The organism is Mesorhizobium sp. M6A.T.Ce.TU.016.01.1.1, assembly GCF_003997065.1.
GTDB lineage: Bacteria > Pseudomonadota > Alphaproteobacteria > Rhizobiales > Rhizobiaceae > Mesorhizobium > Mesorhizobium mediterraneum.
In genome coordinates, this window is record NZ_RZTJ01000006.1 from 154,250 (window position 1) to 210,132 (window position 55,883).

53 protein-coding genes and 5 pseudogenes (2 of these 58 running past the window's edge) are annotated in these 55,883 nt (G+C 63.5%); 27 read left to right on the top strand and 31 right to left on the bottom strand.

All coding sequences use genetic code 11. The features are described 5' to 3' along the window. On the top strand, positions 1 to 538 hold the 3' portion of the coding sequence (locus EOC94_RS14405; protein ID WP_127291237.1) for a pyrimidine 5'-nucleotidase. 170 nt of this gene lie to the left of the window's left edge; the window shows 538 of its 708 coding nt (coding positions 171–708); its start codon lies beyond the left edge, outside the window; its stop codon occupies positions 536 to 538. Between the two features lie 158 nt (positions 539 to 696). Here the strand turns inward: EOC94_RS14405 and EOC94_RS14410 are convergent, their stop codons facing one another. Beyond that, on the bottom strand, positions 697 to 1,536 hold the full coding sequence (locus EOC94_RS14410) for an LOG family protein (protein ID WP_095484549.1): 840 nt from the start codon (positions 1,534 to 1,536) through the stop codon (positions 697 to 699). Positions 1,537 to 1,678: 142 nt separating this feature from the next. Between EOC94_RS14410 and dapD the strand changes: the two genes are divergently transcribed. The 3 genes from dapD to EOC94_RS14425 are packed head-to-tail and all read left to right on the top strand — an operon-like array spanning position 1,679 to position 3,656. After that, a complete protein-coding gene (gene dapD / locus EOC94_RS14415; RefSeq protein ID WP_095484550.1) occupies positions 1,679 to 2,533 on the top strand; it encodes a 2,3,4,5-tetrahydropyridine-2,6-dicarboxylate N-succinyltransferase in 855 nt (284 codons plus the stop codon). Continuing rightward, entirely contained in the window at positions 2,514 to 2,933 is a 420-nt protein-coding gene (locus EOC94_RS14420; protein ID WP_164547063.1) for a DUF805 domain-containing protein, read from the top strand. Before dapD ends, EOC94_RS14420 begins: the two co-directional genes overlap by 20 nt. Positions 2,934 to 2,954: 21 nt before the next feature. Beyond that, entirely contained in the window at positions 2,955 to 3,656 is a 702-nt protein-coding gene (locus tag EOC94_RS14425) for a hypothetical protein (protein ID WP_095484552.1), read from the top strand. On the opposite strand, the pseudogene EOC94_RS14430 reads toward EOC94_RS14425, so the two are convergent. Continuing rightward, a pseudogene (locus EOC94_RS14430) lies at positions 3,631 to 4,664 on the bottom strand (2-dehydropantoate 2-reductase). The gene EOC94_RS14425 and the pseudogene EOC94_RS14430 sit on opposite strands and share 26 nt — an antisense overlap. Positions 4,665 to 4,781: 117 nt before the next feature. On the opposite strand from EOC94_RS14430, the gene dapE reads away from it, so the two are divergent. Together dapE and EOC94_RS14440 are read left to right on the top strand one after the other, a co-directional pair. Further along, positions 4,782 to 5,981, top strand: a complete 1,200-nt coding sequence (gene dapE / locus EOC94_RS14435) for a succinyl-diaminopimelate desuccinylase (protein WP_127291239.1) — start codon at positions 4,782 to 4,784, stop codon at positions 5,979 to 5,981. 2 nt (positions 5,982 to 5,983) lie between these two features. Beyond that, positions 5,984 to 6,577 (top strand): transporter, encoded by a 594-nt coding sequence (locus EOC94_RS14440; RefSeq protein WP_126104061.1) that lies wholly within the window; start codon positions 5,984 to 5,986, stop codon positions 6,575 to 6,577. Here EOC94_RS14440 and truA read toward each other — a convergent pair. The 4 genes from truA to def are packed head-to-tail and all read right to left on the bottom strand — an operon-like array spanning position 6,574 to position 9,344. Beyond that, the gene (gene truA, locus EOC94_RS14445; protein WP_126104062.1) at positions 6,574 to 7,329 is read right to left on the bottom strand and encodes a tRNA pseudouridine(38-40) synthase TruA; all 756 of its coding nucleotides are present in this window, start codon (positions 7,327 to 7,329) and stop codon (positions 6,574 to 6,576) included. The genes EOC94_RS14440 and truA overlap by 4 nt on opposite strands. 18 nt (positions 7,330 to 7,347) lie before the next feature. Beyond that, positions 7,348 to 7,857: an N-acetyltransferase gene (locus EOC94_RS14450; RefSeq protein ID WP_095484556.1), complete on the bottom strand. Its 510-nt coding sequence runs from the start codon at positions 7,855 to 7,857 to the stop codon at positions 7,348 to 7,350. Further along, on the bottom strand, positions 7,854 to 8,789 hold the full coding sequence (fmt, locus tag EOC94_RS14455; RefSeq protein WP_127291241.1) for a methionyl-tRNA formyltransferase: 936 nt from the start codon (positions 8,787 to 8,789) through the stop codon (positions 7,854 to 7,856). The genes EOC94_RS14450 and fmt overlap by 4 nt, the downstream gene beginning before the upstream one ends. 9 nt (positions 8,790 to 8,798) lie before the next feature. Further along, on the bottom strand, positions 8,799 to 9,344 hold the full coding sequence (def, locus tag EOC94_RS14460; RefSeq protein ID WP_127291243.1) for a peptide deformylase: 546 nt from the start codon (positions 9,342 to 9,344) through the stop codon (positions 8,799 to 8,801). Positions 9,345 to 9,448: 104 nt separating this feature from the next. Between def and EOC94_RS14465 the strand changes: the two genes are divergently transcribed. Next, complete coding sequence (locus tag EOC94_RS14465) at positions 9,449 to 10,717, top strand: DNA recombination protein RmuC (RefSeq protein ID WP_127291245.1); 1,269 nt, start codon at positions 9,449 to 9,451, stop codon at positions 10,715 to 10,717. Between the two features lie 4 nt (positions 10,718 to 10,721). On the opposite strand, the gene EOC94_RS14470 is transcribed toward EOC94_RS14465, so the two are convergent. Together EOC94_RS14470 and EOC94_RS14475 are read right to left on the bottom strand one after the other, a co-directional pair. Continuing rightward, positions 10,722 to 11,126 carry a GFA family protein gene (locus EOC94_RS14470; RefSeq protein WP_127291247.1) on the bottom strand — a complete coding sequence of 135 codons (405 nt, stop codon included), beginning with the start codon at positions 11,124 to 11,126 and terminating at the stop codon, positions 10,722 to 10,724. Between the two features lie 217 nt (positions 11,127 to 11,343). Further along, a pseudogene (locus EOC94_RS14475) lies at positions 11,344 to 11,463 on the bottom strand (cation transporter); the annotation flags it as partial. Positions 11,464 to 11,712: 249 nt separating this feature from the next. On the opposite strand from EOC94_RS14475, the gene EOC94_RS14480 reads away from it, so the two are divergent. Further along, on the top strand, positions 11,713 to 13,299 hold the full coding sequence (locus tag EOC94_RS14480; RefSeq protein WP_127291249.1) for an adenylate/guanylate cyclase domain-containing protein: 1,587 nt from the start codon (positions 11,713 to 11,715) through the stop codon (positions 13,297 to 13,299). Between the two features lie 17 nt (positions 13,300 to 13,316). Then, a pseudogene (locus EOC94_RS14485) lies at positions 13,317 to 13,469 on the top strand (IS5/IS1182 family transposase); the annotation flags it as partial. 13 nt (positions 13,470 to 13,482) lie between these two features. Here EOC94_RS14485 and EOC94_RS14490 read toward each other — a convergent pair. Beyond that, complete coding sequence (locus EOC94_RS14490; protein WP_095484561.1) at positions 13,483 to 14,292, bottom strand: transglutaminase family protein; 810 nt, start codon at positions 14,290 to 14,292, stop codon at positions 13,483 to 13,485. 209 nt (positions 14,293 to 14,501) lie between these two features. Between EOC94_RS14490 and EOC94_RS35070 the strand changes: the two genes are divergently transcribed. Continuing rightward, positions 14,502 to 14,627 carry a hypothetical protein gene (locus EOC94_RS35070; RefSeq protein WP_082982715.1) on the top strand — a complete coding sequence of 42 codons (126 nt, stop codon included), beginning with the start codon at positions 14,502 to 14,504 and terminating at the stop codon, positions 14,625 to 14,627. Between the two features lie 189 nt (positions 14,628 to 14,816). Next, positions 14,817 to 15,131 (top strand): quaternary ammonium compound efflux SMR transporter SugE, encoded by a 315-nt coding sequence (sugE, locus tag EOC94_RS14500; protein WP_095484562.1) that lies wholly within the window; start codon positions 14,817 to 14,819, stop codon positions 15,129 to 15,131. 87 nt (positions 15,132 to 15,218) lie between these two features. On the opposite strand, the gene EOC94_RS14505 is transcribed toward sugE, so the two are convergent. Then, positions 15,219 to 15,647, bottom strand: coding sequence for a DUF6481 family protein (locus EOC94_RS14505; protein ID WP_023801556.1), 429 nt, complete (start codon positions 15,645 to 15,647; stop codon positions 15,219 to 15,221). Between the two features lie 231 nt (positions 15,648 to 15,878). Between EOC94_RS14505 and EOC94_RS14510 the strand changes: the two genes are divergently transcribed. The 5 genes and pseudogenes from EOC94_RS14510 to EOC94_RS14530 all read left to right on the top strand — a co-directional run bounded on the left by EOC94_RS14510 (position 15,879) and on the right by EOC94_RS14530 (position 20,615). Further along, entirely contained in the window at positions 15,879 to 16,940 is a 1,062-nt protein-coding gene (locus EOC94_RS14510) for an LLM class flavin-dependent oxidoreductase (protein WP_127291483.1), read from the top strand. 235 nt (positions 16,941 to 17,175) lie between these two features. Further along, the gene (locus EOC94_RS14515; protein ID WP_095484563.1) at positions 17,176 to 18,378 is read left to right on the top strand and encodes an AI-2E family transporter; all 1,203 of its coding nucleotides are present in this window, start codon (positions 17,176 to 17,178) and stop codon (positions 18,376 to 18,378) included. Positions 18,379 to 18,416: 38 nt separating this feature from the next. Further along, a pseudogene (locus EOC94_RS14520) lies at positions 18,417 to 19,243 on the top strand (arylamine N-acetyltransferase). Between the two features lie 14 nt (positions 19,244 to 19,257). Next, positions 19,258 to 19,449: pseudogene (locus EOC94_RS14525) on the top strand (LLM class flavin-dependent oxidoreductase); the annotation flags it as partial. Positions 19,450 to 19,613: 164 nt separating this feature from the next. After that, on the top strand, positions 19,614 to 20,615 hold the full coding sequence (locus EOC94_RS14530; RefSeq protein ID WP_127291251.1) for an LLM class flavin-dependent oxidoreductase: 1,002 nt from the start codon (positions 19,614 to 19,616) through the stop codon (positions 20,613 to 20,615). Between the two features lie 27 nt (positions 20,616 to 20,642). Here the strand turns inward: EOC94_RS14530 and EOC94_RS14535 are convergent, their stop codons facing one another. Next, positions 20,643 to 21,674, bottom strand: a complete 1,032-nt coding sequence (locus EOC94_RS14535; protein WP_127291253.1) for a LacI family DNA-binding transcriptional regulator — start codon at positions 21,672 to 21,674, stop codon at positions 20,643 to 20,645. A 217-nt stretch (positions 21,675 to 21,891) separates the two neighbouring features. On the opposite strand from EOC94_RS14535, the gene EOC94_RS14540 reads away from it, so the two are divergent. From EOC94_RS14540 to EOC94_RS14550, 3 genes are read left to right on the top strand one after another with little or no spacing between them, the layout of a single operon-like run. Then, a complete protein-coding gene (locus EOC94_RS14540) occupies positions 21,892 to 23,481 on the top strand; it encodes a sugar ABC transporter ATP-binding protein (RefSeq protein ID WP_245465569.1) in 1,590 nt (529 codons plus the stop codon). Further along, positions 23,478 to 24,794 (top strand): ABC transporter permease, encoded by a 1,317-nt coding sequence (locus tag EOC94_RS14545; protein ID WP_127291255.1) that lies wholly within the window; start codon positions 23,478 to 23,480, stop codon positions 24,792 to 24,794. The genes EOC94_RS14540 and EOC94_RS14545 overlap by 4 nt, the downstream gene beginning before the upstream one ends. Beyond that, positions 24,791 to 25,759, top strand: coding sequence for a substrate-binding domain-containing protein (locus tag EOC94_RS14550; RefSeq protein ID WP_127291257.1), 969 nt, complete (start codon positions 24,791 to 24,793; stop codon positions 25,757 to 25,759). The genes EOC94_RS14545 and EOC94_RS14550 overlap by 4 nt, the downstream gene beginning before the upstream one ends. 92 nt (positions 25,760 to 25,851) lie before the next feature. Here the strand turns inward: EOC94_RS14550 and EOC94_RS14555 are convergent, their stop codons facing one another. From EOC94_RS14555 to EOC94_RS14580, 6 genes are read right to left on the bottom strand one after another with little or no spacing between them, the layout of a single operon-like run. Next, on the bottom strand, positions 25,852 to 26,313 hold the full coding sequence (locus EOC94_RS14555) for a MarR family transcriptional regulator (RefSeq protein ID WP_127291489.1): 462 nt from the start codon (positions 26,311 to 26,313) through the stop codon (positions 25,852 to 25,854). Next, a complete protein-coding gene (locus EOC94_RS14560; RefSeq protein ID WP_095484568.1) occupies positions 26,310 to 26,894 on the bottom strand; it encodes an amino acid synthesis family protein in 585 nt (194 codons plus the stop codon). Before EOC94_RS14560 ends, EOC94_RS14555 begins: the two co-directional genes overlap by 4 nt. Beyond that, the gene (locus EOC94_RS14565; RefSeq protein ID WP_095485079.1) at positions 26,887 to 27,768 is read right to left on the bottom strand and encodes a hypothetical protein; all 882 of its coding nucleotides are present in this window, start codon (positions 27,766 to 27,768) and stop codon (positions 26,887 to 26,889) included. Before EOC94_RS14565 ends, EOC94_RS14560 begins: the two co-directional genes overlap by 8 nt. Further along, complete coding sequence (locus tag EOC94_RS14570) at positions 27,768 to 29,309, bottom strand: 6-hydroxynicotinate reductase (protein WP_127291259.1); 1,542 nt, start codon at positions 29,307 to 29,309, stop codon at positions 27,768 to 27,770. The genes EOC94_RS14565 and EOC94_RS14570 overlap by 1 nt, the downstream gene beginning before the upstream one ends. After that, complete coding sequence (locus EOC94_RS14575) at positions 29,306 to 32,245, bottom strand: molybdopterin-dependent oxidoreductase (protein ID WP_127291262.1); 2,940 nt, start codon at positions 32,243 to 32,245, stop codon at positions 29,306 to 29,308. Before EOC94_RS14575 ends, EOC94_RS14570 begins: the two co-directional genes overlap by 4 nt. Beyond that, entirely contained in the window at positions 32,242 to 33,105 is an 864-nt protein-coding gene (locus EOC94_RS14580; protein ID WP_127291265.1) for a xanthine dehydrogenase family protein subunit M, read from the bottom strand. The genes EOC94_RS14575 and EOC94_RS14580 overlap by 4 nt, the downstream gene beginning before the upstream one ends. Before the next feature lie 303 nt (positions 33,106 to 33,408). Here EOC94_RS14580 and pncA point away from each other — a divergent pair, with 303 nt between their 5' ends. Next, positions 33,409 to 34,008, top strand: a complete 600-nt coding sequence (pncA, locus tag EOC94_RS14585; RefSeq protein WP_126104078.1) for a bifunctional nicotinamidase/pyrazinamidase — start codon at positions 33,409 to 33,411, stop codon at positions 34,006 to 34,008. A 41-nt stretch (positions 34,009 to 34,049) separates the two neighbouring features. Next, on the top strand, positions 34,050 to 35,480 hold the full coding sequence (locus EOC94_RS14590) for a sodium:proton antiporter (protein WP_127291267.1): 1,431 nt from the start codon (positions 34,050 to 34,052) through the stop codon (positions 35,478 to 35,480). Here EOC94_RS14590 and EOC94_RS14595 read toward each other — a convergent pair whose 3' ends face one another. The 8 genes from EOC94_RS14595 to gcvA all read right to left on the bottom strand — a co-directional run bounded on the left by EOC94_RS14595 (position 35,481) and on the right by gcvA (position 44,504). Further along, positions 35,481 to 36,200, bottom strand: coding sequence for an ABC transporter ATP-binding protein (locus EOC94_RS14595; RefSeq protein WP_127291270.1), 720 nt, complete (start codon positions 36,198 to 36,200; stop codon positions 35,481 to 35,483). It lies immediately after the preceding gene. After that, on the bottom strand, positions 36,197 to 36,922 hold the full coding sequence (locus EOC94_RS14600) for an ABC transporter ATP-binding protein (protein ID WP_095485081.1): 726 nt from the start codon (positions 36,920 to 36,922) through the stop codon (positions 36,197 to 36,199). The genes EOC94_RS14595 and EOC94_RS14600 overlap by 4 nt, the downstream gene beginning before the upstream one ends. Continuing rightward, positions 36,919 to 37,881, bottom strand: coding sequence for a branched-chain amino acid ABC transporter permease (locus EOC94_RS14605; protein ID WP_127291272.1), 963 nt, complete (start codon positions 37,879 to 37,881; stop codon positions 36,919 to 36,921). Before EOC94_RS14605 ends, EOC94_RS14600 begins: the two co-directional genes overlap by 4 nt. Next, on the bottom strand, positions 37,878 to 38,759 hold the full coding sequence (locus EOC94_RS14610; RefSeq protein WP_127291275.1) for a branched-chain amino acid ABC transporter permease: 882 nt from the start codon (positions 38,757 to 38,759) through the stop codon (positions 37,878 to 37,880). The genes EOC94_RS14605 and EOC94_RS14610 overlap by 4 nt, the downstream gene beginning before the upstream one ends. Before the next feature lie 221 nt (positions 38,760 to 38,980). Further along, complete coding sequence (locus tag EOC94_RS14620; RefSeq protein WP_127291277.1) at positions 38,981 to 40,285, bottom strand: ABC transporter substrate-binding protein; 1,305 nt, start codon at positions 40,283 to 40,285, stop codon at positions 38,981 to 38,983. A gap of 168 nt (positions 40,286 to 40,453) precedes the next feature. Next, complete coding sequence (locus EOC94_RS14625; protein WP_127291281.1) at positions 40,454 to 41,905, bottom strand: hypothetical protein; 1,452 nt, start codon at positions 41,903 to 41,905, stop codon at positions 40,454 to 40,456. A 183-nt stretch (positions 41,906 to 42,088) separates the two neighbouring features. Continuing rightward, entirely contained in the window at positions 42,089 to 43,393 is a 1,305-nt protein-coding gene (pncB, locus tag EOC94_RS14635) for a nicotinate phosphoribosyltransferase (RefSeq protein WP_127291283.1), read from the bottom strand. 136 nt (positions 43,394 to 43,529) lie between these two features. Further along, positions 43,530 to 44,504: a transcriptional regulator GcvA gene (gene gcvA, locus EOC94_RS14640; RefSeq protein ID WP_126104087.1), complete on the bottom strand. Its 975-nt coding sequence runs from the start codon at positions 44,502 to 44,504 to the stop codon at positions 43,530 to 43,532. Positions 44,505 to 44,739: 235 nt separating this feature from the next. On the opposite strand from gcvA, the gene speB reads away from it, so the two are divergent. The 5 genes from speB (at position 44,740) to EOC94_RS14665 (ending at position 48,510) form a co-directional block, all read left to right on the top strand. Then, positions 44,740 to 45,801, top strand: coding sequence for an agmatinase (gene speB, locus EOC94_RS14645; RefSeq protein ID WP_127291286.1), 1,062 nt, complete (start codon positions 44,740 to 44,742; stop codon positions 45,799 to 45,801). 87 nt (positions 45,802 to 45,888) lie between these two features. Continuing rightward, on the top strand, positions 45,889 to 46,692 hold the full coding sequence (locus EOC94_RS14650; RefSeq protein WP_127291289.1) for a transporter substrate-binding domain-containing protein: 804 nt from the start codon (positions 45,889 to 45,891) through the stop codon (positions 46,690 to 46,692). A gap of 6 nt (positions 46,693 to 46,698) precedes the next feature. Continuing rightward, the gene (locus EOC94_RS14655; RefSeq protein WP_127291291.1) at positions 46,699 to 47,367 is read left to right on the top strand and encodes an amino acid ABC transporter permease; all 669 of its coding nucleotides are present in this window, start codon (positions 46,699 to 46,701) and stop codon (positions 47,365 to 47,367) included. After that, a complete protein-coding gene (locus tag EOC94_RS14660) occupies positions 47,364 to 48,011 on the top strand; it encodes an amino acid ABC transporter permease (protein ID WP_127291294.1) in 648 nt (215 codons plus the stop codon). Before EOC94_RS14655 ends, EOC94_RS14660 begins: the two co-directional genes overlap by 4 nt. Before the next feature lie 133 nt (positions 48,012 to 48,144). Continuing rightward, positions 48,145 to 48,510 (top strand): hypothetical protein, encoded by a 366-nt coding sequence (locus EOC94_RS14665; RefSeq protein ID WP_127291297.1) that lies wholly within the window; start codon positions 48,145 to 48,147, stop codon positions 48,508 to 48,510. A gap of 40 nt (positions 48,511 to 48,550) precedes the next feature. On the opposite strand, the gene EOC94_RS14670 is transcribed toward EOC94_RS14665, so the two are convergent. Then, a complete protein-coding gene (locus EOC94_RS14670; protein WP_127291300.1) occupies positions 48,551 to 49,954 on the bottom strand; it encodes an MATE family efflux transporter in 1,404 nt (467 codons plus the stop codon). Between the two features lie 289 nt (positions 49,955 to 50,243). Between EOC94_RS14670 and EOC94_RS14675 the strand changes: the two genes are divergently transcribed. Further along, on the top strand, positions 50,244 to 50,822 hold the full coding sequence (locus tag EOC94_RS14675; protein ID WP_127291492.1) for a histidine phosphatase family protein: 579 nt from the start codon (positions 50,244 to 50,246) through the stop codon (positions 50,820 to 50,822). A gap of 25 nt (positions 50,823 to 50,847) precedes the next feature. On the opposite strand, the gene EOC94_RS14680 is transcribed toward EOC94_RS14675, so the two are convergent. The 5 genes from EOC94_RS14680 to EOC94_RS14700 all read right to left on the bottom strand — a co-directional run. Then, entirely contained in the window at positions 50,848 to 52,434 is a 1,587-nt protein-coding gene (locus EOC94_RS14680) for an FGGY-family carbohydrate kinase (RefSeq protein ID WP_127205548.1), read from the bottom strand. Next, positions 52,431 to 53,114: an HAD family hydrolase gene (locus EOC94_RS14685; RefSeq protein ID WP_127205549.1), complete on the bottom strand. Its 684-nt coding sequence runs from the start codon at positions 53,112 to 53,114 to the stop codon at positions 52,431 to 52,433. The genes EOC94_RS14680 and EOC94_RS14685 overlap by 4 nt, the downstream gene beginning before the upstream one ends. A gap of 44 nt (positions 53,115 to 53,158) precedes the next feature. Next, on the bottom strand, positions 53,159 to 54,637 hold the full coding sequence (locus EOC94_RS14690; RefSeq protein ID WP_127205550.1) for a mannitol dehydrogenase family protein: 1,479 nt from the start codon (positions 54,635 to 54,637) through the stop codon (positions 53,159 to 53,161). Positions 54,638 to 54,710: 73 nt separating this feature from the next. Further along, positions 54,711 to 55,481, bottom strand: coding sequence for an L-iditol 2-dehydrogenase (locus tag EOC94_RS14695; RefSeq protein ID WP_127205551.1), 771 nt, complete (start codon positions 55,479 to 55,481; stop codon positions 54,711 to 54,713). Beyond that, positions 55,478 to 55,883, bottom strand: the final stretch of a protein-coding gene (locus EOC94_RS14700) for an ABC transporter ATP-binding protein (protein ID WP_127205552.1). 599 nt of this gene lie beyond the right edge of the window; the window shows 406 of its 1,005 coding nt (coding positions 600–1,005); its start codon lies beyond the right edge, outside the window — the gene reads right to left on this strand; the stop codon is at positions 55,478 to 55,480. The genes EOC94_RS14695 and EOC94_RS14700 overlap by 4 nt, the downstream gene beginning before the upstream one ends.

Consider the following 55,883-nt stretch of genomic DNA (forward strand, 5'->3'; position numbering starts at 1 on the left):
GCAGAAGGAACTCTATAGGGAATACGGCACGACGCTGAACGGCCTGATGGCGCGCCACGGCATCGATCCCGACGACTTTCTCGAGAAGGTCCACGACATCGACTATTCCTGGCTGGTTCCCGATCCCGTTCTCGGCGCCGCCATCCGCCAGCTTCCCGGCCGCAAGTTCATCTTCACCAATGGCGACCGCAGGCATGCCGAACGCACCGCGCGCCAACTCGGCATCCTCGACCATTTCGACGACATCTTCGATATCGTCGCCGCCGGGCTGAACCCCAAGCCGGCGCGCCGGACCTACGAGAAGTTTGCGGAACTCCACGCCGTCACCGGCCACAATGCGGTGATGTTCGAGGACCTGGCCCGCAACCTGTCCGTGCCGAAATCGCTGGGCATGACCACGGTGCTGGTCGTGCCGCGCAACTTCGAGCCGACCTTCTCGGAAATCTGGGAACGTGACCCGGCCAACGAGGACGATGTGGATTTCGTCACCGACGATCTTGCCGAATTCCTTACTGCGATCGTCGAAGTCGCAGCCTAGAGCACGTCATCGTTTCACGGAAACGCCGAACCGCTCTAATTATTTGTTTTTACGCAATTCCGAACGGAAAACCGCTCCGCACTTTTCCTGGAATTGCTCTAGTGCATGTCGCCCAAAAGCATGCCCTCGGGCTTGACCCGTGGGTGCGCAGCGGGGCCTCAGAGCTTGTAGAAGCGGCTGATAATCCCCCAGGCCTCATCGGCGGTGTCGACGAAATCGATGATGTCCTGGTCGCCGGGGGTGATCGTGCCTTGCTCGGCGAGGAAATCGAGGTCGATCGCCCTTTTCCAGAAGGCCTTGCCGAACAGGATCACCGGCACGCGCTCCATGCGGCCGGTCTGGATCAGGGTCAGCGTCTCGAAGAATTCGTCCATCGTGCCGAAGCCGCCCGGAAACACCGCGACAGCCTTGGCGCGCATGACGAAATGCATCTTGCGGACCGCGAAATAGTGGAAGTTGAAACAGAGCTCCGGCGTCACATAGGCATTCGGCGCCTGCTCGTGCGGCAACACGATGTTGAGGCCGATCGACGGTGCGCCGACATCGTCGGCGCCGCGGTTGCCGGCTTCCATGACGCCGGGTCCGCCGCCGGTCACCACGACGAATTCGCGATAATACGAGGTGGCCGACTGCTGCGAGCAGAGGCGGGCGAATTTTCGGGCTTCCTCATAATATTTGCTGTTTTTCTCAAGGTTCTTCTTCTGCGTCTCGTTCTTGGCCGCCCAGGCTTCTCCGCCCGGCTCGGGGATGCGCGCGCCACCGAATAGGATGACGGTCGAGCGGATGCCGCGCTCGGCCAGGATCATCTCCGGCTTCAACAGTTCGAGCTGTAGCCTGACCGCGCGCAGTTCGCGCCGTGTCATGAAGTCGGGATCGTTCCAGGCCAACCGGTAGGTTTCGGCGCGCGTCTGCGGCGTATCCGGCACGCTTTTCGAACGCTCCAGATCCTCGTCCGAATGCGGCAGCGGCGTCCACCCCGCCTTTTCCATAGGAGTCATGTTACCTACCGTCCAATTATTCACTTGCGCCGTCCCGTGGCGCAGCCGCGATTGACCCTCACCAAGCCTTCACATAGGGTCCGGCGACTTTCAAAACAGGTTAAGGCGCGGCCCCTTAACAGCTTGGTAATGGAGCGAATTCATGTCGAAGCCCGATCTGGCGAGTCTCGAAAAGATCATCGAAGAAGCCTTCGAGGAACGCGACACGATTTCGACGGCAACCCGTGGCGCGACGCGCGACGCCATCCAGTCGGCGCTCGACCTGCTCGACCGGGGTGTCGCCCGCGTTGCCGAGCGCCAGGCCGACGGCAAATGGCATGTCAACCAGTGGCTGAAGAAAGCGGTGCTGCTGTCCTTCCGGCTCAACCCGATGGAGATCATCAAGGGCGGCCCCGGCCAGGCCGTGTGGTGGGACAAGGTGCCGTCGAAATTCGACGGCTGGAGCGCCATCGATTTCGAGAAGGCAGGTTTTCGCGCCGTGCCGTCATCGATCGTGCGGCGCTCCGCCTATGTCGCGCCAGGTGCCGTGCTGATGCCGTCCTTCGTCAATGTCGGCGCCTATGTCGACAGCGGCACCATGGTCGACACCTGGGCCTCGGTCGGCTCCTGCGCCCAGATCGGCAAGAACGTGCATCTGTCGGGCGGCGTCGGCATCGGCGGCGTGCTGGAGCCGATGCAGGCCGGTCCCACCATCATCGAGGACAATTGCTTTATCGGCGCACGCTCCGAAGTGGTCGAAGGCTGCATCGTGCGCGAGGGCTCGGTGCTCGGCATGGGCGTCTTCATCGGCCAGTCGACCAAGATCGTCGACCGCGCCACCGGTGAGGTCTTCTACGGCGAAGTGCCGGCCAATTCCGTTGTCGTCGCCGGCTCGCTGCCCGGCAAGCCGTTGCCCAGCGGTGAGCCCGCTCCGAGCCTCTACTGCGCCGTCATCGTCAAGCGGGTCGATGCCAGGACCCGGTCCAAAACCTCGATCAATGAACTGCTTCGCGATTGATCCTTCGCAAAAAAACGGACGCACCCGATTGCTCGACAGACCTCGATTTTTCTGGCTTTTCTTCAGCCTTTCCGGGCGAGTGAACCCCAGCGCCTACGTTCTGGCCGGTCTTTTGCCGCTCCTCGTTCAGCTTTTTCTGCTCTACCAGTTCTCGCGAACGCCGCTCGGCACTGCCGCAAGCCAGTACTGGGCGCTCGCCTGGTGGATCGCTGTGGTCGTCTCGACATGGTCGACCTTTGCGCTAACGGCGAAGCGGTTCCATGATTTCGGCAAGCCTACCTACTACGCATTGATCTCTCTCGTCATCGGCGCCATTCTCCTTATCATTCTGGCCTTTTTCAAAAGTGATCCCGGACCCAACCGCTACGGCAAACATACCAATGCACCGGCCGAATCCTGAACGTCGATCGGGTCTCTCGCCATGCGCTACCGCACGCTTGATTCGAAACTGATCATCGAAACCGCCGAGCAACTGGAAAAACGCGTCGCCGACCGTTTTCCCGATGCAGGCTTGCGTGGCGTCGCCATTGAACTTGTGTCGCTGTCGCGTGATCTGGCCAAGGCGGCGAAGGCGCTGGAAGCGCCGATCTGGTGGCTGCGCGGCGTCATCATCGCCGCCATTGCCGCTGGCGCGCTGATGTTCCTGTTCGTCGGCACCATCCTGCCGCTCGGCCGTGTCTCGGCAAACCACGATGCCATCCAGTCGGTGCAGGGCATAGAATCCTCGATCAACGTGATCATCCTGACGGCGCTGGGCTTCCTGGCCTTGATCCGAACCGAGGAGCGTATCAAGCGCAAGCAGGTGTTTCGCAAGCTTCACGGCTTGCGATCGCTGATCCACGTCATCGACATGCATCAGCTGACCAAGGATCCGGCAGTGCTTTCAGCCGATTTCAAGCCGGCATCGCATTCACCGGCACGCATAACCGACCGTGCCGATCTCGCCCGCTATCTCGACTATTGCTCCGAAATGCTGTCGATCACCGGCAAAATCGCCGCGCTGTTCGCCCAGTCGGTCAACGACAATGTCGTCGTCGATGGCGTCAACGACATCGAGACTCTCGCCTCCAACCTGTCGCGGAAGATCTGGCAAAAGATCACGCTGATCGAAGGCCGGCACTGATCGCTTCCGGTGTCAGGCCGGGCGATCCATGATTTTCCTGCTCTGCCTTGCGAACCAGTGCCGTGACACGCTTTATCAGCGGCGCCGGCGTGCCCTCTCTGTCAGCCAGGCGCAGGATCGCACCTTGCAGCTCGTCGATCTCGGTCGGCCGGCCGCGCTGCAGATCGTCCCACATCGACGAGCGTGCCTCGGGATCGATCGCAAGCATGCGCCGCGCCAGGACCTTGAACAGCCCGTCGGGCAGACGGAGCAGTTTTGGCAGCAGCGCCGGGCGCAGGCCGGCGATCCGCGCCGGCTCGATGCTCACGCCCGCATTGCCGCCAACGCCTCGTCGATCTGGCCGGCCAGGATCAGCCGCCAGCGGCGGTCGGCCAATTGCGTTGCCAGCGGCAGGCCGCAAAGCGCCACCAGCGCGTTGTTCAAGTTGAGCAGCAGCTTGCCCCACAGCACCGCGGTCATGTCGCCATGCGCGGCGACTGCGAACCCATCGACGTCGAGCAGTTCATCGAGGCCGGCGATCCCTTCTTCGATCATCACCTTGCCCTCGCTGGCGCGATGCACGCGAAGCGGCAATTCGCCATCCGGTGACTGGACCACGTTGAACGGCACCATGCCTGCGAGCACAGGTCGCCCAGTAAGCCTTGCCCGCAGCCTGTCGGCATTGTCGACGCCGTTCTGCAGGCTGACCACCACCGCGTCCGGGCGGGCGTGGCCGGCAATGAGCGCCGCCATGTCTTCAGTAGCGCCGCTCTTGACCGTCACAAGAATAATTTCAGCACCGCGCAAGGCGGCCGCCGGATCGGCGGTGGCCGACAGCCCATCCGGCTTGATGGAGCGATCGCGGCCGTCAAGCTCGGTGGCCCGCAACCCGTCCTTCCGCAAGGCCTCTTCGATGCGCGGCCGCGCCAGCAGAATCACCCGTAGCCCGGCGAGCGCCAGGCAGCCGCCGGCATAGCAGCCGATGCTGCCGGCGCCGGCGATGACGATCCTTTTGTCCTCGTTGGCCATCCGATGATGCTGCCTTGGCCTGCGACTATACGACATGAAAACCATAATGTCGGCGGGATGGCTGGCCCTTATGTCTGGCCGTGACAGGCCTTGCGCTTTCGACTATCGCTTTTGCCCATGACGTTGCCTTCCGATCCCGCCAGAAATCTAGCCGCCCTTATCCGTTGTGCCTCGGTGACGCCCGCTGAAGGCGGAGCACTGAGCACGCTCGAAACAATGCTGAAGCCGCTCGGCTTTTCCGTCGAGCGCCCGGTGTTTTCGGAAGGCGGCACGCCCGATATCGAAAATCTCTATGCGCGGCGCTCCGGCAACGGTCCGCATCTGATGTTCGCTGGGCATACCGACGTGGTGCCGGTCGGCGACGAAGCTTCATGGACTCATCCGCCTTTCGCCGCCGAGATTGCCAAGGGCGAGATGTTCGGCCGCGGCGCCGTCGACATGAAGGGCGGCATCGCCTGTTTCATCGCCGCGGTGGCGCGCCATATCGAGTCGAAGGGCGGCTTGAAAGGCTCGGTCTCGCTGCTGATCACCGGCGATGAAGAAGGGCCGGCCATCAACGGCACGACAAAGCTGCTCGAATGGGCAGCCGCCAAGGGCGAGAAGTGGGATGCGTCTATCGTCGGCGAACCGACCAATCCAGACGCGCTGGGCGATATGATCAAGATCGGCCGGCGCGGTTCGCTGTCCGGCAGCATCATCGTCAACGGCCGGCAGGGCCACGCCGCTTATCCGCAGCTTGCCGACAACCCGGTGCGCGGCCTGATGACGCTGGTCGACGCCTTGCTGCACCCCGTCTTCGACGAGGGCACAAAGGATTTCCAGCCGACCAATCTGGAGGTGACCTCGATCGACGTCGGCAATCCGGTCACCAATGTCATTCCGGCGAAGGCGACCGCCACCTTCAACATCCGCTTCAACGACACATGGACCGCCGAGACCATCCAGGCGGAAATCCACAACCGTCTCGACAAGGCGGCGAAGCGCAAGAAATACCGGACCGGCAAGACGACGCCGGTCGATTACGAGCTCCTCTGGCGCGATCGGCCGAGCCACGTCTTCCTCACTCGCGACGACCGGCTGATCGAGACGCTCAGCGGCTCGGTCAAGGCGGTGATCGGCAGGAAGCCGGCGCTTTCCACCTCCGGCGGCACCTCAGACGCCCGCTTCATCAAGGACTATTGTCCGGTGGTCGAGTTCGGGCTGGTCGGCAAGACCATGCACATGGTCGATGAACGCGTCGCGCTTGCCGACCTCGAGACGCTGACGCAAATTTATCAGCGCTTCATCGAAGACTGGTTCGAGCGAGGCATATCGTAACCATGCTTTCGTCGGACGAAACCTATGCTTCCCTGACAGGCGCCTGGCGACTGATGCTCGGCAAGGCCGACGGGCTGCGCCTGCTCGACCTTTCGGCCGACGGTTTCTGGAATTCCTTCTTCGCCATCATCGTCGCGGCACCGGCGCTGATCGTCGGTTGGGTCGGCCTTGCCAACGAGATCGGCGATCCGGATGCATTCGCGGGGCGCTTCAGCATGCTGATCCGTCTGGCGACGGTCGACATTGGCGCCTGGGTACTGCCGCTTGTCGGCCTTGCCTTTATCGCGCCGCGTGCCGGCATTGGCGGGCGCTTCGTCCACTATGTCGTCGCCAGCAACTGGGCGTCGGCGATCATCGCCTGGATGATGCTGCCGTCGGCGTTGATCAGGCTTTTCCTGCCTTCCACCAACGAGTTCGCCGTACTGGCGTCGCTGCTTTTGTTTGCGCTGTCGATGGTCCTGACCTGGCGGATGACAAACATCGCCATCGGCAGGGGCGCAGCTGTCGGCACCGCCGTCTTCGCCGGCATGTTCGTGGCGTCGCTGGTCGTTCTGTTCGGCCTGCAGGCGCTGCTCGGCATCGGTGCGCCCGCTTAATCGACTTTCGGATAATCCACACCGACGAGAAAAAGTCCGTCGGGCGGCGCAACCTGGCCGCAGGCTGCACGGTCGCGCGCATCGAGCGCCGCCTTCAGGTCGGCAATTGTCCAGCCGCCTTCGCCGACGCGCTTCAGCGAGCCGACCATCGAGCGCACCTGATTGTGCAGGAACGAGCGCGCCGAGGCTCGCACTTCGATCACGTCACCCAGCCGACTGACATCCAGCCGATCAAGCGTCCGGATCGGGCTGTCGGCCTGGCATTGGGTCGAGCGGAACGTAGTGAAATCATGCCGCCCCAGCAGCACTTTTGCCGCCTCGTGCATGGCCTCGGCGTCGAGCCGCTTCGGCACCCACCAGATCTTGCCCTTGTCGAGCGCTGCCGGCGCGCGCCGGTTGACGATGCGATAGAGATAGTGGCGGCCGGTCGCCGAGAAACGCGCATCGAAGCTATCAGGCACGACAGCCGCCTTGAGGACGGCGATGCGCGCCTTGGCCGCTTGCAGATGGGCGTTGACCGCATCGCGCACCTTGTCATCGGGCCACGCCTTGACGAGATCGACATGCGCTACCTGGCCGGTCGCATGGACGCCGGCATCGGTGCGGCCGGCGCCGCGCAGCGAGACCTGCTCACCGCAGAATTTCTCGATCGCCTGCTCGATCGCCTGCTGCACCGAAGGCTGGTCTGCCTGGCGCTGCCAGCCGGCATAGAGGCTGCCGTCATATTCGATGTCGAGGCGAAAACGCGGCATTCCTAAAGCAGGATGAGGTTAGGCGGCGAGCGCGGAGCCGAAGGCCGAAGCGTAGACCAGCTTGCCGGTCTCAGGCGCCTCGCCCCAGGCCAGCGCCTGCAGCGCGTCGCCCTGATATTCGCTCTCGAATTTTTCGGCGCGTGCGTGGCTGTAGCCGAAGCGGCCATAATAGGCGGGATCGCCAAGCACCACCGCCAGCACCTCGCCGGCGTCCTTGAGGCGGATATGCGCCTCGCGGACCAGCGCGCCGCCGATGCCGGTGCCATGGAACGACGGCTCGACGGCCAAAGGCGCCAGCGCCACCGCTGGAAAGCTCTTGCCACCATTCTGCACGAAAAGCCTGGAAAACAGGATGTGGCCGACCACCTGCCCATCTTCGTCCGCCACCAGCTCGACGACGGCATCGCCGCCGGTGACCAGCGCGTCGACCAGTCCGGCCTCCGCCTGCTGGCCGAATGCGTGTTCCTCGACGAGGCGGATCGCCTCGCGGTCCCGCGGCGTCGCCGCGCGTATCGACATCATGCTCATGAGAATTTCGTTCCTTTTTCGAGCTTGGCCCCGCGCAGAAACTCTTGCGCGGCAATGGGCCTTCCGCCCGCACGTTGAACTTCGACCAGCCTGATGGCGCCTGACCCGCAGGCGACCGTCAGGCGGTCATCGAGAATTCCTCCCGACTCGCCGGCGCCTTGCGAAAGCGTCGAGCGAAGCAGTTTCAGCCGTTCCAGGCGGCCGCCGATTTCGGTCTCGCACCATGCGCCGGGAAAGGGCGACAGGCCGCGAATATGATCGTGGACTTCGCCAGCAGGCCGCGTCCAGTCCACGCGCGTCTCCGCTTTATCGATCTTTTTGGCGTAGGTCACCCCCACCGTCGCCTGCGTGGTAAATGTCAGGGCATCCCGTTCCAGCCGTGCCAGCGCTTCCGCCATCAGCGCGGCACCAATGAGCATCAACCGATCGTGCAGGTCGCCGGCCGTCATGTCTGGCCCGATGGTGCACTTTTCAACCATGGCCACCGGGCCTGTGTCCAGGCCTTCCTCCATCCGCATCACCATCATGCCAGTCTCAGTGTCGCCGGCCATGATGGCGCGCTGAATGGGTGCGGCGCCGCGCCAGCGCGGCAACAGCGACGCGTGGCCATTGAGACAACCGAGCCGCGGCGCCTCGAGGACGGGTTTGGGCAACAGCAGTCCAAAGGCGACAACCACGGCGACATCGGCCCGCAAAGAGCCGAACGCTTCCTGCTCGACCTCGCTTTTCAGCGACACCGGCGTCCGCACCTCGATGCCCAGCCGCTCCGCCTCGCGCTGCACCGGCGATGGCGTCAGTTCCAGCCCACGGCGACCGGCGGCGCGCGGCGGCTGGGTGTAGACGGCTTCGATCTCATGCCCGGCCTCCGCGATCGCCCGCAGTGTCGGCACCGAGAATTCGGGTGTGCCCATGAAAACGACGCGCAGGGGCATTTTTGAGCCCTATCCCACCAACTTGCCCGGCGCCTTGCTGCCCGGCGCTTTATCCCTGGCGAGCTTCTTGAACTTCTTCACCACCATGTCGCGCTTCAGCTTCGAGATGTGGTCGATGAACAGAACGCCGTTGAGATGATCTATCTCATGTTGCAGGCAGGTCGCCATCAGCCCTTCGGCCTCGATCTCCTGCAGCTTGCCGTCGCGATCGAGATATTTCACACGCACGGCGGCGGGGCGCTCGACCTCGGCATAGTAATCCGGGATCGACAGGCAACCCTCCTCGTAGACCGAGCGCTGATCGGCGCTGTCGAGGACCTCGGGGTTGATGAAGACATGCGGCGCCGGCGTCTCGTCTTCCTTGGCGAGGTCGATCACCAGCATGCGCAACGGTTCGCCGACCTGGATCGCCGCCAGGCCGATGCCCGGCGCATCGTACATGGTCTCCAGCATGTCGTCGGCCAGCTTGCGCAAAGCGCCGTCGACGCGCTCGACCGGTTTCGAAACCTGGCGCAGAACGGGATCGGGAAGGATGATGAGAGGCTTGATCGACATGGCGTCTCACCTAAGACGTCGCACGGAAAGCGTCAACCGGGGCAATTGAAGCGCCGTTCACGTTTTGATCTGTGCCGTCAGGGAGAATCATCTATGCTGTCCATATGAACGACCTGACATCAATCCTGTCCGAACCAATCGCCCGGCTCGGCGCCACCACGATCACGCTCGGCCACGCATTGGCATTCGGCGCGATCCTGTTTCTGGGCCTGTTCGTGGCGCTGGTCGTCTCGCTGTGGCGGTCGGCCAAGGCGCGTGCAGTGGCGGCTGCGGAAGCCGCCGACCACGCCCGCGACGCCGAGGCGCGGATGGCCGGCATCCTGCAAAGCCAGGCCGAGATGCAGGGCCGCATGGGCGCCATCGCCGAAGTGTTCGGGGCGCGGCAGGCCGAACTCACACAGTCGATCGGCCAACGCCTCGACGCGATGACCGGCCGCCTCGGCCAGACCATGACCGAGCAGACGAAATCGACGCATGAGAGCCTTGCCAAGCTGCAGGAACGGCTGGCGGTCATCGATATCGCGCAGGGCAACATCCAGTCGCTCGCCGGCCAGGTCGTTCAGCTCCAGGCGATCCTCTCCAACAAGCAGACGCGCGGCGCCTTCGGCCAGTCGCGCATGGAGGCGATCGTCGCCGACGGCCTGCCGCACGGCGCCTACGAATTCCAGGCGACCTTGTCGAACGGCAGCCGGCCCGACTGCCTGGTGAAGATGCCGAACGGCGCGCCGGCGCTTGCCATAGACGCCAAGTTTCCGCTGGAAGCCTGGAACGCCATCCGTGCCGCCGAAGGTGTCGATTTGCAGAAGGTCGCCGCACAAGCGTTTCGACGCGACATCGAGGTGCACGTCCGCGATATATCAGAAAAATACCTGATCCAGGGCGAGACGCAGGACACCGCTTTCATGTTCGTGCCGTCGGAATCGGTGTTTGCCGAGATCCACGAGAATTTCGAGGGGATTGTCCACAAGGCGCACCGCGCCCGCATCGTCATCGTCTCGCCGTCGCTGCTGATGTTGTCGATCCAGGTCATCCAGGCGATCCTCAAGGACGCCCGCATGCGCGAGCAGGCGCATCTGATTCAGGGCGAGGTGATCCGGCTGATGGAGGATGTCTCGCGCCTCGACGAGCGGGTGCGCAAATTGCAGAGCCATTTCGGCCAGTCGGCCAAGGATATCGACGATATCCTCGTCTCGACGTCGAAGGTGACCAAGCGCGGCCAGAAGATCGAGGCGCTGGAGTTCGGCGCGCAGCCGACGGAGGGCGACGCCGGATCGGCCGAGACCACACACGGCGCGAAGGTCGATGCGGGTGCGCGCGTCGCCGACTCCAAGACCGGTCAGCTGAGACTTAGGGTCGTCGAAGACGACGACTGAGAGGCTACTGCTCCTCGATGATCGTCGTGCCTTCGAAGTCCGGCAGCCAGTGCAGCGCCGAGCGATGCCACAACTGCCGTCTCGGCACCAGTTCATCGCGCTGACGCGCCGTGCCTACCCTGATGCCGTAGACTTTCGGTCCGTCACCGACCGACGTGGCATAGAGATGCGAACCGCACTCGCCGCAAAAAGCCTGGGCGCGCCTGGCGCCGCTCGACCCGGTCTTGATGTAGATCTTCGGCGTGCCCCTGGTGATCCGGTAATGATCCTCCGACGCCGGCACGGTCACCCGAAACGCCGTTCCAGTCAGTTGCTGGCAATCGATGCAGTGGCAGATATTGGTCTTTTCCGGATCGACTTCGGCCTCGTAGGTGATGGCGCCGCAATGACACCCACCGTCGATTTTCATCTTCATTCCTCCCAAAATCCGTTCGGCAATGCTTGAGCGACGTGCGCCCGTTTGGACACATAGTATGGTGTAATGCTTTGAACCTACACATCATGCTTTCCAAAATCGACTCCGACATTCGAGTCGATGCGGCAGCGCGGCAGGCGAACCTTGCAACGGCAGGCCTCTAGTCCGGCGCTTGTCCCGACGCGGCCTCTATGGCCTTGAGCCGGCCGGCTCAGGTTCCGCTGGTCTGCGGCTTGACGAACAGTCGCGTGACCTCGGGCATCTCGGTCCTCAGCCGTGCCTCGGTGTGTTCGACGCAGGTCTCGATCTCGGGCGCCGACAAATGGTCCTCGTTGGCAACCGGCTCGGGCGCCATCGGTCGGACTTTGAGCATTCCTTCTCCAAGCGTGAGAACAGTCCGCAGTTGGCCGGGCGCGCCAGTATGCGAAATCCGCTGTGAAGGTGGGGCTTAGCCACAACCGCTCAAGGTCGGTCCGTCGTTGCAGGGCTGGCGTGTTTTCATCGAGCCAAGACTGACGCTAGGTACCGTGCCGGGAATGAGATATAGTTCAGATACTAGTGACTGCCGGGCGCTGGCACAATGGCTGGACTGGGTGAACAGATTGCGCGTCAGCAGCGCACCATGGGACCGCTCCTGGTGGCGGCAGTGGTCATCGGCCTTATAGGCCTGCCCGTCGCAGCCTGGCTCGACCTCCGAGACCTATCGGAACGGATGCTGCGCACGCAAGCCAGCGAAATCAGCCGGATCATCGACGAAATGCGCGGATTTTACGGCAGCGACGTCGTGGGGCGCGTGCTGCAAGCAGACGACGCCGTGACCGCGACGCACAACTACCGGGACGTGCCAGGTGCGATCCCTATTCCAGCAACCCTCTCGATCGAACTCGGCAAGCGCATCAGCGCTCACGACGGGTCCGTCAAATATCGGTTCGTCTCCGATCTACCTTTCAAAGGTCGCGACCCCCACCAGCTCGATGTATTCGAGCGGAACGCAATTTTTGCTTTGCGCGCCAACCCGAGGGAGCCGATCATCGAAGTCTCGGGTTCGCTGTTTGACCGGCACGTCCGCGCCGCGGCCCCCGTTGTAATGGGACAAGTCTGCGTGACCTGCCATAACTCACACCCGGACAGCCCCAAGACGGACTGGAAGGTAGGGGATGTCCGAGGGATCCAGGAGATATCAGTCAATCAGCCTATCGCTGCGAACGTCCTCGCCTTCAAGTATCTGCTCCTATATTTCGGCTTCGCGGCGGCGGCGGGCCTGACGTTCATTCTCCTGCAGCGTCGGCAGTCCGCCTTGGTTCAGGGCATCAACAAGGAGCTTTCCGAGGCAAACGACTTCCTGGCCGCGATTTCATTGAAGATCGCCAAATACCTCTCGCCTCAAATTTACAAAAGCATCTTCAGCGGCCAGAAGGACGTCACCATCGCGACCGAGCGCAAGAAGCTCACGATCTTTTTCTCCGACGTCAAGGATTTCACCGCGATCGTGGAACGGCTCCAGCCCGAGGACCTGACGGTTCTCCTCAACGAGTACTTCACCGAGATGTCGAGGATCGCGCTCAAACACGGCGCCACCGTCGACAAGTTCATCGGCGACGCGCTTCTTGTGTTCTTCGGAGACCCGGAGACGCAAGGCATCGAGGAAGACGCGAGAGCCTGCTTGCGCATGGCTGTCGACATGCAGCGTCGGCTGGAGCAGTTGAACAGGGTGTGGCGTGACCGCGGAGTTGAACGGCCCTTCCGAGCTCGCATGGGCATCAACACGGGCTATTGCAATGTTGGGAACTTCGGTTCCGATGATCGGATGGACTACACGATCATCGGAGCCGAAGCGAACTTGGCGGCCCGTCTGCAGTCGATTGCCGAGCCTGGCGGCATCTGCCTCAGCTATGAGACTTACGCGCTCGTTCGCGACCTTGTCCGGGCGCGTCCGTTAGCACCGATTGCCATGAAGGGGATCAGCCGGGAGGTTGTCCCCTACGAAGTCGAGGGCCTCCTGGGTGAACTGGCCCAGCGCCCTCAGGTCATCAGCGAGCACGCGACTGGCCTCGACTTGTTCCTCGATGTTGAGGCAATCGACGAGAACGGGGTCGAGCGGGCGAAGAAACGACTTTCGGAGGCGCTCCTGGCCTTAACCATCCGAAGCAAGCCCGCCGCTTTTTAGGTTCTCTAGAAACTGTCCCACTGTCAGGGCACCTCTATGCCCAGCATCATCTCGCCGAGTGCTGCTCCTCCAAACTCAAGCAGTTCCGCTGGGTCGCAACCCGCTCGAGAAAACCGCCCACTATTACCGCCGTTGTCACTCTCGCGGCTATTGTCTTGTGGTTGCGGTAACTGTCCACACGGCCTAATCGACGATCTCGTTCGTCCAGACCTTGAAACCGGCCAGCGTGCCCGGCCCGAAAATATGGGTCAGCGGCACATCGGCAGCGTCGCGGCCGGAGGCAATCAGGATGCGGCCTATGCGCGGCGCATTGTTGCGCGGATCGAAGGCATGCCAGCGGCCGCCGAGATAGACCTCCATCCAGGCAGCGAAATCCATGTCCGACCACGGTTTCGGCAGGCCGATGTCGCTGATGTAGCCGGTGCAATAGCGGGTCGGGATGTTCAGGGCGCGGCAGAAGGCCACGGCGAGATGGGCAAAATCGCGGCAGACGCCGCTTTGCTCACGATATGCCTCGGCTGCCGTGCGCGTCGGCCGCGCATTGCCGTAATTGAAGATGATGTGGTTGTGGACGAAGTCGCAGACCGCCTGAACCCGTGGAATGCCGAGCGGTGTGTGGCCGAACAGCCGCCATGCCTCGCTCGCCAGCACGTCGCTCTCGCAATAGCGGCTGGGCAGCAGGAACAGCAATGTTTCCGACGGCAGGTCGCGCACCTCGTGCTGCCACGCCACCAGCTCGCCCAACTCGAAGGTTCCCGGGTCGCGGATCACGGCGTCCGTGCCGAAGGTGAAGCGACCGGGCGGGGCGACAAGACGGTTGCACCAATTGCCGAAACTGTCGCGGTAGCTCTCGATCGGCACCGGTGGGTTCGAGGTCAGGAAATCCGGCCGCTCGAGATCGGACGCCCGGGAATAGTGGACGTTGAGCATCGCGATCAGCGGCGCTTCCTGCGGAAAGTCGAAGCTCATCTCGCAGCCGATGTGGATTCGCATTGTCGTCCTGACCGGCCTGCCGGATCAACACCCGGCGAAGGCACGGGCTGTTGCTGCAGTGCAAAAAGATCATCGCACGGACCAACGCGGTTTACGAGCGAATTAGAAACCGCTTGACGGCCGCCGGCCGGCACAGGCGCCAGATTATGCCTCTTGCGGTCGGGCGTTTCTCTTGGTTCATTTCGCTTGCCACAATCGGAGGACGAATCATGGCTAAAGGTGCGATGAAGGCGGGCAAAGAAGCCCGCAAGCCGAAGAAGGACGCGAAGAAACCCGCCGCTGCCCCGACCCTGAAGGCGCCGCCCGTCAAGGCGACCAAACTCAAGGACAGGTAAGTCTCGGCGTTTCGGCGCAAGGCCATGACCGGCGGCATTTCAGGACCAATCGACAGTCAGCGATTGGTCCTGAAATGCCGCCGGCGCTGCTGTTGATTGGGCACCCGAAATTTCTATATCAATGCAGCGAAGACGACTTCGCGCTTTCCGAAAAGACCGGGACGACCCGCAATTCAATGGAGCGTTCCGATGTCGTGGATTCTTCTCTTCTTCGCTGGCCTGTTCGAGATCGGCTGGGCGATCGGCCTCAAATACACCGATGGGTTTTCGAAACCGCTGCCGACGGTCCTGACGGTTGTCTCGATGGTCGTCAGTCTCGCCTTGCTCGGACTGGCGCTGAAGACGCTGCCGGTCGGCACGGCCTATGCGGTGTGGACCGGCATCGGCACAGTCGGCACGGCGCTGCTTGGCATCTGGCTGCTCGGCGAGCCTGCGACGGCGATCAGGCTGGCCTGCATCGCGCTCATCGTCTGCGGCATCATGGGGCTGAAGCTCGCGGCCTAGTTTGGCTGCAAGATTGCAACACAAACGCCTTCAGGGCCGCTGCAAGGCGGCCCTGAATTTGCTTGGTGAAATCGCGCTGTAGGAGCGCTAGCGAGCCGAAAAGCCCGGGGGCGTCCTGCCGGTGCGCTGCTTGCGCGCCGCATAGCGCGCGTCGCGCTTAGCCTTGCGCTCGGCCTCGTCGGCGAGCAAACGAGCGATGCGCTCGTTCTCTTCGGCTTCCCGGATCTTCGCTTCCGCCTGCGCCGCTTCTTCGGCAGCGATACGCGCTGCTTCGGCAGCCGCTTCGCGCTCGGCCTTCTCGGCCGCTTCGCGCGCCAGCTTTTCCTGCTTCAGCCTGGCCTTTTCGGCCTCGCGTATCGCACGAGCTTCGAGGATTGCCTTGCGTTCGGCCTGTCGTGCCAGCACTGCTGGATCGTCTGCTGCCGGCTTTGCCTTGAAGCGCTCGAGAAGCGCCTTCTTTGCCTCGTTTGCGGCATTGCGCCGCTCGAAAACGTCTTTTTCCCTATAGATAGCCAAGTCCACTTCCCTGGAGTCAATTTGCGAGGCTTACATACGCGTGAAAACCCAGAGTTCAAGCGCCAAAACGGTATGCCAGCCATGAAATTCTGAGCTGTTGCAGTCGGGAGACGCCTTTTCGGCTGAATTCGGCTGAAACGGACATGCACTGTTCACCATCCGCCCCTCTGGCGGCGCGGCGGACTGGTCGCTACCTGTAGCGCGAAAAACAAAACGCCAGGATGACACATGATGGAACTCGGTCTCTATACCTTCGCCGACGTCAGCCCGGAACCGGGTCCCGGCGCCATTGGCGCGCATGAGCGGCTGCGCAACCTGATCGAGGAGATCGAGCTGGCCGACCAGGTCGGCCTCGACGTGTTTGGGCTGGGCGAGCATCACCGTCCCGATTATGCGGCTTCAGCGCCAGTCGTGGCCCTGGCCGCGGCGGCCGAACGCACCAGGCGCATAAAGCTGACCAGCGCGGTCACCGTGCTTTCCTCCGACGATCCGGTTCGCGTCTTCCAGCAGTTTGCGACACTCGACCTTCTCTCCGGTGGCCGCGCCGAGATCATGGCCGGGCGCGGCTCGTTCATAGAATCCTTTCCACTGTTCGGCTACAATCTCGAAGACTATGACGAGCTCTTCGCCGAAAAGCTCGACCTGCTGCTTGCCATCCGCGATAGCGTCAAGGTGACCTGGTCGGGCAGGCTGCGCGCTCCGATCAACGATCGCGGCGTCTATCCCCGCCCTTTCCAGGACAAATTGCCGATCTGGATCGCGATTGGCGGCACGCCGCAGTCCGCCGCGCGGGCCGGCGCGCTCGGCCTGCCGCTGGCGCTGGCCATCATCGGCGGCGAGCCGGCACGGTTCGCGCCGTTGTTCGACATCTACAGGGAGGCGGCCAAACGGGCCGGCAACGATCCGGCTGATCTGGCCACCAGCCTCAACGTCCACGGCTTCATCGCCGAGACCACCGACCAGGCGGCCGACGATTTTTATGGGCCGCAGGCCGAGGTGATGAACCGCATCGGCCGCGAGCGTGGCTGGGGTCCAACGTCAAGGGCGCATTTCGACCAATCGCGTGGCCCGAACGGCGCGCTGTTCGTCGGCAATCCCGAACAGGTGGCCGAAAAGATCGTTGCCCAACATAGGATATTCGGCAACGACCGCTTCCTGCTGCAAATGGCGATCGGCACCATGGCGCATGCCAAGACCATGAAGGCGATCGAGCTCTACGGCACCAAGGTCGCGCCGATCGTGCGCAAGGAAACGGCGAAGGCCATCCCTGCCGTGGCCGCGCCGGCCGCCTGATTCATCGGCCCTGATTCACTGGCAAGGGCGCAGTACGGCCTTGCCATCAACGCCGGCTAACGCATCGGCCCGAAAATCGGAATCGATTTTCGGAAAGCACGATGCGTAGATTCAAAGTGTTAGAGCGTGCTTTGTGCGACCAAGTGGACGCACGTCGCTCTAACGGAACTTTGAAGCCGCAAAGGCGTTTCCGCCAACAGCGTACACCAATCGCGGTGTGCCGCCGAGGGCCAGAATGAAAGCCGACCCCGCCGCTTTGGGCGCAGGCGCTGCCGAAAGCCCGGATCCGCGCGTCGAGGCGCGCGCGGACACGCATCTGATGCGTTCGCTGCTCGTCGGGATCTTCATCCTTATGGCGATCTACGCGCTCTCCTTCGCTCGTGCCTTCTTCATGCCGGTCATTCTGGCTTTCCTGCTGGCGCTGACACTGACGCCGATCGTCCGCTTCCTGCGCAAACACGGCATGCCCGATGTTATGTCGGCGACACTGCTGGTGGTGCTGTCGGTCAGCGTCCTCGCCGTGACCGGCTATCTGCTCAGCGGCCCGGTCATCGACCTCATCAACAACACCTCGGTGATCGGCCAGCAATTGACCGAACGGCTCGCGCAACTGCGACGTCCTTTCGAGAGGATCATGGAGATTTCGCGGCAGATAGAGGGACTGACGCAGACATCCCAGGAGCCGGGCGTTCAGAGGGTTGCCATGGCGCAATCCGGCCTTCTCCCGCAAGCCGCCAGCAATTTGCTGTCGGCGGGCACCAGCCTCATCATCGTCTTCGTCCTGTCGCTGTTCCTGCTCGCCTCCGGCACGATGTTCTATGAGAAGATCGTCGAATCCTTCCCTAGTCTCAGCGAAAAGAAGCGGGCACTGCGCGTCGTCTATGACGTCGAACGTGAAATCTCGCACTACCTGCTCACCGTCGCCGTCATCAATACATGCCTGGGGTTGGTCATCGGACTCGGCCTCTGGGCACTCGGCGTGCCCAACCCGCAGGTCTGGGGCGCGGCAGCGGCTCTGCTCAATTTCCTGCCCTATATCGGGGCGCTGATTACAATCACGCTTGTCACGATCATCTCGCTGATCAGCTTCGACAGCATCTCCTACGCACTGCTGGCGCCGGCCTTCGTGCTGTTGTGCGATACCGTCGAGGGCCAGTTCGTGACGCCGACGGTGGTTGGCCGCCGCCTCGAGATCAATGCGGTGGCGATCCTCATCGCTATTGCCTTCTGGTCCTGGCTGTGGGGTTTCGTCGGCGCGCTGATGGCGGTGCCGCTGCTGGTCGTCATCAAGGTGTTCTGCGATCATTTCGACAGCCTCAGCCATGTCGGCAATTTCCTGGCGGCGCAGCATACTGCGGTGGTTGAGGAAGAACTCATCGAGGAGACGAACAGCGCTGCAGCGCAAACCGGCGCGCGGCGTTTGCGGCGCCCGGATTGAATGCCTATATCGAGCTGGTCAAAGCCTGGCTCCCTTCCATGACCGATATCTCCTTCGACATCGACGCCTATTTCGCCCGCATCGGATACACCGGCTTGAGAGATGCTTCGCTGGAAACGCTGGAGTCGCTCCATCTCTTACACCCGCAGGCGATCCCGTTCGAAAATCTCGATCCGTTTCTAGGCCACCCGGTTCGTCTCGATCTCGCCTCGCTGCAGGAAAAGATCGTCGCTCGGGGTCGCGGCGGCTATTGCTTCGAGCACAATCTCATTTTCATGCATGTGCTGAAGGCGCTTGGCTTCGCCGTCAGCGGCCTTGCCGCACGCGTTCTTTGGGGCCAGCCCGATGATGCCATAACCGCCCGGAGCCATATGTTGCTGCGCGTCGAACTCGACGGCCGAACCTACATTGCCGATGTCGGCTTCGGCGGACTGACACTGACAGCGCCGCTCCTGCTTCGACCGGGTCTCGAGCAAAGACCCCCCATGAGACATTCCGCATGGTTGAGACAGGCGATCATTTTCGGCTGCAGGCCAATGTCGGCGGCGACTGGCGGACAGTTTACCGCTTCGACATGCAGCAGAACTATGAGGTCGACTATTCGGTCAGCAACCATTTCCTGTCGACCCACCCAACCTCGCACTTCCTTTCCTCCGTAATCGCCGCACGAGCCTTGCCGGGCCGCCGTTATGCGCTCCGCAACAACCGGCTGTCGACGCATCATCTCGGCGGCCGTACCAAGCAGATGGAGATAGCGACAGCCGCCGAACTCGCCGACGTGCTGGAAGGCCCGCTCGAAATCGCCATTCCCGACCGTGCAGCCTTCCAGGCCATGGCGCGACAGAAGAAAATCCTGGAGGCTTAAGTCGCCATGACCGCCTGTCGCCAATCATCGAAGGCAGCAACGCTTCGCAATCACTCGCCAATTCGCTCGATCTTGCCCGTCATGCTGAGCGGCTGGGATACAAGCGCTACTGGCTGGCCGAGCATCACAACATGCCGGGCATCGCCAGCGCCGCCACCTCCGTCGTCATTGCTCATGTCGCCGGTACCAGGACGATACGCGTCGGCGGCGCGCATGATCCGGGAACCGGGATAAGTTCCGGGAGGACCTCGAATTCAAAATGCCAGAGCGTCCTTTGCACCTGCCTGGACGCGCGGCGTCTGTTCAATTTTTTGAATTTGCGGCCGTGGCGGTCGCTTCCTACATCCCTCCCGTCCACAGGATCCCCGCCATGACCGCTCTTTCCGTTCTCGACCTGTCGCCGATCGTCGAAGGCAGCAACGCTTCGCAATCGCTCGCCAATTCGCTCGATCTCGCCCGCCATGCCGAGCGGCTGGGATACAAGCGCTACTGGCTGGCCGAGCATCACAACATGCCGGGCATCGCCAGCGCCGCCACCTCCGTCGTCATTGCCCATGTCGCCGGCGGCACCAGGACGATACGCGTCGGCGCCGGCGGCATCATGCTGCCCAACCATTCGCCGCTGGTCATCGCCGAGCAGTTCGGCACGCTTAACGCATTGCATCCAGGCCGCATCGACCTCGGCCTCGGCCGGGCGCCGGGCACCGACATCGGCACGGCGCGCGCGCTACGCCGCAACCTCGAGGCCGGCGCCGACAGTTTCCCGCAGGATGTCGTCGAGCTGATGGGCTATTTCCAGCCGGCCGAGGACGGTCAGCGTATCCGCGCCGTGCCCGGCGAGGGCGAGCAGGTGCCGATCTGGATCCTGGGCTCAAGCCTCTATGGCGCGCAGCTCGCCGCCATGCTCGGCCTGCCCTACGCCTTCGCGTCGCATTTCGCGCCGGCCGAGCTCGACCACGCGCTGGAAGTCTACCGCTCGCGCTTCCAGCCGTCGGAACAGCTCGACAAGCCCTATGTCATGCTCGGTCTCAATGTGTTCGCTGCACCCTCCGACACCGAGGCGCGGCTGTTGTTCACCTCGCTGCAGCAGGCCTTCGTCAATCTGCGCACCGGCCGGCCCGGCCGATTGCCGCCGCCGGCCGAGGGATATGAGCGCGACCTCGACGCAACGGCCAAAACAATGCTTGGCCAGGCGCTGTCCTGCGCCGTCGTCGGCGCCCCGGAAACGGTCAGGCAAGGCATAGAAGCGTTTGTCCGCCGCACCGGCGCCGACGAGCTGATGGTCACCGCCCAGATTTTCGATCACGCGGCGCGGGTGCGATCCTTCGAGATCCTGGCCGAAGCCCACAAATCGCTGTCACAAGCGGCCTGACGGTTTTTCCGAGACTGCGAAGGCGCGTTAGGCGCTGACGCTTTGTGCGATCGCGCCCAAGGGCGGCCCAAGTGGCCGGCATGAATTGCGGATCATCAGGCGTCCCTTGAGCGCCAGCTTGCGCGGCGGCGCGTCCCTATTTCCGGCGAGCCGGTCGAGCAGCAGATTGGCCGCCTGCTCGCCGATTGCCTGCACCGGCTGGGCGACCGTGGTCAGTTGCGGCTGGAACACGTCCGACCATGGGAAATCGTCGAAGCAGGCAACCGAAATATCCTCCGGGCAGGACAGCCCGATGTCGCGGATCGCCTTCATGGTGCCGATCACCATCGGATTGTTGGCCGAGAAGATCGCGCTCGGGCGGTCGTGCAGCGAAAGCAGTTGCATCGTCGCGTTGTAGCCGTCGACTTCATGGAAATTGCCGAAGCGGATAAGCTCGTTCTCGACCGGCAGGCCGGCAGCCTGGAGGGCCTCGCGATATCCCGTCATGCGGTCATGCATGGGCGAGATGTCGAACGATCCTGAGATGTAGCCGATCCGCCGGTGGCCGAGATCGATCAGATAGGTGATGGCGTCGAACACCGCGCGCTGGTTGTCGAGGACGACGGTGTCGGTATCGACGCCTTCGCAGACACGGTCGAGCAGCACCACCGGCACGTTGGCGTCATCGACAATTCCCTTGAGGATCGCGCCGTCGCCGACGCGCGCGACGATCAGCCCGTCGACCATCCGGTCGAGCAGCAGCCTGATCTGGTCGTCCTGCGTGTTCAGGTCCTCGTCCGTGCAGCACAGCATGACCGCGTAGCCGGCGCGATCGAATGCCTGCTGGATGACCGACACGACATCGGTGAAGAACGGATTGGTAATATGGGGAACGGTAAGCCCGATGGTGCGGGTCGTCCCCATTTTCAGGCTGCGGGCGATCGCGTTGCGCTTATAGCCGATGTCGCGGATCGCCTGTTCGATGCGCTGGCTGAGTTCGGGACTGACAGTCGCGGTGCCATTGATCAGCGCTGAGACGGTGGCGACCGAAACACGCGCCACTTGAGCCACGTGCAGCATGGTCGGGGCCGTGGACTTCCGCTGCTTTTTTCGCCCTGACGCCATCATTTTCGAAACGTTTCACCGCCTTCTGGCTGCAATATCTACGGAATCTTGCGGTTCCGCGCAAGAATTGAAATTCGTTCACCGGCCTCACCAGATATCAGCTTGACACGATCGAAACGTTTAGATTAGCGTTTGAGACGTTCGACGACGGCGGAAGGGAGGCCGATCTGTCATGGAGCATGGCAATTCCATCACGTCCGGAGATGATGCGGCTGCGGCCGGCCGCTCGGCTGTGGTGCTAAGCGCCGAGCACATTTCCAAGACGTTCGGTGGCATCGCCGCACTTGTCGATGTTGGCTTCGACCTGCGGCGCGGCGAGATCCATGCGCTGATGGGGGAAAATGGCGCCGGCAAGTCGACGTTGATGAAAATACTTTCCGGCGTCTACACGGATTACGACGGAACGGTGAACGTCGATGCCCATCCGATCCGTTTCGCCGGCGTCCGCGATGCCGAGCACGCCGGCATCGCCATCATCCACCAGGAACTCAACCTCGTCCCCGAGCTCAGCGTTGCCGATAACATCTTCCTGGGGCGCGAAAAGCTGATCGCCGGACTTATCGTCGACCGCAAGGCAAGCAGCCATGCCGCCGGTGCGCTGCTGCAGAGGCTCGGCATCGAGCTCAACCCGGAGGCGCGGGTCGGCAGCTTGCGCGTCGGCGAGCAGCAGCTGGTCGAAATCGCCAAGGCGCTGTCGATGTCGGCGCGCATCCTGATCATGGACGAGCCGACATCAGCGCTTTCGCCGGCCGAATGCCAAAGGCTGTTCCGGATCATCCGCCAGCTCGCCGACAGCGGCGTGGCGATTGTCTACATCTCGCACCGCATCGACGAGGTCATGCATCTGGCCAGTCGGGTCACCGTGTTTCGCGATGGACGCCACGTGCTGACCGAGGCGATGGCAAGGCTCGACGAAGACACCATCATTTCGGCGATGGTCGGGCGAAGCCTGCTTGCCTCTTCCCAGGAGGAGCGCGGCCCCAGCGGCAAGGTCGTCCTCTCCGTAAGCGGCTTGTCACTGTCGAAACCCGACCGCCACGGTTGGCGCACCGCGCTTGACGGCGTCGGCTTCGATCTTGCCGAAGGCGAAATTCTGGGGATAGGCGGGCTGCTGGGCTCGGGACGCACCGAAATCCTGGAGACCATCTTCGGCTCCAGCGGCGGACGCGCCGGCGGCGAAATCCGGCTCGACGGCATGCCGGTGGAAATCCGTTCGCCGCGCGACGCTCGCCGGCTCGGCATCGCCCTGGTGACAGAGGACCGCAAGACGCAAGGCCTGCATCTTCAGGCGTCGATCACCGACAATGTCGCGCTGCCGCTGGTCGGCGCGCTGGCGCGGTTCGGCCTTCGCTCGCTGGCCGGCGAGCAAGACCTGGCGCGGCACGCGGTGAAGGCGCTCGGCATTCGCTGCGGGACCATAGAGCAGCCGGCCGGCACGCTGTCCGGCGGCAACCAGCAGAAGGTCGTCATCGGCAAATGGCTGGCGACGCGGCCGCGGGTGCTGTTGCTGGACGAGCCGACACGCGGCATCGATGTCGGCGCCAAGCGCGAGATCTACGATCTCATCTTCAAGCTGGCGCGAGACGGGCTCGCCATCGCCGTCATCAGCTCGGAATTGCCGGAGCTGCTGCATCTTTCCGACCGCATCCTGGTCATGGCCGATGGTCGCCAGACGGGGATCCTCTCGCGCGCGCAAGCCAGCGAGGAGGCCATCATGCGGCTTGCGGCGCCGCGCCGGACCATGACGAGGCCTGCCGCATGAGCATCTTGAACATCCTGTCCCGGACGAAGCTCTATTGGGGCCTGATCGCCATCTTCCTGATCGGCGTGCTGGGCTCGCCGATCAGCTCCAAGGGCAACAACATCTTCCTGTCCTACGGCAATCTGCTCGATGTGCTGCGCCAGGTGTCGACCACCGGCCTGATCGCCACCGGCATGACAGCGGTGATCATCACCGGCGGCATCGATCTTTCCGTCGGCTCGCTGATGGCGATCTGCACCGTGGTCTGCGCCATGCTGCTGACGGTTCCGGGTGTCACGCCGGCGGTGGTGCTGGGGGTGCCGACAGTTGCCGTGGTCGCCCTTTGCCTCGGCATCCTGGTCACCCGTTTCATCTTCCTGAACATCGAAAAATCCCGCGCCGGCTCGCAAGCCACGCACGACATCAGGCTGGATAGCGTTCGTGGGCTGGTCACGCCCGGCATTGTCGGGGTGGTCCTCTGCAGTCTCGTGCTGTGGTTCCTGCTGCCGCAGGTAGGCTCAAAATTCGGCGTGCTCGGCGTGTTGCTGGTGGCGCCTTGCGTCGGGCTGCTGTTCGGCGCGCTCAACGGCTTCATCATCGTTGCCGGGCGGCTGCAGCCTTTCATCGTCACGCTGGCGATGATGGTGACGGCGCTCGGCATCGCCCGGCTGACTGCCGGGCAGAACAATGCGGTGCTGCCGGTCTACACCGGCTCGAACGCCACCGCGGATTTCGAAATCCTGCGCTCGCTGGTCTTCGGCGTGATCCCGATGCCGGGCCTGTTCTTCCTCGGAGCGATCCTGATCTACGGCGCCGTGCTGCGCTTCACGCCGTTCGGCCGCTATGTCTATGCCATCGGCGGCAATGAAGAGGCGGCGCGGCTGTCCGGCATCGCCGCCGGCCGCGTCAAGATCGCCACCTACGCGGTATCAGGGCTGCTGGCCGGCGTGGCGGCAGTGCTTTACGTTGCGCAATACAGGCAAGGCAAGCCGGATGCCGGTGCCGGACTTGAGCTCGATGCCATCGCCGCAGTGGTCATCGGCGGCACCAGCCTGATGGGCGGACGCGGCAGCCTCATCGGCACATTCTGCGGCGTGCTGATCTTCGGACTGCTCTCGAACATCCTGCAATTGCACAACATCAATTCGAACCTTCAGCTCGTGCTGAAGGGGATGATCATCATCGGCACCGTGCTCGTGCAGGAGCGCAATGCCTTTGATCTTCTCTTCTATCTGCGCCTGCCTGGTGGAAAAGCGGCGCACAAGGAAACGACCGCAGCAGAGCGGCCGTCAAAAGAGACCCCGTCTCTAAATCTTGGAGGAAACAAGAAATGAAACGACGTGACATGTTGAAGCTTGCCGCTGTCACCGCGGCGCTGCTGACCACGACCGCGCTTTTGACCAGCGGCAACGCCTACGCTCAGGACAAGAAGTGGAAGATCGGCTTCTCGCAGGTGACGACCATCGAGCCGTGGCGCGCCCAATTCAACAAGGACATTTTGGCTGAGGCTGCCAAGCATCCGGAAGTCGAGCTGATCGTCACCGACGGCGAGGACAAGACCGAAAAGCAGGTCGCCGATGTCGAGAACCTGATCCGTCAGGAGGTCGACGCGCTGCTGGTGTCACCGAAGGAATCCGCCGGCTTGACCGGCGTCGTGCAGCAGGCGATCGATGCCAAGATCCCGGTCTTCGTGCTCGACCGCAATGTCGAAACCAAGGACTACACGCAGTTCGTCGGCGGCGACAACAAGCTGATCGGCCGGGCTGCCGGTGAATACGCCGTCGAGCTGCTCGGCGGCAAGGGCAAGGCCGCGGGCAATGTCGTCGAGATCTGGGGCGGCATGGGCACCCAGCCAGCACATGACCGCCATGACGGCTTCCATGAATTCACCGACAAGGAGCCGGGCATCAAATACCTGCTCGACCAGCAGTCGGGCGACTGGAAACAGGACCAGGCCTACAACATCATGGCCACGGCACTGCGCAACAACGAGAAGATCGACCTCGTCTATGGTCACAACGACCCGATGGCGTACGGCGCCTATCTTGCCGCCAAGGATGCCGGACGCGAGAAGGACATCAAGTTCATCGGCATCGATGGCCTGCCCAATGAAGGCGTGACGCTGGTCAACAATGGCGAGCTGACGGCGACCTTCACCTATGTGACGCCCGGCGCCGAGGGACTGCGGCAGGCGATCAAGTTCCTGAACGGCGAAAAGGTCGAAAAGACCATCACCTTGCCGACGGAGAAGATCACCAAGGAAAACTCGGCTCAGATCCTGAAGGACAACGGCCTCTGAGGCGAAATCGTCGATGACGGCGCCCCTCTCCCCGTTCTACGGGGAGAGGATGCCGGCAGGCAGGTGAGGGGCAGCGCTGACCAAGGCCGTGCTCACGCCAGCTTGGCCAAAAGCTTCATGAAAATCGCGGCCTCCTTGGCGGAAAGCGGCGCCAGCGTTTCCTGCGTGATATCGCGGGCGATCGGGATCAGCCGCTCGATGGCATCGCGGCCTTCAGCGGTCAGATTGACCAGCAGGCGCCTTTTGTCGACCTCATGCTTGGAGAGCTCGACCAGACCGCGCGCCTTGAGCCGGTCGATGACACCTTTCACCGTCGCCGCATCCATGGCGATCAGGCTGCCAAGCTGGTTCTGAGAGGTCTCGCCGACGTCGTGCAATTTGGCCAGGGCGGCAAATTGCGGCGGTGTCAGGTCGGCGATATGTGCCGCGAAGATCGAGACATGGCGCTGGTGCGCCTTGCGCAGGATGAAGCCAACCTGCTCCTGCAGGCGGTAATCGTTTTCGTCAGGCTCCTCCGCCTCGACCAGCTTGAGCTTGATGTCTTCGGCGCTCACCGCAGTCCGTCCCATGCCTTGATGTCCTTGGCCGCGAGGCCGCCCATGCGATCATGCACGCGCGGGCCGCAGGTCATGGCGAGGCAGAACAGGATCTCGTCGGGACGAGGCCCGTCGCTGATGCCGACCTCCATGGCATCGAAATGGCTGCGCACATAGGCGGCGTTGATATGGCCGAGCGGCACGTCGAGCTTTGAACCGAAGGCGCCGACCTTCTTTGCCGATGGCACGATCGCCTTGGCGTCGCCGAGCCGCTCGCGCATGGCGTAGCCACCCGGCACATGCCATAGCGCGCCATGCTCGAGCTCGCCGGCGATACCGACGATGGCGCCTTTGCCATAGCCGTCGATCTGCTTTACGTCGCCGCCCAATGCGGCGATGAGCTTGTCGGCGAGCAGCAGGCCGAGCGGCTTCAGATCGTCCATCGCGCTCTGCAGGTCTTCCACGTAGCGGCCCGCGAACGGGTTCTTCACCACAGCCATCGCAGCGGCGCGGCGGCGCGGCACCTTCGCCACCGGCCCGCCCTCGTGAAAGATCTCTTCGGTCAGCACCGCAACCTTGCGGATCGCAAACTCAGGCATGGGCAATTTCCTTCCTTGATTTCTCGTTGGGCGCAGCGAGCGCCATGGGACCGGCGATCCGTGCCTGACCGGCAAGGAAAAGCGCTGAGGCGGCAATCAGGCCGTGTCGCCGAAAATCCTCGACGACAGCAAGCCCGCTGTCCAGCGCAGCGGCTATTTCGCCTGATGAAAGCACGCCGACGCCCTGGGTGACCAGACGATCGCCAAGGTCGCTGTCGGGCGCCAGATCGCGCGCCGGCACGCGCTCGATGGCGGGATGACCGGGCAGATCGACGGCATTGGCGATCAAGGTCGCGGCGGCATCGGCTTCAGCACCCGTCCGCGCCAGCACGGTGACTGCGTCGGCGATGCCCAGCGAAAAGGAACGGCCGCGCCAGCCGCTCGTCGCGACGCCGCGGATCCCGTCTTCGGCGCGGATCGTGATACGGTCCGCCAGTCCATGACCTGTCCCGGCAATGGCGAGGGTCATGGACCGGCCGTTGCCGAGATGGATCGCGCTGTCACCGCCATTGTTGACATAGGCGCGATCGAGCCGGCGCCCGGCCAGCAACGCGCCAAGCATTTCGTCGGCTACCGAACCGGCGACGGCAGCCATCGGCGTGATGAATTGTTTCGCTAGCGGAACAACCGCCGCTTCCATGCGCCGCGCCGTCGGCCCAGCGAAAGCACGTGGCCGCGACGAAGCCGGACGGCGCAGTTCTGGGAGGTCGTCGACGATCTCCTGCAGGATTGTCTGGAACCGCGCTACCGCCTGGCTGTAGGCGGCGCGGCATTCGTCCGCATCGCCAAAAGCCTCGATGATCAGGTCGATCGGGCCATGATTGAGATGCAGCCGCCTGCCGTCCTCAAGCCAATGTGCCTGCGGGCCGTTCATCACCCGGACCCGTTGCTCGCGGCACGCCGCAACTGCGCCAGCGGCGGCCACGGATTGCTGGCCGGCGCGCCCGTGCCGCGGCGCGGATTGAGGTACTCACCGCCCTTGGCAAGAATATCCTCGACGCTGCGGATCTCAGCTTCGTAGCCACCAAGCCTGACATAGTCGTCGCGGCGCAGGGTGAACTCGATCGGCGCCACCAGCGCCGGCGTCGGCACATAGCCGAAGGCACCTTCCGGCACCCGGGTGACATCGACCATCAGCGTGATGCCGCCGCCCGGCCAAACATAGACCGGCGCGCCGCCAACGGTGACATAAGTCGTCAGGCCCTGCACCGAGCGGGTCAGATTGACCGGGTTCTCGGTGACACCGGCGCGCAGCGAGCCGCCGGCACCGCCGACGAACAGCACGGTGCACAGCGCCGGCTCGCAATTGTCCTCGATCAGGCCGACGGATTTCTGCAGCCGCTCCGGGAAGGGCTTTTGCACCGGCTTCAATTCATCATCGAGCTCGTAATAGGCGAACTGCTCGCCGGTGGTCGAGACCATCAGCAGCGACAGGCCGGGGCGGGCGCCCTTCTTGGCGTTCCATTCGCCGAGGATCGACAGCGGGTCGGAAATGCTGGTGCCGCCCCAGCCGAGGCCGGGCTCGGACACCTTGAAATAGCGGCCCGGCGTCGAACGGCGGCCGATGATCTTGATCCCGGTATCCTGCCAGCCGAGCACCTTGCCGGCCTGATGCTCGGAGACGACGCCGGTGATGTGGTCGTCGACCACCACCACCTCGTCGACCAGGCCGCGCCACTGGGTGGCGAACATGCCGATGGTGGCCGAGCCGCAGCCGACGCGCATGCGATGTTCGACCTTGCCGTCGATGACCGGTGGCTTGCCGGCTTCGATGATGACCGTGGCACCGCCGTCGATGGTGAGCTCGACCGGCTTGCGGTTGCATAGATTAAGCAGCGCATCGCAGGTGGCGCGACCTTCGGCCTTGGAGCCGCCGGTCAGGTGATGCACGCCGCCCAGCGACAGCATCTGCGAGCCATATTCGCCTGTCGTGACATGGCCGATTGCCTCACCCGCCGCGCGGACCGTGGCAGTCTCGGGACCAAGGTGGCGGTCGGTGTCGATCTTCACCTTGACGCCGCAGTAGGAGAAGATGCCCTCGGTGACGACGGTGACGAGATCGACGCCTTCGACCTCCTGGCTGACGATGAAAGGCGCCGGCTTGTAGTCGGGATAGGTGGTGCCGGCACCGATCGCGGTGACGAAACGGCGGCCGGTGTTGACCAGTTCGCCGTCCCATTCTTCGCCCTCGGCGACAAAAGGCACAACCGCAGCGCCGGTCTCGGCTGCATGGTCGAGGATGGTCAGCGGATCCATGCGGACGATCCTGCCGCCGACATTGCCGTAGCGATCACAGGCGCCGGTGCGGCCGTCTGATATGTAGCACATGACCGGGCAGGCGTCGCAGCGGATCTTTTCCGCCACCTGCTTCTCGCCGGGATCGTGGGTCTCGAAGCGTTCGGCAAGCTCGCTCATCGGCGTGCCTCCTTATCGCGGATCGCAGCGCGGATGCGGCTCGGCGTCGCCGGAATTTTGGCGACCAGGACGCCGGTGGCATGACGGATCGCATTGAGGATCGCGGGCGCCGTCGGGATCAGCACATGCTCGCCCAGGCCCTTGGCGCCAAAGGGTCCTTCCGGATCCGGAACTTCGATCAGGATGGTCTCGATCGGCGGCACGTCGCCGATGGTCGGGATGAGATAGTCGTGCAGGTTTTCGGTGCGGCCGGGAATGTACTCCTCCATCAGCGCCATGCCGATGCCTTGCGCGATGCCGCCCTCGATCTGGCCTTCGGCGAGCAGCGGATTGATCGCCTTGCCGACATCATGCGCGGCGGTGATCTTGATCAGCTTCACCGTGCCGAGCTTGAGGTCGACCTCGAGTTCAGCGATCTGCGCGCCATAGCCGTAGACCGCATAGGGCTTGCCCTGGCCCTTGGCGTCGAGCGGCAGCGTCGGCGGGTCGTAGCTTTCCTCGGCGCGGAAGACGAAGCCGTCAGCATCGGCCTTCAGCGTGGACAGATCGATATGCCGAGTCGCTTCGCCCTCGCGGATGACCAGGCTTGTGCCATCCAGAGCGATCGCTGCCTTCTCCGACACATTGGCGAAGCGCAGCATGGTCTCGCGCAAGGCGCCGCCGGCCTTTTCGGCGGCCTTGCCAGTGACGAAGGTCTGGCGCGAAGCAGACGTCTTGCCGGCATCGGGCGTGATCGCCGTGTCGGCGCTTTTCAGCCGGAATTTTTCGAGCGGCAAGCCAAGCGCGTCGGCGCAGATCTGGGCAATGACCGTGTTCGAGCCTTGCCCGATATCGACGGCACCCTGATGCAGGACGACATCGCCTTCAGCCGAGATGCCGACCCTGATGGTCGATGGATTTGGCAGCGAGGTGTTGCCACAGCCATACCAGCAGGAGGCGACGCCGACGCCGCGTTTCCTGCTGTCATTGGCACTGTTGAATTTTTCGGCATCGGCAAGCGCGCGCGTCCAATGCGGCCGCAACGCTTCGAGGCACTCGGCAATGCCAACGCCTGCTTCCAGCCTCTGTCCGGTAACCGTTTCGGCTCCGTTACGAAGACAGTTTTTCAGGCGAAAATCGAGCCGGTCCAACCCAAGCTTTTCGGACAGCTCGTCATAGAGTGTTTCCTGCATGATCGTCGCCTGCGGCACGCCGAAACCGCGGAAGGCGCCGGAGATCGGGCCATTTGTGTGGATGGCGCGGCCTTCGGCACGGTAATTTGGCGTCGCATAGGGACCGGAGGCGTGCACCGGCACGCGGTTGGCGACGGTCGGGCCCCAACTCGCATAGGCGCCGGTATTGAAATCGCCTGCGAAGACCATGCCGGTGACGCGGCCATCGGCATCGGCGCCGATGGTCGCCTTCATCTCGGCGGGATGACGCTTGGTGGTCGAGATCATCGATTCGTTGCGGGTGTAGGCGAGTGCCGCCGGCCGCCCGGTCTTCATCGCGACCAAGCCGATCAGCGGCTGCAACGAGACGTCGAGCTTGGAACCGAAGCCGCCGCCGGTGGCTGTCGGCACGATACGCACCTTGTCAACGGCAAGGCCAAGCACTTTTGCCACGTCGTCGCGGTCCATGTAGGGCGCCTGCGTGCAGGCGACGACGACGAGCGTGCCGCCATCCATATAGGCATGGCCGGCTTCAGGCTCGATATAGGCGTGCTCGACATAGGAGGTATCGATGGCGCCGGAAACCACGAAAGCCGCGCCGGAAAGCGCGGCTTCGGGGTCACCGCGCTCGACGAAGCCAGTGGTGAGCAGGTTTGCCGGCCGGTTCTCGTGGATCAGTTGCGCGCCGCCGGCTCGCGCCTCGCAAGGCTGCAGAAGGTATGGCAACTCGGTCCAACGAACAGGAAAATCCGAAAGATCGAGATCGAGGATGGCCTCGCGCTCGCCGGCAACCAGCGCCACTGCCTCGCCGCGAAAGCGCGAAAAGCCTTCGGCCAGCGCCGGCTGGTCGGCAAAAGGCGCAATGACGCCGAAGCTGTTCTTTCCCGGAATGTCGGCAGCGGTGAAGACGCCGACGATGCCGGGACGGGTTTTCACCCAGGCGTCGAGATCGCCGAAGGCGAAGCGGGCGTGATGATGTGGCGAGCGGACCACCAGCACCGCCAGCGCATCGGCCGGGAAGGAATCACCGCCGAATTTTTCGCCGCCGGTGACTTTCGGCAGGCCGTCGAGCCTGATCGGAGAGGAGCCTACAGCATGGCCTGAGATTGGCATTCTGCGGTCAAGGTCGAGATCGAGCCGCTGAAGTTGGTGCTGCCCCTCACCCTTACCCTCTCCCCGTGAAAGACGGGGAGAGGGGGACGCCAGCGCTGGAGCTTCGTCCTTCTCCCCGTCACCGTACGGGGAGAAGGTGCCGGCAGGCGGATGAGGGGCAGTGCCGTCCGTCGATATTTCGCTCGCGAACCGTCCAGCATCCATCACCGCCGCAACGATCTTCCGGTACCCGGTGCAGCGGCACAGGACGCCGCCCAGCGCATCCTGGACTTCGGTTTCGCTCGGGTTCGGCTCCCTGTCCAGCAGCGCGGTTGCCGCGATTAGCAGGCCGGGCGTGCAGATGCCGCACTGCGCGGCGCCATGGTCGAGGAATGAAGCCTGCAGCGCCGACAATCTGCCATTGGCGAGCCCTTCGACCGTGGTCACCACGGTGCCAGCGGCAGACGCCGCTGACATGAGGCAGGCGCAGACAGGTTCGCCGTCGACAAGCACCGTGCAGGCGCCGCAGTCGCCGGCGTCGCAGCCGATCTTGGTGCCGGTCAGGCGCAATTCGTCGCGCAGCACCGAAGAGAGACGACGAACCGGCGGCACGCAGACAGAAACGGCGGCGCCGTTGACCACGAAGGCGATGTCGGCGCGTTCCATGCTCATGCCAGGCTGAGCTTTGCTCATGCCGCCACCGCCTTGTCATTCGATGCGTGACCCGCGGCATCAAGCACGGCGCGGGCGACGATCTCGCGCGCGGCGTCCAGCCGGTATTCGGCGCTACCGCGGACGTCGCCGATCGGCGACAGCTCGTCCATCGGCGCGGACTGGATCGCAGTGACGAGGGCGTGGTCAACCGGGAGGCCGCGCAAGGCTGCTTCGACACTTGCAAGACGTTTGGCGACCGCTGAACAGGAGCCGACGGCGACGGCAGCGTTGCCGACGATGCCGTCCTCAACGGTCAGACGGGCGGCCGCCATGGCTATTGAAATGACGAGATAGCGACGGGCGCCGAGCTTCACGAAAGCCGACGTGCCGGCGGAGGCGTTTTTCGGCACGCGGATGGCGGTGACCATTTCGCCCGGCTGCAGTTCCGTGCGGCGGTTTCCCAGGATGAATTTTTCCAGCGGCAGATGGCGGGCCATCGCTGCCGAGCGCAGCTCGACCTCGGCGTCGAGAATGAGCAACGCCGGCACGCCGTCGGCGGCCGGAGAGGCATTGCAGAGATTGCCGGCGATGGAGGCGACGTTCTGGATCTGCACGGAGCCGACTTCCCGCGCCGCCTGCTTCAGCGCATCGAACGCCGCCGGCAGCGGATGACGGACAAGATCGGTCCAGGTCGTGCGCGCGCCGATGACCCAATGGTCCTTGGTTTCGGCGATATCGCGCAGCGTTGCGAGACCGTTGATGTCAAGGACATTCTCGCGGAAAGGCTTGGCCCCTTGTGCCGGGTAGAAATCGGTGCCGCCGGCAAGGATGCGCCACGAAGCCTCGCCAAGCAAAGCGAGAGCCTCGTCGACGGTGGTGGGTTTCGCGTAACGGATCACGCTTTGCCTTCCCAGAAATAGGGATCCTTCCGGCATTCGGGCCGGTCAAATTCATTCGTATGCAAATGATATCAAGCCGGCAGGAATTGTCAAAGCCAGAGTTTCGGGCCGCTCTCCGCATCGGCGCGGCGGCACGCATTTGTTATACCGTTGGAGGTTGACGCAGCCGGCCATCTGGTCGAGTTTCTGCATCCGGTCGCGTCAGCGGCATTTTTCGGTGGAACCTGGCTTCGAACACCGGATTCCACGTTTCGGCAGACTTCCGGTTCGGGTCATGCCTCCGGACAAACAAGAGGGAGGCCCATGGCCGACGAAGCGCTTGTCATCATCGACCTGCAGAACGATTTCTGCCCGGGCGGCGCGCTGGCGGTGGCCGGCGGCGACGAGATCGTGCCACTGGTCAACGACCTGATCCGGCGGACCGAACATGTCGTGCTGACGCAGGACTGGCATCCCGCCGGCCATTCGAGCTTTGCCTCCAGTCATCCCGGCAAGCAGCCGTTCGAGACCATCGAGATGCCTTACGGCCAGCAGACGCTGTGGCCGGACCATTGCATCCAGGGCAGCCTAGGCTCGGACTTTCACTCCGGCCTCGCCTGGACCAAGGCCGAACTGGTCATCCGCAAGGGCTTCCGGCCGGCGATCGACAGCTATTCGGCTTTCTTCGAGAACGACCATACGACGCCGACCGGCCTTGCCGGCCATCTCAGGGAGCGCGGCATCGACACGCTGACCCTGGTTGGTCTTGCGACCGATTTCTGCGTCGCCTTTTCGGCGCTCGATGCGGTCAAGCAGGGCTTCCACACAACAGTGCGGCTCGACGCCTGCCGCGGCATCAATCTCAACGGGTCCGTCGAGACGATGCTGAACCGGATGCGTGATGCCGGCGTGACGCTGGCTTGAACATCACCAATCGCATCCGACACAATTCCAGAGGGGGCCTTATGCGGTTTGCGGCGGCTTTGACGGCGGGCGCTGTGGTGGCAGTCGCAACCCTGCTTCCGGACATAGCGCTCGCAGCCGAGGCCCACGAGTTGCCAGGCGAAACAATGTCGCTGTGGTGGGCGCTTCCCTTTGCCGGCCTGCTTCTGTCGATCGCCACCGGGCCATTGCTCTTCCACCATGTCTGGGAGCACCACTACGGCAAGATCACCCTCTTCTGGGCGGCGCTTGTGGTCGTGCCGCTGGCGGTTGCGTTCGGCATGCCTTCGGCCACGGAAGCGGTACTGCATGCGCTGCTCACCGAATATATGTCGTTCATCATTCTTCTGTTTGCGCTGTTCACCATTTCGGGCGGCATCCTCGTCGCCGGCAACATCCATGGCACGCCGCTGGTGAATGCCGGACTGCTGCTGATCGGGGCGATGCTCGCCTCGGTCATCGGGACGACCGGCGCCTCGATGATCCTGATCCGGCCGATCCTGCGCGCCAACGACAATCGGCCGTTCAACGCCCATGTCGTCATCTTCTTCATTTTCCTGGTGTCCAACATCGGCGGCTCGCTGACGCCGCTCGGCGACCCGCCGCTGTTCGTCGGCTTCCTGCGCGGCGTCGATTTCTTCTGGACCACCACCAATCTCTATCAGGAGACACTGTTCGTCGGCGGCCTGGTGCTGGCCGTCTTCCTGGCCATGGACATGGTCCTGCACCGCCGCGAGGCCGGCGCGCCGAAGATCAAGGATCCGACACCGGATGCGAAGGTGCGCATCCGAGGCCTGGCCAACATCCCGCTGCTGGCCGGGGTGATCGGCGCGATCCTGCTTTCCGCGACCTGGAAGCCAGGCCTGGCTTTCTCCGTCCAGGGCGTGAGCCTTGAACTGCAGAACCTCGTGCGCGACGCCATCATCCTGGCGCTTGCTTTCCTTTCGCTAGCGGTCTCGCACAAGAGCCACAGGCAGGCGAACAACTTCCACTGGGAGCCTATCGCCGAGGTGGCGAAACTGTTCGCCGGCATCTTCATCTGCATCGTGCCGGTCATCGCCATTCTCAGGGCCGGCCCCGACGGCGCGCTGGCGCCGCTGGTCTCGCTTGTCAGCTCGCCCACGGGCGAGCCCAACGACCTTGCCTATTTCTGGATGACCGGAGCGCTGTCATCCTTCCTCGACAATGCGCCGACATATCTGGTGTTCTTCGAGCTCGCCGGCGGCGACCCGCAGCATCTGATGACCACCTTCGCCTCGACGCTGGCGGCGATCTCGGCCGGCGCAGTGTTCATGGGCGCCAACACCTATATCGGCAATGCACCGAACTTCATGGTCTATGCCATTGCCAGGCATCGCGGCGTGAAGATGCCGGGCTTCTTCGGCTACATGGCATGGTCGGGCGCGGTGCTGATCCCGATATTTTTTCTTGCCGGCTTTATGTTCTTCGGGTGACTACCCTACTCCGACATAGCGGCGGACCGCCGACGGATCGGCGCGGAGCTCCTCGACATCGACGGTCTCACGGTTACGGCCGTTCTCGATGAACGAGACCCGGTCGGCGACGGACAGCACCGCATCGACCCGCTGCTCGACCAGGATCGTCGAGACGCCAAGGTCGCGCAGCTTCGACACCGTCTCGCGGATTCTGGCGATCATCGACGGCATCAGGCCTTCGGTCGGCTCGTCAAGCAGAAGCACCTGCGGTTCGAGGCACAGTGCCCGCGCCATGGCCAGCATCTGCTGCTCGCCGCCCGACAGTGTGCCGGAGCGTTGTCTGAGCCGCTGGCGCAGCAGCGGGAAAAGGTCGAGCACGTTTTCGCGCGTCGTCTTGCCCTTGCCGCGAGCCATCAGGCCGATCTCGATGTTTTCCGCCACCGTCATCTCGGCGAACAACCGCCGGCCCTGCGGCACATAGGCGACGCCTGCCTTCGGCACGTCGTGCGCCGGCAGACCGGTCAATTCCTTGCCTTCGAGCCTGATCGAGCCGGCGCGTGAGGGAACGAGGCCCATGATCGCCTTCAGCGTCGTCGTCTTGCCGGCGCCGTTGCGGCCAAACAGGCAAAGCACTTCGCCCTTGTTCAGCACGAGGTCGAGACCGTAGAGCACCTGGACCTCGCCGTAGAAGCAGTCGAGCCCAGAGATGGTCAGTGCTTCAGACCGTGTTTCAGTCATGGGGTCGTCCCCAAATAGGCAGCCTGCACCTCGGCATTGGCGCGGACCTGCTCGGGCGTGCCTTCGGCCAGGATCTTGCCGGCGTTGAAGACGGTGATACGGTCGGCAAGCTGCATGACCACCGGCATGTTGTGTTCGATCAGAAGCACGGTGGCGCTTTTGGCGATCTCGCGCACCAGCCCGATGAAGTTGTCGATCTCGCTGTCGGCCAGCCCCTGCGTCGGCTCGTCGAGGATCAGCAGGCGCGGCTTCAGCGCCAGCCCCATCGCCACTTCGAGCAGGCGCTGATGGCCATAGGACAATTGCCCGGCCGGCATGTGGGCGCGGTCGGCAAGGCCGGTGCGCTCCAGCGCCGCCATGACGCCGGCATGGACGGCGCCTTTCGAGCGGCCATCGGTCAGCGTGCGCTGCACCGGCAGCGCGACGTTGTCGTAGGCGGTGAGATTGGCAAAGACGCTGGTAATCTGGAAGGTGTAGGCGATGCCAAGGCGGACCCTGGCGTAGGCCGGCAGGTTGGTGATGTCGGCGCCGTCGAAGACGATCATGCCCGACGATGGCTGGATGCGGCCGCTGACCAGGCTGACGAAGGTGGTCTTGCCGGCGCCGTTGGGGCCGATGACGGCGCGGATCTCGCCCGGCATGAGGGCAAAATCGACGCCATCGACGGCACGCAGGCCACCGAAATTGCGGGACAGACCTTTGGTCGTCAGCAGCGGCATCATGGCAGCCATCCGAGCCAACGCTGGCGGATGGTGCCGAGAATGCCCTTGGGGAAGAACAACACCAGCAGGATGAGGGCGATGCCGACGATCAGCAGGTAGGCCGAGGTGTAGCCGCTGGTGATGTCGACGACATAGTACATGAACAGCGTGCCGATCAGCGGACCGAGCGTGGTGGCAGCACCGCCGAGCAGCACCCAGAGCAGCGGCAGGATGGAATATTGCACCGAGGCGAAAGTCGAGCCGACATAACCGAACAGCAGCGCGTAGGCGGCGCCCGAGGCCGCACAGATGGTGCCGGAGACGACGACCGCGGCGAGCTTGTTGGAAAACGTGTCGTAGCCGAGCATTTTGGCCCGCTCCTCGTTCTCGCGGATAGCGACCAGCACACGGCCATACCTGGAGCGGACGACGGCGAGCGTCACCAGCAGCACGATCGAGAACAGGACGAGCGCGCTCATGTAGCGCACGGTCGGATTGGTGAGGCCGAGCGACGTGTTGCCCAAGACAAGCACACGCGCCGACTGCGGCACCACCAGGCCCTGGTCGCCGCCGGTCCAGGCGGCGAAATAGAGGATTATGAGGTAGAACACCTGCGCGAACATCATGGTGACGATCATGAAGGCGACGCCAGAAGTGCGCAGTGCAAGCACCCCGATCACAAGCGCGAGAAGCGCGCCGCAGGCAAGCCCGGCGGCGAAGGCGGCCGGCACGCTCCAGCCGAGATGGATGACGGCAAGGCCGGCGCCATAGAGCCCCGCCGAAAAGAACATGGCATGGCCGAGGCTGAGCAGCCCGACATAGCCGAACAGCATGTTGTAGCCCATGGCGAAGACCGCCAGTACCATGATGCGGGCGAGCAACCCGTGATGATACTCGGGCAGGACGAAGCTAAGGGCGAACAGCAGGATAATGACGCCCAGATGCAACGCATAGGCTTTTGCCGGTGAAGCCTCCTTCATCGCGATGCCGTCCCGAACAGCCCTTGCGGCCGGAACACCAGCACCATGGCAACCAGCAGCGTGGCGATGATCTTGGCCAGCGTCGGCGAGAAGAACACCGAGATAACGCCGTCCGACAGGCCGATGAGCACGGCGGCGACGACGGTGCCGCGCAGCGAGCCCAGCCCGCCGATGATGACGACGATGAAGGACAGCAGCAGCGGATCCTGCCCCATCAGATAGTGCGCCTGGCTGATCGGCACGATCAGCACCGCGGCCACCGCCGCCAGCATGGCGCCGAGCGCGAAGACGCCGGCATAGACGCGGTCGACCGGGATGCCGAAGGCCTGCGCGGTCTCGCTGTCATATTGCGTGGCGCGCATGACGAGGCCGATTTTCGTGCGCGTCAGCACGAACCACGTTGCGACAAGCAGAAGCGCGGACGCGGCGATGATCGACAGCTTGTAGCCGGAGTAGCCGAACCACGGCAGAAGGATGCGGTAGCTGAAGGGCGGCTCCACCGGCCGTGCCTCCGGACCATAGAAGGTCAGCGCCAGTTGCTGGATGATGTAGAGCATGCCGATGGTGGCGACGATGGTGGCTTCCGGATTGTAATTCAGCCGGCGCAGCACCAGCCGCTCGGCGACCAAGGCGATCAGGCCGACGATCAGCGGCGCCAGCACCAGGGCGGCCACGAAGCCGAGCGCCGGATGGCCTGATATCGCCGTGGAGATCGCCCAGGCAAGCACCGCGCCCAGCATGAAGAACTCGCCATGAGCGACATTGACGACGCGCATGACGCCGAACACCAGCGACAGGCCAAGCGCCGTCAGCGCCAGCACAGCGGAGGTGACGAGGCCTTCAAGGGCGGCGAGGAGGAGGTGGGGTCCGAAGTGCATCGGTTATACGCTGGCAGGTGCCAGGTGCACCCCCCTCTGGCCTGCCGGCCATCTCCCCCTCAAGGGGGGAGATTGGCTGTCACTGGCCTCGCGCTCCGTTCTACGGCGCGGCAAGTTGAACATAGGCGTCGATGAAGGAGTGATCTCCCCCCTTGAGGGGGAGATGTCCGGCAGGACAGAGGGGGGTGGCTCGAAGTGCACTACGGCTAAAACAGCTAACCTCACAGCGGCTGGGTCGTGTAATCCCCTTCCGGCTCGTAGAGGCCGTCCTCGATCTTGGTCTTGTGGACGACATTCAGCCGGCCGCCTTCGACCTTCGAAATGTTCTGGATGCCAAAGCACTGATGGATCTTGCCGTTGAAGGTCTTCGGTCCTTGCGGATGCTCGGGGCCTTCGGCGAACTCGGTCAAGGCTTCGGTCGCCTCGACCAGCTTGGCGCGGTCTTCCGGACCCTTGTAGCCGGCATCCTCCATGGCCTTCTTGACGACATAGAGCGTTTCCCAGCAGCCGAACATGTGGGCGGCGGTGGACACGTCCTTGGGATCACCGACGGCAGCGCCATTGTCGTCGATGCCGACGGCGGCGCGATAGGCCCTCTGCGCGGCGGAGTCGTCAGGCTGCGCGTAGCGCGGCGAGCCTTCCCAGAAATGGCTGCCGTCGAGGAATTCCAGGCCGGGGCTGTTGATGTCGGTGGCCTCGAGCGAATCGATGAAGCCGAACAGCTGCGGCCGGTTGGAGCCGTAGAATTCGCCGAGTTCCTTGACGAAGGTGAGCACCGCCGGGCCGACCATGACGTGGTAGATCACCTCGGTCTCGGCCGGGATCTGCGGAAAATATTTGGTGAAGGACGATTCCGTCGGCGGGATGGCGATCTGGGCGATGACCTCGGCGCCTTGAGCCTTCAGTGCCGGCGGCAGGTAGTCGCGATGATCGTAGCCGAAGGCGAAATCGGGAAAAATCTGTGTCACCTTCTTGCCGGCGTTCGTCGCGATCCATGGCGCCATCGACTGGATCTGGCTCTTCACGTCGGTGATGCCGGGCTGAAAGACGTAGCGGTTGAGCTTGGTCGAGGCGACGTGGTGGCCTTCGCTGACGACAAAATAGGGCATCTTGGCTTCGCCGGCGGCGGGCGCCGAGCCGATGACGACATGCGAAAACAGCGTGCCGTAGACGATGTCGGTCTTGTGCTGGGTGGCGAACTTGCCGACCACTTCGGCGCCTCGGCCGGGATCGGTGCCGTCATCCTCGATGATGACCTCGACCGGCCGGCCGTTGATGCCGCCGGCTTCGTTGATCGCCTTGACCGCAGCGGCGGTGGTCTTTTCATACCAGCGGCCATAGGCGGCACCAATGCCGGTGCGGTGGGACTGGAAGCCGATCTTTATCGGCGCCGAGCTCTGCGCCTGGCTGTACCGCACGAACCCAGGCGCGACGGCAAGGCCGGCGCCCGCGGCCAACCCCTTCAGCGCGGTGCGGCGGGTGAGGCCGGTTTTGGAGAGATCGAAAAACCCATTCTTGTCAGTCACGGCAGTTCCCCTTGTTTTTTTGAGTTTTGACCAATGGCTGTAGCGAGGTGGACCACTCTTAATAAGAGGGCCGAAATTGCATGTGTACAAACTAAATCACCAAAGCCCTGATGTGGCAAGCGGGCTTTCCCTGGGGATTAATCGACGCCATCGAGCCGGGCTTTTGTCTCATCCGGCCGCCGGCGTGGCAAGCAACCACAGGCCGAAGACCGTATAGGCGATCATCAGCACGGTGAGCGGAAACTGGCTGAGCGTGGCGCGGGCGGGAACCGGGTGCAGTCGCCAGGCGAGGCCATGCGCGACGAGCACGGCGAGCATGTGACCGGCGATGATGACGCCGGCCTGGAGATTCCACAGCCACCATGCCGAGCCGGCGCCGGCGACCACGCCGGCTTCGATCTGCATGTCGGCGGTGCCGAACAGGTTCCAGCCCAGCGCAAACGGGTCGGAAAGCGCAGCCACCGCATATTGGCCGTCGACGAGCAGCGCCGTCAGATAATGCGCGACATGATAGGCAAGCGCGATCGGCACGATCGACCAGACCAGCAGCCCGGCGGCCTGACTGAGGGAATGCTCGCTTCCGGCCAGGCGCTGGCCGAGGACAGTTGCAAGAATGAATGCGGCTGCAAGCAAGACGAACGTCAGCACGAGACCGAAGGTGCCGATGCCGACCACCGCCGTGCGGCCGGGAAACTCCAGCGGATTGATGCCGAACAGGCCGAGCCAGAAGAAGGTTTTCGACAGGCCGTCGAAGGAGACCGACGACAGCGCCAGCAACAGGAAAGCGAGGCCACTGGGCGACAGCGGCGCGGCATTGCTGAGCTTGGCGCCCGGCCAGCACAGACTGAGCCGGCCGTCTTCATTGCGCTCGACTTCATTGCGCTCGACGACGGCGAAGCGCGCAATCACGGCGAAGAAGACGGTCAGGAACTCGCCTCGCCGGCTCCAGTCGCGGTAGCCGAACACCAGCATGGCGGCAAAGCTCAGCAGCCAATAGAAGCCGGCGGCCCAGCCCAACCGTGCCGGATCGTCGGGCGCCGGGTCGATCAGCTCGAACCAGGCGAAGGCGAAGAACAGCGCGACGGCCGGCCAGCGGCCGAGCCACGGAGGCGGGCGCCATGTCCGCCGCTTGCCGAACAGGTGTGAGATGACACGCCAAGGCCCGTACCAGGGGTTCAGCCAGGACCAGAGATTGCCGAACAGGCCCTGCAGCGAGGCCAGCCCAACCCAGAGCAGCGTCCAGATGGTGAGGGGCAACGGGTTGGAGAGCGGATCGCGGCTGCCGAACAGGCCGGCCGCGACAAGAATTGCAAAGCCGGCAAAGGATATCAGACTGACGATAGTCCGTGCGCCGTCGCCGAATGCGAAAAGCGGCAGGCGCCGCCGCCAGAGGCGGTTGATGGAGTCCGGCGGCAGCAGCGCCAGAACGAGGAAGCTGGCGGCGACCGCGAGCGCCCCACCGGCGACGTAGTAGCCGGTGGGGAGGAGCAGGACGTGGCCGCGATCGGAGGCATGGGCGAAGGCGGGGGTGGGTGACAGGAGGATTGACGAAGCCGCAAAGAGCATTGCTGTTGCCAAGCGGCAGCGCTCTACGGCGCCCCCCACTGTCCTGCCGGACATCTCCCCCTCAAGGGGGGAGATTGGCTGTAATCTCTGCCTTCGCCAGCTTTCGGCCCGGCAAGAAAAGCGCTGAGCGAGCGAGCTGCCAATCTCCCCCCTTGAGGGGGAGATGTCCGGCAGGACAGAGGGGGGCGCGAAGGAACTCATGTTATCCAAGAATTCCTTCTTGCCGGCATCACCCTCTCACACCTTGACCAGCTGCTCCACGCGGTCTTTCTCGCCAAAGATCCTGATGTAACGCTCGATCTCCTTCTCGTCGCCGGTCGCCTTGGCCGGGTTGTCGGAGAGCTTGACCGCCGGGCGGCCATTGGCCTCGGTGACCTTGCAGACCAGCGAGATGGCGTCGAGCCGGTTGGTCTCGGTCGGCGCGCAGCCCTCGAAGTCATTGGTCAGGTTGGTGCCCCAGCCGAACGACATGCGCACCTTGCCGTGGAAATGGCGGTAGGTTTCCTCGATGGTCTCGACCTCGAGCCCGTCGGAGAAGATCAGCAGCTTCTGCCTGGGGTCCTTGCCCTTTTCGCGCCACCAGGAAAGGATTTTTTCGCCGCCTTCGATCGGCGGCGCGCTGTCGGGGCGAAAACCGGTCCAGTCGGCGATCCACTCCGGCGCATCACGCAGGAACGCCGCGGTGCCGAAGGTGTCCGGCAGCACGATCAGCAAATTGCCGCCATAATAGCGCTGCCAGTCCTGCAGCACCTTGTAGGGCGACTGTTTCAATTCCTTTTCCGAATTGGCGAGCGCGGCGAACACCATCGGCAGCTCATGCGCGTTGGTGCCGAGCGCTTCGAGGTCGTTGTCCATGGCGAGCAGCACGTTGGAGGTGCCGGTGAAAGCCTCGCCGATGCCTTCCTTGAGCGCTTCGACGCACCAGCGCTGCCACAGGAAGGAATGGCGGCGGCGTGTGCCGAAATCCGAAATGCGGATATCGGGCAGCGCTTTCAGCCGCTCGGTCTTGGCCCACATCTTGGCCTTGGCGCGGGCATAGAGCACGTCGAGCGCAAAAGGTCCGAACGCCCGCATGGCCGCGCGTGAACGAAGCTCATTAATGATTGCGAGCGCCGGGATCTCCCACAGCGTCGTGTACATCCACGGACCGCTGAAGCTCAATTCGTACTGACCATCACGCTTGGAAAGCTCGTATTCCGGCAGTTGGAAATCTTCGAGCCAGGCGAGGAACTCCGGCTCGAATATCTGCTTGCGGCCATAGAAGGTGTTGCCGCCGAGCCAGATCATCTCTTTCTTCGAGAAACGCAAGGTGCGGGCATGGTCGAGCTGATCACGCAGTTCCGCCTCGTCGATCTCGTCGGCAAGGCGGACCGAGGTGGTGCGATTGATCAGTGAGAAGGTGGCATCGACCTTGGGATACATGCCCCAGATCATCTGCAGCATCAGCAGCTTGTAGAAATCGGTGTCGAGCAGGCTGCGGACGATCGGGTCGAGCTTCCAGGTGTGGTTGTAGACGCGCCGCGCTATATCGGTCTTAGTCATGTCTCGATGCCGCCTTCACTGCTCGCTTCCTGCGGAAGCCTCTTAGCATTGAATTTTTGAATGCGCCTCCCGCTTTGCGGGCTGGCCCGACAAAAAGAGAGCCTGCGGCATGTATGCGGCTTCGGCAATTGCAGCCTCAGGACGCGGTCTTGGCGCCGACCACTCGCAGCGCCGGGCGCTTCCTGCGGATGCCGATGCGGCCCGCCACTGGCGCATCGGCCCGGCCGTCAGCCTGCTCCTTTTCGGCAAACAGCCAGTCGATGAACAGCTGCACGATCGGCGCCGACCTCATCTCGTTGCGACAGACGACGTAGAAATCGTCGACCGCCGGCACCGACAGGCTGAACGGCGCGACAAGCAGCCCCCTGGCGAGCAGCCCGCTTGCGGTCACCGTATCGCCAAGCGCCACGCCATGACCATGAACCGCGGCCTCGCTCGCCATGCGCGCGTCGCCGAGATGATGGCGGCGGCCGCGCTCCAGGTCCAGCGCGTCGGCGGCGGCCAGCCAGGTGTGCCATTCACGGCCGTCGTCGCCATGCAGGAAGACATGATCGGCGAGATCGCGCACGGTGCGGATCGGACGGTTGTTGATCAGCGTCGGACTGACCACCGGGAACAGCTCGAGGCCCGACCATTTGCGCATCCAGCAATCGGTCCAGCTGCCGTCGCCATAGTGCACGCAGATGTCGATATGCGGCGCGCGGATGTCCTTGGCGTCATTGGATGGGATCAGCGTCAGCCTGATATCAGGGTATTGCGAGGTGAAGCTGCCGAGCCGCGGGATCATCCACAGCAGCAGCAGCGCCGGCACACAAGACACCGACAAGGCGCCGGTGCTCGCCGGCCTGGTCATGCGCTGCGTGGCGGCAGCGATGCCGTCGAAGGCGGTCGACACTGCCGGCAGCAATTCGGCGCCGTGTGGCGTCAGCTTCACCCGCTGACCGGCGCGCTCGAACAGCTTGACGCCAAGCGATTGTTCGAGCGCCTTGATCTGATGGCTGATGGCGCCATGGGTGACGTTCAACTCAGCTGCCGCCTTGGTCAGCGAGGCGTGACGTGCCGTCGCCTCGAAGGCCCGCAATGGATTCAAAGGTGGCAGACGCTTGGCCATCAGATTCCCGCTGGAGCACGATCCCGAGAAGTGGGACCCGGTTTTCGGACAAGGTCGTGCTCAACATTGATGTGAGATTTCCTCACAGCGAAGACCCTAACAATATCAATTGATTTTTCAATGCGGCTACAAGACACTTTGCCCGGGAACAGTATCAAGACCTGAAATGCGCAGGCAGCCGGCGGGATGGCGACCGTCATTGATGGCCGCACTGCGCCAGCCATGGAGGACCGACATGGGTTATAACAGCGGCAAGCTCGAAGCGTTGCGTCGCAAATATGGCGAAAGCCATGGCGGCGAGATGTTCGACCCGAAATTCCGGAAGGTCGCCGACAAAATCTTTTCCAAGGGCGGCACGCGGCTGGCGCCCTATTCCGGCATCCCGACCTTCCTCGCCGCGCCCTACCGGCAAATTGCCGCCGACAATCCGGATTTCGGCGATCTGCAGGTGGCGATGATCGGCGTGCCGATGGATCTTGGCGTCACCAACCGGCCCGGCGCCCGCTTCGGGCCAAGGGCGCTGCGCGCCATCGAGCGCATCGGGCCCTACAATCATGTGCTGGAATGCGCCCCGACGCATGAGCTGAAGGTGGCCGACATCGGCGACGTGCCGTTCCAGAGCCGCTACCGGCTGGAAACCAGCCATGACGACATCGAGCGCCGCACCAACCAGATCGTCGACGCCGGCGTCATTCCGCTTTCGGTCGGCGGCGATCATTCGATCAGCCATCCGATCCTGAAGGCCGTCGGCAAAAAGGCGCCGGTCGGCATGATCCACATCGACGCCCATTGCGACACCAGTGGCCTGTTCGACATGACCAAGTTCCATCATGGCGGGCCGTTCCGCAACGCGGTGCTGGACGGCGTGCTCGACCCGACCCGCACAATCCAGATCGGCATCCGCGGCTCGGCCGAATATCTGTGGGAGTTCACCTACGAATCCGGCATGACCGTCGTGCATGCCGAAGAGGTGACCGGCCTCGGCGTCCCCGCCATCATCGAGAAGGCGCGAAAGATCGTCGGCGACGGGCCGACCTATGTGTCCTTCGACATCGACAGCGTCGATCCGGCCTTCGCGCCGGGCACCGGCACGCCGGAAGTCGGCGGGCTGACGACGCGGGAAGTGCTTGAACTGCTGCGCGGCCTGAAGGGCCTCAACATCGTCGGCGGCGACGTCGTCGAGGTGGCGCCGCAATATGACGCAACCACCAACACCGCACATGCCGGCGCGCAGGTGCTGTTCGAGATCCTCAGCCTGATGGTCTTCAGCCCGGCGATAACAGGCAAGGGAGCCTGAGGGAGCCCGACAGCAAATCCAAGGCGACCGCCGCGCTGGAGCCGGCGGCCGCAGTCAAACAAACAAGCTTCCAGCAGGGGAACGACAATGACACTTCACATGAGGCTCAAATCATCCATCGCCGCCGCGCTGATGCTCGCCGGTTTTGGTCTCGCCACCCAGGCCGCCAATGCCGACGCGGTCGACGACATCACCAAGGCCGGCGCCATCAATGTCGGCATTTTCTCCGACTTTCCGCCCTTCTCCTCGGCCAGTGCCGATATGAGCATCAAAGGCTATGACATCGACGTGGCGCAGTTCATCGCCGACCAGCTCAAGGTCAAGCTCAATTTGGTCAGCGTGACCGGCCAGAACCGCATCCCGTATCTTACCGACAAGCGCGTCGATATCCTGATGAGCGTCGGCTACTCCAAGGAGCGTGAGCAGGTGATCGATTTCGCCGCCGCCTATGCACCCTATTATATCGCCGTGATTGGCCCGGCCGCGCTCAAGGTCGAAGGCAAGGACGACCTCGCCGACAAGTCGATCGCCGTCAACCGCGGCACGCTGGAAGATACGTCGCTTACCGAGGCAGCACCCGCCTCGGCCGATATCCGCCGTTTCGACAACTATAATTCCGTCATCCAGGCCTTCATCTCGGGCCAGACCCAGCTGATGGTCGTCGGCAACGACGTCGGCGCTCAGGTGCTCGCCCGCCAGGAGGCGCTGAAGCCGGAGCAGAAGTTCCAGCTCCTCACCTCACCCTCGCATATCGGCCTCAACAAGAACGAGGACCGCCTGAAGCAGGCCGTCAACGACGCGGTCGCCAAGATGCTGGCCGACGGCAAGCTGGACGAAAGCTCGAAGGCCTGGCTCAAGACGCCGCTCAATCCCGACAACCTCAAGGATTGATATCGGGTGGGCTACAGCCTCGACTTCGGCTGGCTTGCCGATGCGACAGGCGCGATCGCGCGAGGGGCGGCCACGACGATCCTCTTGATCGCCGTGACCACGCTCGCGGGAACGTTCCTCAGCATCCTCGGCGCGGCAGGGCGGCGAAACGGCCCCCTGCTGCTCAAGCGGGCGATCGGCGTCTATGTCGAGGTCGTCAGGAACACGCCGTTCCTGGTGCAGCTGTTCTTCATCTTCTTCGGACTGCCCAGCATCGGCATAAGGCTCGATCCGGTGCTGGCCGCCATGCTGGCGATGACGCTCAACATGGCGGCCTACACGATCGAGATCGTCGGCGCCGGGCTCGACGCCGTGCCGCGCGGGCAGACGGAAGCGGCACTGGCGCTTGGGCTCAGGCCGCGCCAGGTCTTCGTCAAGGTCGTGCTGCCGCAGGCGCTCAAGGTGATCTTTCCGGCGCTGACCAGCCAGATCGTCATCATGATGCTGGAGTCGGCCGTCGTGTCGCAGATCGCAGTGCGCGAGCTGACTTACGAGGCCGACATGCTGCAGGCACGGACCTTCCGCGCTTTCGAGACCTATTTCGTGGTGACAATGGTCTATCTCGTCCTGTCGATGGGGCTGCGCCGGCTGCTGGTCAGCGGCGGGCGCCGCGCTCTGGGAGCCGGCGTGTCATGATCGAATTCACCTTCTGGGATATCGTCCGCAACCTTCTGCTCGCCGCCCGCTGGACGGTGCTTTTGTCGCTGGCCGCCTTCGTCGGCGGCGGCGTGGTCGGCATGGTCGTTCTGTTCTTCAGGATCGCCAAGAACAAGTGGAGCCGGCGAATTGCTTCGGGCTACATCGCGCTTTTCCAGGGAACGCCGCTGCTCATGCAGCTCTTCCTGATGTTCTTTGGCCTGCCGATGCTGGGCTTGCGTATCGAACCGTGGACCGCCGCCGCGCTTGGTCTCACCTTCTTCGCCAGCGCCTATCTCGCCGAAATCTGGCGCGGCGGCGTCGAGGCGCTGCCGCGCGGCCAGTGGGATGCGGGCGCCAGCCTCGGCCTTCATTATCTTCAGGAACTCAGGCTGATCATCCTGCCGCAGGCGTTTTCGATCACCCGCGCGCCGACCGTCGGTTTCCTGGTGCAGTTGATCAAGTCGACCGCACTGACCTCAATCATCGGTTTCGAGGAACTGGTCAGGACATCCAACGCCATCAACAATGCGACCTTCGAGCCGTTCACCGTCTATGGGCTGGTCGCTTTGATCTTCTTCATCATGTGCTTCCCGCTGACGCAATACGCACGTTCGCTTGAACGACGGGCAACTAAAAACTAGGGAGCTGCCTCTGCGATTGCGATTAGCGCTCGGATGCCTCCTTAACGGTGTTTCCGGTCACCTCTTCGGAGCTATTGCCTTGTTGGAAGAAGAGTTCTGTGTACTCTCCACATACTTTAGGAAGGGCTTGGGGATGAGAATTGCAATGTTCGTCGCGTTGGCAGCGACGGTAGCCGGATGCGCGATCTCTCCGGTCGACTATGGAGCGTCGCTTTCGAAGCAAGACCAGAAATGGGCGTCGCCGGGATGCCAGCAAGCCCGCATGGAGGCCTCGGACTACGACGCTCGCGAAAAAAAGCAACCGGGTTGGGGGACCGGCGTCTTTCTTGGCCCGTACGGATTAGGGCTCGCAGCAGCCATCAAGGAGCACCAGCAGAAGCAACGAAAATTGTTCGCCCGCGAGGTGCACCTGCGGTGCTCAAGTCTTCCACTGCCAACGGAGTTGCAACGCGATTTAAACCCCCAGGCCGCGAGTGCAAATCAGACGAAATACCCATAGACGTCACGACCCGCGCTCCTTCGTGACGGTGCCGCTTTCATCAATGCCCAAAGGAGATCGACGGCGCGATCTTGTCCCGCCGCAGCCAGCGCGCCAAAAGCAGCGCCGCCACCACCGCCAATCCCAACGACAGGCCGATCCAGATGCCGACGCCGTTGAGCCCGGAATGGAAGGCCAGCAGCACGCCGAGCGGCAGGCCGATGCCCCAATAGCCGATTGCGGCATAGATCATCGGCACCGTGGTGTCGTGCAGGCCGCGCAGCATGCCGGCGGCCACGGCCTGCGCACCGTCGAAAATCTGGAACAGCGCGGCAAACGCCAGGAACGACACGGCAAGCCCGATCACCCTGGCATTGGCCGGGTTACCGAGGTCGATGAAAGCGCTGATCAGCAATTGCGGCCACAGGATCATCGCCAATCCCATCAGCGCCATGAAGGAGACGCCGATGACAAAGGCGGTCCAGCCGGCGCGGGAGACACCTTCCGCATCGCTGGCGCCATGGGCAAGACCGACACGCACCGTCGCCGCCTGATTGAGGCCAAGCGGCACCATGAAGGAGATCGATGCGATCTGGATGGCAATGGCATGCGCCGCGAGAGAGTCCGCATCGATCAGGCCCATGAGAAGCGCCGCCGCATTGAAGATAGTCACCTCGAATGCCAGGAGGCCGGCGATCGGCAGGCCGAGCCGCAGCAGGCCCTTGAAGCGCGGCCAGTCGGCCCGCCAAAAGCGCCCGAACAGACGGTAGCGGCGAAACTTCGGCTCAAGCATCACCACCGCCGCCATGCCGACGAACATCAGCATGCTCGACAGCGTGGTGGCGAGGCCGGAGCCGGCAATACCCATCGAAGGAATGCCGAGATTGCCGAACATGAACACCCAGTTGAAGAGGGCGTTGCAGGCGACGGCAACGAAGACGATGACCAGCGCCCAACCCGGCCGCTCCAGCGCCGAGATGAACGAGCGCAGGACGATGTACCCGTAGAAGGGCAGCACCGCCCATTCGAGCCAGCGCAGGTAGATGCCGGCCTGATGCGCGAGCGCCGGCTCCTGGCCCATGGCCAGCAACACGGCCTCGCCGTGCCAGAGAAAGATCCAGATCGGAATGCAGATGAGGATCGCCAGCCACAGGCCCTGGCGCACGGTGCGGCGTAGGTCGCGCACCGAATGACGACGGCGGCCGAGTTCGGTGGCGATCATTGGCGAGGTCGCCAGCATCAGGCCGAGCCCGAAGATCAGCGGCATGAAATAGAGGTTGGCGCCGAGGGCGCCGCTGGCCAGCGTGTCCGGACCCAGCCGTCCCATCATCATGACGTCGGTGGCAGTCATCGCGGTCTGGCCGAGATTGGTGAGCACCATCGGCCAGGCGAGCGCCAGCGTCGCCCTGATTTCCTGACGCCAAAGGTTTTCCGGCGCGCGAGCGCCGGCTTCGATCGCAGACATTTTTTCGCCTATCCGATTGCGGCGCGTCGGCTAAAGCCGGAAGCCACGTCTCAGCGCGGAAAATGGCCGTGATCGGCCCGGATTCCGCATTAACTGCACGGCTTGTCTACGAAATGGGCAGCTATGGCAAGAGGCTGACGCGGGGAAGGGTTAAGCCAGCAAAGTCGCAGAGGTCTCAATCATGCCTATTGGCGCGCCTATTGGAGAAAGCATGGAAGCCACTATAGTTTGCGTTGTGGCCAATCCGACACCGGCAGGCGGCGTACAGATTTCATCGAAAGGCATGCGGATGAGCGCGTTTCTCGAAATTTACCTGGTTCGGCATGGCGAGACGGAATGGAGCGCCTCCGGAAAGCACACCGGCCTGACCGACATACCGTTGACGCCTGCCGGCGAGGAGGCGGCCGGGCGGATCGCTGAGCGGTTGCAGGGCCTTTCGTTCCAGGCTGTCTGGTCGAGCCCGTCCCAGCGCGCCTTCAAGACTTGCACGCTGGCCGGCTTCGGCTCGGCCTGCGTGAAGCTGGCCGATCTGGCGGAATGGGATTACGGCGCTTACGAGGGCCTGACCACCAAGCAGATCCTCATCGAGCGTCCAGGCTGGCGTCTCTTTCGCGACGGCTGCCCAAGCGGCGAAGCGGCGCAGGATGTCGGCGCGAGGGCGGACCGGATCGTCAACCAACTGCGCGAGGTCGGCGGCAATGTCCTGGTTTTCTCAAGCGCTCATTTCCTGCGGGTGCTGGCCGCGCGCTGGCTCGGCCTGCCGCCGCAAGATGGCGCCCTCTTCGTCCTGGATACCGCCAGCATAAGCGTGCTCGGCTACGAGCACGACCTCGGCGAACCAATTATCCGGCGCTGGAACCAGAGATAGCATACGCATTGCAGGCTGTTCGAGCCTATCTGATCGCGTCCAGCGCCTGCCTCTGCCGATGCATCTCCAAAAACACGCGGTAGTCGCGATCGAACCGGCCGGCGGCAGCCGGATTCGACGCCCGCTTCCTGCCGCCCTGCTGCATGGCGACGCAAGCGGCGTTCAGATCAGGGAAAAGCCCGGCGGCGGTGGCCGCAACCATGCCGGTGCCGAGCAGCACCGCCTCGTCGGCCAGCGGCTCGACCACCGTGCAGCCGGTGGCGTCGGCGTAAAGCTCCATCAGCAGCGGGTTCTTGGTGTGCCCGCCGGTGACATGCAGCGTGTCGATCAGATAGCCGTTCTCGTTCAGTGCCTCCAGCACATGGCGCACGCCCAGCGCGATGCCGACGGCGGTGCGCCAATAGAGCTTGCACAGGCTGTCGAAGGAGGAATCCAGCGTCAGTCCGCTGATGACGCCGACCGCATGCGGATCGGCGAGCGGCGAGCGGTTGCCGTGGAAATCCGGCAGCACATGCAGCCTTCCGGCAAGATTCTCGCCCTCTATGGCACGCAGTTCGGCGACACGCCGGGCGATCCTGGCGTGCATGGCGGCGTCCGGCTCACCGCCGGCGCCATGCCAGCGGATGATGTGGTCGAGCAGCGCGCCGGTCGCCGATTGACCGCCTTCCGACAGCCAAAGCTTGGGAAGGCCCGCCCCATAGTAAGGGCCCCAGACTCCGGCAAAGGGTTGCGGATCGGGTGACATCGCCATGACGCAGCTCGACGTGCCGGCGATCAGCGCCAGATGGCGGCCGATGTTGGTTTCATCGCCGGCAAAGCCACCGAGGACCCCGAGAGCGCCGGCATAGGCATCAATGACGCCGGCGCCGACCCGGCATTTTTCGGTCAGGCCAAGCTCAGCTGCAGCTTCCGCGCTCAGCCGGCCGATATCGGTGCCGACCGGGCTGGCCTTGTCAGGCAGATTGCCATGCTCGAAAAGGTCGCCAAGGCCGACGGCTTCGAAGAAGCTGCGCCGCCAGCCGGTTTCCTCATGCGCCAGATAGGTCCACTTGGCGGTCAGCGTGCACTGCGAACGGGCGAGCGAGCCGGTCGCCTTCCAGGTGAGAAAGTCGGTGAGGTCGAATAAATAGCCGGCTTCATTCCATGTTCCGGGCAGGTTGCGCTTCAGCCACATCAGCTTCGGCGTTGCCATTTCCGGCGACATGACGCCGCCGATATAGTCGAGCACGGCATGGCCGCTTTCGGTGCATTCATCCGCCTCGGCAATGGCGCGGTGATCGAGCCAGACGACGGTGTCCCAGCGCCTTTCGCCTGACACCGACACGCTGAGCTGGCCACCATCCCTGCCCCGCACCACGAGCGAGCAGGTGGCATCGAAGGAGATGCCGACGATATTCTCCGGCGCCACGCCGGCCTTTTCGCGGGCGGCGCGCACCGCAATGCAGACCGCCGACCAGATATCCCGCGAATCGTGTTCGGCGTGATCGGCCTTCGGCCGGTTCATGACGATCGGGTGCTCGGCGCGACCGAGCAAGGTGCCTCCGGTGTCGAGAATGCCCGCGCGGGCGCTCCCGGTGCCGACATCGACCGCGCAAACGAAACTTTTCGTCAAGGTGTTCCTGCTCTCGCTCCCAGGCCTGCAATCAGATCAGGCAATTGCAGCATGTCAGCGAATATAAAGTCCGGCTCACTCGACGCAAGCCGCGCTTTCAGTGCCGGGTTGCCAGTATGTGAGCCGCCGGTGAAGGCAAGGACGCGCATGCCTGCAGCCCGCGCCGCTTCGATGCCGGCGGGGCTGTCCTCGATGACCAGACAATTTTGCGGGATTGCTCCCATTTTGGCGGCTGCGTGGAGAAAAAGGTCCGGCGCCGGCTTGCCCCGCGCGACCATGGCGGCGCTGAACAGATGCGGCTCCAAGAGCTCGAGCAGCCCGGTGACGTCGAGCGCATAACGGATGCGGTCCAGCGTGCCGGAGGAAGCGACGCAGCATGGCAGCCCGAGCCTCGGCAGAACCTGCCCGATGCCGGGGATCGGCTTCAGCTCCTCGCGAAACTTGCGCATCAGCTCGACACGCATCCCGGTCAGATGCTGGTCGGTGATATCAATCCCGAAGTCGCTAAGAAGAATTTCGCGAACGCTTTTCATGCTCTTGCCGAGAAAATGCTCATAGGCGATCTCCTCGCTGATCGTGCCGCCGGCAAGCGTGATCATGCCAAGCAGCGCCGCGACGGACAGTGTCTCGCTATCGACCAGCACGCCGTCGCAGTCGAAGATGACCAGATCAGGCGTCATTGCAGGGCCTTCATGGGCGAGACTTCATGGATATTGAGCCGATTTTAGAGCTGGCCGGCGAGGTAGCGCGTCAGTGTCGCACGCGCGCCGTCGGCCCAGAGCGCCTTGAGCGCATTGGCAAAGGCTTCGACAAACGGCGCCGCGCGGCCGACATCGCCATAGATGTCCTCCATGGCAAGCCAGGCGGCAGGCGCATCCTTTGCCGCCCTGGCGGTCGTCTGCAGCCGGTCCCAGCTCGGATCGTTGGGTTCGATGACGGCTCCGCTATCCGTCGTGCCGAAGCAGTAGCGGCACCAGAGCGCCGATTCCAGCGCCAGGCCAGCGACGCCCTTGCCGGCTTTCAGCCGGTCGGCGATGGTCGGGATGATAAATTTCGGCTGCCGGTTGGAGCCATCGAGACAAAGCCTGCGGATCGTGTCGCCGATCTTCGGATTGGAGAAGCGGTGCTCGATGAGTTGATAATAGTCCTCCAGCACGGTGTCCGGCACCGGTGGCACGGTCGGGATGATCTCGTCGTGCTCCAGTCTGTCGAGAAAGCCGCGCACCAGCGGCTCCTGCATCGCCTCGTGGACGAAATGGATGTCCATCAGTCCGGCCGGATAGGCGATGGTCGCATGGCCGCCATTGAGGATGCGGATCTTCATCAGCTCGTAGGGCGCGACATCGCTGACGAACTGCACGCCGACCTTCTCCAACGGCGGGCGGCCGTCGGTGAAATGGTCCTCCAGCACCCATTGCTTGAACGGCTCGCAGAACACCGGCCAGTTGTCTTCAAGGCCGAACTCGCTCGACAGAATGCCGCGCTCACGGTCGGTGGTGGCCGGCGTGATGCGGTCGACCATGCCATTGGGAAAGGCGACTTCCTCGCCCACCCACTTCGCCAGATCCTCGTCGATCAGCCGCGCGAGACCAACGACGCCGTCAGAGGTGACATGGCCGTTGTGGGGGATGTTGTCGCAAGACATGACCGTGAAGGGCACGATGCCGTTGTCGCGGCGGCGGATCAGCCCGGCAAGGATGATGCCGAAGACGGTCTTCGGCGTAGCGCCCGGCTCAGCATCGGCGACAATGTCGGGATGGGTTGGATTGAACACGCCGGACGCCGGATCGATGAAGTAGCCGCCTTCGGTGATGGTCAGAGAAACGATCCTTATCGCCGGATCGGCGAGCCGTTCGATGATCGCGGCCGCATCGCCCGGCATCAGGAAATCGACCATGACGCCGGTGACGCGGGCGCTCATATGACCACTGTCCTGCTCGACCACGGTGGTCAGCCAGTCCTGTTCCTGCAGCTTGCCGCGGCCGACCTTCTCGCCCTCGAAGACGCCGGCGCCGACCAGTGCCCAGTCGTGGCCAACGCCCGAATTGAACAGATCGTCGAGATAGACTGCCTGATGCGAGCGGTGGAAATTGCCGACGCCGAAATGCACGATGCCGGCTTTGAGCGCAGCGCGATCATATTTCGGGCCGGCAACCTTGGGCGGAAGCTTGGCGAGGATGGAAGACGAGAGTTTCACGGCCATTTGCTTTTTATCCTTGGGCGGGACGGCTCTTCTCCCCGTGGAGGAAACGGGGAGAAGAGCGCCTTCGCCCCCCTCAACTCATCCACTGGCCACCGTCGACATTGTAGGTCTGGGCGACGATGTACTCGGCGTCCTCGCTGGCCAGGAACACCGCCATGCCGGTGAGGTCTTGCGCCGTGCCCATACGGCCATAAGGCACCGCCTCGCCGACCAGCCGCTTCTTCTCGCCTTTCGGCCGGTTCTCGTACTTGGCGAACAGGGAATCGACATGATCCCAGTGCTCGCCGTCGACGACGCCCGGCGCGATGGCATTGACGTTGATGCGGTGCTTGATCAGATCGAGCCCAGCCGACTGGGTGAGCGAGATGACGGCGGCCTTGGTGGCGCAATAGACGCCAACCAGCGCCTCGCCGCGGCGCCCGGCCTGGCTCGCCATGTTGATGATCTTGCCGCCCTTGCCCCGGGCGATCATCGAGCGGGCGGCTGCCTGCAGCATGAACAGCGTGCCGGCGACATTGACGGAAAACAACCGGTCGTAGCTCGCCTTCGATATCTCGACGATCGGCGCCAGGTCGAACAAAGCGGCGTTGTTGATCAGTATGTCCAGCCCGCCGGTCCTTGTCTCGACCGCTTTCACCGCCGCCTCGATCGAAGCGAGGTCGGTGACGTCCAGTTTCACGGCATAAGCCTTGCCGCCGATCTCCGAGGCCGTCTTTTCCGCAGCTTCGAGATTGATGTCGCCGATCGCAACCGTGGCGCCCTCGCGCACATAGGCTTCGGCGAACGCCCTGCCGATGCCGCGCGCCGATCCGGTGATCAGCGCCGATTTACCCGTCAGCCTCATTGCATCATCGCCTTTCCGTCGGCGCCGAAGCGGTGCAGCTTGGCCTTGTCCGGGGTCAGATAGATCGTGTCGCCGTGATCGACGGCCAGTTCACCGTCGGCGCGCACCGTCAGCGGACCGACGCCGTCCGCCTGCACGTGCAAAAACGTGTCGGAGCCAAGATGCTCGGCGACACCGACCGTGGCCTTCCAGTCGCCTGATGTCGTCGAAATGTTCATATGCTCCGGACGGATACCGACCGTCCTGGCGCCGTACTTGGCTGCCGACGCGCCTTCGATCAGGTTCATCTTCGGCGAGCCGATGAAGCCAGCGACGAACAGGTTCTTCGGCGTCTTGTAGAGCTCCATCGGCGAGCCGACCTGCTCGACATTGCCGGCATTGAGCACGACGATCTTGTCGGCC

Coding starts and splice junctions, on each gene's coding strand:
- EOC94_RS14410 (WP_095484549.1), bottom strand. CDS start 1,536: ATGACTCCTATGGAAAAGGCGGGGTGGACGCCGCTGCCGCATTCGGAC.
- dapD (WP_095484550.1), top strand. CDS start 1,679: ATGTCGAAGCCCGATCTGGCGAGTCTCGAAAAGATCATCGAAGAAGCC.
- EOC94_RS14420 (WP_164547063.1), top strand. CDS start 2,514: ATGAACTGCTTCGCGATTGATCCTTCGCAAAAAAACGGACGCACCCGA.
- EOC94_RS14425 (WP_095484552.1), top strand. CDS start 2,955: ATGCGCTACCGCACGCTTGATTCGAAACTGATCATCGAAACCGCCGAG.
- dapE (WP_127291239.1), top strand. CDS start 4,782: ATGACGTTGCCTTCCGATCCCGCCAGAAATCTAGCCGCCCTTATCCGT.
- EOC94_RS14440 (WP_126104061.1), top strand. CDS start 5,984: ATGCTTTCGTCGGACGAAACCTATGCTTCCCTGACAGGCGCCTGGCGA.
- truA (WP_126104062.1), bottom strand. CDS start 7,329: ATGCCGCGTTTTCGCCTCGACATCGAATATGACGGCAGCCTCTATGCC.
- EOC94_RS14450 (WP_095484556.1), bottom strand. CDS start 7,857: ATGAGCATGATGTCGATACGCGCGGCGACGCCGCGGGACCGCGAGGCG.
- fmt (WP_127291241.1), bottom strand. CDS start 8,789: ATGCCCCTGCGCGTCGTTTTCATGGGCACACCCGAATTCTCGGTGCCG.
- def (WP_127291243.1), bottom strand. CDS start 9,344: ATGTCGATCAAGCCTCTCATCATCCTTCCCGATCCCGTTCTGCGCCAG.
- EOC94_RS14465 (WP_127291245.1), top strand. CDS start 9,449: ATGAACGACCTGACATCAATCCTGTCCGAACCAATCGCCCGGCTCGGC.
- EOC94_RS14470 (WP_127291247.1), bottom strand. CDS start 11,126: ATGAAAATCGACGGTGGGTGTCATTGCGGCGCCATCACCTACGAGGCC.
- EOC94_RS14480 (WP_127291249.1), top strand. CDS start 11,713: ATGGCTGGACTGGGTGAACAGATTGCGCGTCAGCAGCGCACCATGGGA.
- EOC94_RS14490 (WP_095484561.1), bottom strand. CDS start 14,292: ATGCGAATCCACATCGGCTGCGAGATGAGCTTCGACTTTCCGCAGGAA.
- EOC94_RS35070 (WP_082982715.1), top strand. CDS start 14,502: ATGGCTAAAGGTGCGATGAAGGCGGGCAAAGAAGCCCGCAAGCCGAAG.
- sugE (WP_095484562.1), top strand. CDS start 14,817: ATGTCGTGGATTCTTCTCTTCTTCGCTGGCCTGTTCGAGATCGGCTGG.
- EOC94_RS14510 (WP_127291483.1), top strand. CDS start 15,879: ATGGAACTCGGTCTCTATACCTTCGCCGACGTCAGCCCGGAACCGGGT.
- EOC94_RS14515 (WP_095484563.1), top strand. CDS start 17,176: ATGAAAGCCGACCCCGCCGCTTTGGGCGCAGGCGCTGCCGAAAGCCCG.
- EOC94_RS14530 (WP_127291251.1), top strand. CDS start 19,614: ATGACCGCTCTTTCCGTTCTCGACCTGTCGCCGATCGTCGAAGGCAGC.
- EOC94_RS14535 (WP_127291253.1), bottom strand. CDS start 21,674: ATGCTGCACGTGGCTCAAGTGGCGCGTGTTTCGGTCGCCACCGTCTCA.
- EOC94_RS14540 (WP_245465569.1), top strand. CDS start 21,892: ATGGAGCATGGCAATTCCATCACGTCCGGAGATGATGCGGCTGCGGCC.
- EOC94_RS14545 (WP_127291255.1), top strand. CDS start 23,478: ATGAGCATCTTGAACATCCTGTCCCGGACGAAGCTCTATTGGGGCCTG.
- EOC94_RS14550 (WP_127291257.1), top strand. CDS start 24,791: ATGAAACGACGTGACATGTTGAAGCTTGCCGCTGTCACCGCGGCGCTG.
- EOC94_RS14560 (WP_095484568.1), bottom strand. CDS start 26,894: ATGCCTGAGTTTGCGATCCGCAAGGTTGCGGTGCTGACCGAAGAGATC.
- EOC94_RS14565 (WP_095485079.1), bottom strand. CDS start 27,768: ATGAACGGCCCGCAGGCACATTGGCTTGAGGACGGCAGGCGGCTGCAT.
- EOC94_RS14570 (WP_127291259.1), bottom strand. CDS start 29,309: ATGAGCGAGCTTGCCGAACGCTTCGAGACCCACGATCCCGGCGAGAAG.
- EOC94_RS14575 (WP_127291262.1), bottom strand. CDS start 32,245: ATGAGCAAAGCTCAGCCTGGCATGAGCATGGAACGCGCCGACATCGCC.
- pncA (WP_126104078.1), top strand. CDS start 33,409: ATGGCCGACGAAGCGCTTGTCATCATCGACCTGCAGAACGATTTCTGC.
- EOC94_RS14590 (WP_127291267.1), top strand. CDS start 34,050: ATGCGGTTTGCGGCGGCTTTGACGGCGGGCGCTGTGGTGGCAGTCGCA.
- EOC94_RS14595 (WP_127291270.1), bottom strand. CDS start 36,200: ATGACTGAAACACGGTCTGAAGCACTGACCATCTCTGGGCTCGACTGC.
- EOC94_RS14600 (WP_095485081.1), bottom strand. CDS start 36,922: ATGATGCCGCTGCTGACGACCAAAGGTCTGTCCCGCAATTTCGGTGGC.
- EOC94_RS14605 (WP_127291272.1), bottom strand. CDS start 37,881: ATGAAGGAGGCTTCACCGGCAAAAGCCTATGCGTTGCATCTGGGCGTC.
- EOC94_RS14610 (WP_127291275.1), bottom strand. CDS start 38,759: ATGCACTTCGGACCCCACCTCCTCCTCGCCGCCCTTGAAGGCCTCGTC.
- EOC94_RS14625 (WP_127291281.1), bottom strand. CDS start 41,905: ATGTCCGGCAGGACAGTGGGGGGCGCCGTAGAGCGCTGCCGCTTGGCA.
- pncB (WP_127291283.1), bottom strand. CDS start 43,393: ATGACTAAGACCGATATAGCGCGGCGCGTCTACAACCACACCTGGAAG.
- gcvA (WP_126104087.1), bottom strand. CDS start 44,504: ATGGCCAAGCGTCTGCCACCTTTGAATCCATTGCGGGCCTTCGAGGCG.
- speB (WP_127291286.1), top strand. CDS start 44,740: ATGGGTTATAACAGCGGCAAGCTCGAAGCGTTGCGTCGCAAATATGGC.
- EOC94_RS14650 (WP_127291289.1), top strand. CDS start 45,889: ATGACACTTCACATGAGGCTCAAATCATCCATCGCCGCCGCGCTGATG.
- EOC94_RS14660 (WP_127291294.1), top strand. CDS start 47,364: ATGATCGAATTCACCTTCTGGGATATCGTCCGCAACCTTCTGCTCGCC.
- EOC94_RS14665 (WP_127291297.1), top strand. CDS start 48,145: ATGAGAATTGCAATGTTCGTCGCGTTGGCAGCGACGGTAGCCGGATGC.
- EOC94_RS14670 (WP_127291300.1), bottom strand. CDS start 49,954: ATGTCTGCGATCGAAGCCGGCGCTCGCGCGCCGGAAAACCTTTGGCGT.
- EOC94_RS14675 (WP_127291492.1), top strand. CDS start 50,244: ATGAGCGCGTTTCTCGAAATTTACCTGGTTCGGCATGGCGAGACGGAA.
- EOC94_RS14685 (WP_127205549.1), bottom strand. CDS start 53,114: ATGACGCCTGATCTGGTCATCTTCGACTGCGACGGCGTGCTGGTCGAT.
- EOC94_RS14690 (WP_127205550.1), bottom strand. CDS start 54,637: ATGGCCGTGAAACTCTCGTCTTCCATCCTCGCCAAGCTTCCGCCCAAG.
- EOC94_RS14695 (WP_127205551.1), bottom strand. CDS start 55,481: ATGAGGCTGACGGGTAAATCGGCGCTGATCACCGGATCGGCGCGCGGC.